The 42,427-nt window shown below is 69.8% G+C and carries 41 protein-coding genes and 1 tRNA gene; 13 read left to right on the forward strand and 29 right to left on the reverse strand.

Annotation, left to right across the window (positions count from 1 at the left end; genetic code table 11):
* The 4 genes from ACFY10_RS53075 to ACFY10_RS53090 all read right to left on the reverse strand — a co-directional run.
* The coding region (locus tag ACFY10_RS53075; RefSeq protein WP_390672680.1) for an RNA 2'-phosphotransferase at positions 1-367 on the reverse strand (367 nt) is incomplete at its 3' end.
* Between the two features lie 138 nt (positions 368-505).
* Positions 506-1,432, reverse strand: coding sequence for a MerR family transcriptional regulator (locus ACFY10_RS53080; protein ID WP_390672638.1), 927 nt, complete (start codon positions 1,430-1,432; stop codon positions 506-508).
* 62 nt (positions 1,433-1,494) lie between these two features.
* A complete protein-coding gene (locus ACFY10_RS53085; RefSeq protein ID WP_390672639.1) occupies positions 1,495-3,267 on the reverse strand; it encodes an SDR family oxidoreductase in 1,773 nt (590 codons plus the stop codon).
* Complete coding sequence (locus tag ACFY10_RS53090; RefSeq protein ID WP_390672640.1) at positions 3,264-4,106, reverse strand: M24 family metallopeptidase; 843 nt, start codon at positions 4,104-4,106, stop codon at positions 3,264-3,266. Before ACFY10_RS53090 ends, ACFY10_RS53085 begins: the two co-directional genes overlap by 4 nt.
* A gap of 234 nt (positions 4,107-4,340) precedes the next feature.
* Between ACFY10_RS53090 and ACFY10_RS53095 the strand changes: the two genes are divergently transcribed.
* The 5 genes from ACFY10_RS53095 (at position 4,341) to ACFY10_RS53115 (ending at position 8,168) form a co-directional block, all read left to right on the forward strand.
* On the forward strand, positions 4,341-5,315 hold the full coding sequence (locus ACFY10_RS53095) for an ABC transporter ATP-binding protein (RefSeq protein ID WP_390672681.1): 975 nt from the start codon (positions 4,341-4,343) through the stop codon (positions 5,313-5,315).
* The gene (locus tag ACFY10_RS53100) at positions 5,305-6,213 is read left to right on the forward strand and encodes an ABC transporter permease (protein WP_390672641.1); all 909 of its coding nucleotides are present in this window, start codon (positions 5,305-5,307) and stop codon (positions 6,211-6,213) included. The genes ACFY10_RS53095 and ACFY10_RS53100 overlap by 11 nt, the downstream gene beginning before the upstream one ends.
* Complete coding sequence (locus tag ACFY10_RS53105; protein WP_390672642.1) at positions 6,210-7,121, forward strand: ABC transporter ATP-binding protein; 912 nt, start codon at positions 6,210-6,212, stop codon at positions 7,119-7,121. Before ACFY10_RS53100 ends, ACFY10_RS53105 begins: the two co-directional genes overlap by 4 nt.
* A 10-nt stretch (positions 7,122-7,131) precedes the next feature.
* On the forward strand, positions 7,132-7,851 hold the full coding sequence (locus tag ACFY10_RS53110; RefSeq protein WP_275779277.1) for an ABC transporter permease subunit: 720 nt from the start codon (positions 7,132-7,134) through the stop codon (positions 7,849-7,851).
* Between the two features lie 116 nt (positions 7,852-7,967).
* Positions 7,968-8,168, forward strand: a complete 201-nt coding sequence (locus ACFY10_RS53115; protein ID WP_390672643.1) for a hypothetical protein — start codon at positions 7,968-7,970, stop codon at positions 8,166-8,168.
* Positions 8,169-8,557: 389 nt separating this feature from the next.
* On the opposite strand, the gene ACFY10_RS53120 is transcribed toward ACFY10_RS53115, so the two are convergent.
* The 9 genes from ACFY10_RS53120 to ACFY10_RS53160 form a co-directional block, all read right to left on the reverse strand.
* Positions 8,558-9,376 (reverse strand): HAD family hydrolase, encoded by an 819-nt coding sequence (locus ACFY10_RS53120; protein WP_390672644.1) that lies wholly within the window; start codon positions 9,374-9,376, stop codon positions 8,558-8,560.
* Positions 9,373-10,650: a serine--tRNA ligase gene (gene serS / locus ACFY10_RS53125; protein ID WP_344403253.1), complete on the reverse strand. Its 1,278-nt coding sequence runs from the start codon at positions 10,648-10,650 to the stop codon at positions 9,373-9,375. The genes ACFY10_RS53120 and serS overlap by 4 nt, the downstream gene beginning before the upstream one ends.
* Before the next feature lie 566 nt (positions 10,651-11,216).
* Positions 11,217-12,149, reverse strand: coding sequence for a prephenate dehydratase (gene pheA, locus ACFY10_RS53130; protein WP_390672645.1), 933 nt, complete (start codon positions 12,147-12,149; stop codon positions 11,217-11,219).
* A gap of 82 nt (positions 12,150-12,231) precedes the next feature.
* Positions 12,232-13,539: an iron uptake transporter deferrochelatase/peroxidase subunit gene (efeB, locus tag ACFY10_RS53135; RefSeq protein WP_390672646.1), complete on the reverse strand. Its 1,308-nt coding sequence runs from the start codon at positions 13,537-13,539 to the stop codon at positions 12,232-12,234.
* 8 nt (positions 13,540-13,547) lie between these two features.
* Positions 13,548-15,635, reverse strand: coding sequence for a copper resistance CopC/CopD family protein (locus ACFY10_RS53140; RefSeq protein ID WP_390672647.1), 2,088 nt, complete (start codon positions 15,633-15,635; stop codon positions 13,548-13,550).
* 13 nt (positions 15,636-15,648) lie between these two features.
* Positions 15,649-16,098 (reverse strand): copper chaperone PCu(A)C, encoded by a 450-nt coding sequence (locus ACFY10_RS53145; protein ID WP_390672648.1) that lies wholly within the window; start codon positions 16,096-16,098, stop codon positions 15,649-15,651.
* Entirely contained in the window at positions 16,095-16,748 is a 654-nt protein-coding gene (locus tag ACFY10_RS53150) for an SCO family protein (protein WP_390672649.1), read from the reverse strand. The genes ACFY10_RS53145 and ACFY10_RS53150 overlap by 4 nt, the downstream gene beginning before the upstream one ends.
* Positions 16,749-16,844: 96 nt before the next feature.
* Positions 16,845-17,582 (reverse strand): YcnI family protein, encoded by a 738-nt coding sequence (locus ACFY10_RS53155; protein ID WP_390672650.1) that lies wholly within the window; start codon positions 17,580-17,582, stop codon positions 16,845-16,847.
* Between the two features lie 145 nt (positions 17,583-17,727).
* Positions 17,728-18,561, reverse strand: coding sequence for a hypothetical protein (locus ACFY10_RS53160; protein ID WP_390672651.1), 834 nt, complete (start codon positions 18,559-18,561; stop codon positions 17,728-17,730).
* A 223-nt stretch (positions 18,562-18,784) separates the two neighbouring features.
* Here ACFY10_RS53160 and ACFY10_RS53165 point away from each other — a divergent pair, with 223 nt between their 5' ends.
* The 3 genes from ACFY10_RS53165 (at position 18,785) to ACFY10_RS53175 (ending at position 21,122) form a co-directional block, all read left to right on the forward strand.
* Positions 18,785-19,231, forward strand: coding sequence for an ATP-binding protein (locus tag ACFY10_RS53165; protein WP_390672652.1), 447 nt, complete (start codon positions 18,785-18,787; stop codon positions 19,229-19,231).
* Between the two features lie 85 nt (positions 19,232-19,316).
* Complete coding sequence (locus tag ACFY10_RS53170; protein ID WP_390672653.1) at positions 19,317-20,258, forward strand: intradiol ring-cleavage dioxygenase; 942 nt, start codon at positions 19,317-19,319, stop codon at positions 20,256-20,258.
* Between the two features lie 9 nt (positions 20,259-20,267).
* The gene (locus ACFY10_RS53175; protein WP_390672654.1) at positions 20,268-21,122 is read left to right on the forward strand and encodes a triphosphoribosyl-dephospho-CoA synthase; all 855 of its coding nucleotides are present in this window, start codon (positions 20,268-20,270) and stop codon (positions 21,120-21,122) included.
* A 96-nt stretch (positions 21,123-21,218) separates the two neighbouring features.
* Here ACFY10_RS53175 and ACFY10_RS53180 read toward each other — a convergent pair whose 3' ends face one another.
* The 3 genes from ACFY10_RS53180 to ACFY10_RS53190 all read right to left on the reverse strand — a co-directional run bounded on the left by ACFY10_RS53180 (position 21,219) and on the right by ACFY10_RS53190 (position 25,808).
* Positions 21,219-22,586, reverse strand: a complete 1,368-nt coding sequence (locus ACFY10_RS53180; RefSeq protein ID WP_390672655.1) for a PLP-dependent aminotransferase family protein — start codon at positions 22,584-22,586, stop codon at positions 21,219-21,221.
* A gap of 152 nt (positions 22,587-22,738) precedes the next feature.
* A complete protein-coding gene (locus tag ACFY10_RS53185) occupies positions 22,739-24,205 on the reverse strand; it encodes an aminopeptidase P family protein (protein ID WP_390672656.1) in 1,467 nt (488 codons plus the stop codon).
* 91 nt (positions 24,206-24,296) lie between these two features.
* The gene (locus ACFY10_RS53190; RefSeq protein WP_390672682.1) at positions 24,297-25,808 is read right to left on the reverse strand and encodes a PP2C family protein-serine/threonine phosphatase; all 1,512 of its coding nucleotides are present in this window, start codon (positions 25,806-25,808) and stop codon (positions 24,297-24,299) included.
* Between the two features lie 496 nt (positions 25,809-26,304).
* Between ACFY10_RS53190 and ACFY10_RS53195 the strand changes: the two genes are divergently transcribed.
* Together ACFY10_RS53195 and ACFY10_RS53200 are read left to right on the forward strand one after the other, a co-directional pair.
* Positions 26,305-26,970: a bifunctional DNA primase/polymerase gene (locus ACFY10_RS53195; protein WP_390672657.1), complete on the forward strand. Its 666-nt coding sequence runs from the start codon at positions 26,305-26,307 to the stop codon at positions 26,968-26,970.
* A gap of 133 nt (positions 26,971-27,103) precedes the next feature.
* A complete protein-coding gene (locus tag ACFY10_RS53200; protein ID WP_390672683.1) occupies positions 27,104-27,643 on the forward strand; it encodes a hypothetical protein in 540 nt (179 codons plus the stop codon).
* 244 nt (positions 27,644-27,887) lie between these two features.
* Here the strand turns inward: ACFY10_RS53200 and ACFY10_RS53205 are convergent, their stop codons facing one another.
* The 3 genes from ACFY10_RS53205 to ACFY10_RS53215 all read right to left on the reverse strand — a co-directional run bounded on the left by ACFY10_RS53205 (position 27,888) and on the right by ACFY10_RS53215 (position 30,595).
* Positions 27,888-28,853, reverse strand: a complete 966-nt coding sequence (locus ACFY10_RS53205; RefSeq protein ID WP_390672658.1) for a DUF5926 family protein — start codon at positions 28,851-28,853, stop codon at positions 27,888-27,890.
* Between the two features lie 84 nt (positions 28,854-28,937).
* Positions 28,938-29,498, reverse strand: coding sequence for an ATP-binding protein (locus tag ACFY10_RS53210; protein WP_185124108.1), 561 nt, complete (start codon positions 29,496-29,498; stop codon positions 28,938-28,940).
* 269 nt (positions 29,499-29,767) lie between these two features.
* Positions 29,768-30,595 (reverse strand): glycerophosphodiester phosphodiesterase, encoded by an 828-nt coding sequence (locus tag ACFY10_RS53215; RefSeq protein ID WP_390672659.1) that lies wholly within the window; start codon positions 30,593-30,595, stop codon positions 29,768-29,770.
* 256 nt (positions 30,596-30,851) lie between these two features.
* On the opposite strand from ACFY10_RS53215, the gene ACFY10_RS53220 reads away from it, so the two are divergent.
* Both ACFY10_RS53220 and ACFY10_RS53225 read left to right on the forward strand, forming a co-directional pair.
* On the forward strand, positions 30,852-32,273 hold the full coding sequence (locus ACFY10_RS53220) for a S1C family serine protease (RefSeq protein WP_390672660.1): 1,422 nt from the start codon (positions 30,852-30,854) through the stop codon (positions 32,271-32,273).
* A gap of 111 nt (positions 32,274-32,384) precedes the next feature.
* A tRNA-Ser gene (locus ACFY10_RS53225) sits at positions 32,385-32,471 on the forward strand.
* 250 nt (positions 32,472-32,721) lie between these two features.
* Here the strand turns inward: ACFY10_RS53225 and ACFY10_RS53230 are convergent.
* The 10 genes from ACFY10_RS53230 to ACFY10_RS53275 form a co-directional block, all read right to left on the reverse strand.
* Positions 32,722-33,951: a trypsin-like peptidase domain-containing protein gene (locus ACFY10_RS53230; protein ID WP_390672661.1), complete on the reverse strand. Its 1,230-nt coding sequence runs from the start codon at positions 33,949-33,951 to the stop codon at positions 32,722-32,724.
* Between the two features lie 44 nt (positions 33,952-33,995).
* The gene (locus ACFY10_RS53235) at positions 33,996-34,379 is read right to left on the reverse strand and encodes a CU044_2847 family protein (protein ID WP_390672662.1); all 384 of its coding nucleotides are present in this window, start codon (positions 34,377-34,379) and stop codon (positions 33,996-33,998) included.
* A 365-nt stretch (positions 34,380-34,744) separates the two neighbouring features.
* Positions 34,745-36,139, reverse strand: coding sequence for a tyrosine-type recombinase/integrase (locus ACFY10_RS53240; RefSeq protein WP_390672663.1), 1,395 nt, complete (start codon positions 36,137-36,139; stop codon positions 34,745-34,747).
* A complete protein-coding gene (locus ACFY10_RS53245) occupies positions 36,133-36,345 on the reverse strand; it encodes a helix-turn-helix transcriptional regulator (protein WP_390672684.1) in 213 nt (70 codons plus the stop codon). Before ACFY10_RS53245 ends, ACFY10_RS53240 begins: the two co-directional genes overlap by 7 nt.
* Entirely contained in the window at positions 36,336-37,823 is a 1,488-nt protein-coding gene (locus ACFY10_RS53250; RefSeq protein WP_390672664.1) for a replication initiator, read from the reverse strand. The genes ACFY10_RS53245 and ACFY10_RS53250 overlap by 10 nt, the downstream gene beginning before the upstream one ends.
* A 151-nt stretch (positions 37,824-37,974) precedes the next feature.
* Positions 37,975-38,709 carry a DUF2637 domain-containing protein gene (locus ACFY10_RS53255; RefSeq protein ID WP_390672665.1) on the reverse strand — a complete coding sequence of 245 codons (735 nt, stop codon included), beginning with the start codon at positions 38,707-38,709 and terminating at the stop codon, positions 37,975-37,977.
* A gap of 48 nt (positions 38,710-38,757) precedes the next feature.
* On the reverse strand, positions 38,758-38,931 hold the full coding sequence (locus tag ACFY10_RS53260; protein ID WP_390672666.1) for a hypothetical protein: 174 nt from the start codon (positions 38,929-38,931) through the stop codon (positions 38,758-38,760).
* A gap of 13 nt (positions 38,932-38,944) precedes the next feature.
* The gene (locus ACFY10_RS53265) at positions 38,945-40,369 is read right to left on the reverse strand and encodes an FtsK/SpoIIIE domain-containing protein (protein ID WP_390672667.1); all 1,425 of its coding nucleotides are present in this window, start codon (positions 40,367-40,369) and stop codon (positions 38,945-38,947) included.
* The gene (locus ACFY10_RS53270) at positions 40,366-40,578 is read right to left on the reverse strand and encodes a hypothetical protein (RefSeq protein WP_390672668.1); all 213 of its coding nucleotides are present in this window, start codon (positions 40,576-40,578) and stop codon (positions 40,366-40,368) included. The genes ACFY10_RS53265 and ACFY10_RS53270 overlap by 4 nt, the downstream gene beginning before the upstream one ends.
* Positions 40,575-40,919, reverse strand: a complete 345-nt coding sequence (locus ACFY10_RS53275; protein WP_390672669.1) for a hypothetical protein — start codon at positions 40,917-40,919, stop codon at positions 40,575-40,577. Before ACFY10_RS53275 ends, ACFY10_RS53270 begins: the two co-directional genes overlap by 4 nt.
* A gap of 209 nt (positions 40,920-41,128) precedes the next feature.
* On the opposite strand from ACFY10_RS53275, the gene ACFY10_RS53280 reads away from it, so the two are divergent.
* Positions 41,129-41,533 carry a GntR family transcriptional regulator gene (locus ACFY10_RS53280; protein WP_194078814.1) on the forward strand — a complete coding sequence of 135 codons (405 nt, stop codon included), beginning with the start codon at positions 41,129-41,131 and terminating at the stop codon, positions 41,531-41,533.
* The last annotated feature ends 894 nt before the right edge of the window (positions 41,534-42,427 follow it).

Here is a 42,427-nt window from a genome sequence, read left to right on the forward strand (position 1 = left end):
CGGACGAACCCGCCGCGTCCGAAACGCAGCAAGCCGTCAGCTGCGACACCGGGACCAGCCCAACTGACTTGATCCACAGGTCTTGACGATTTCTCGCCGGGGCGAGTCCGAGGTCGATCTCGATGCTGTGGCCCTGGCTGGCGCGGATCCGGGTGCCCTCGATGGCGAAGCGCTGCTTGTCGTTCGCGGCGACGACGTGGTCCAGCTCTTCGCGGGTGATGCGGAAGTTGTGCGCGGCGGTCGCCGCGAGCAGCTCGTCGATCTCGATCCAGCCGGCCTCGTCGAGCGCGAGCCCGATTCGCTCGGGCTGATGTCGCAGGTGCTTCGAGAGGTACTTCGACACCTTTACGGTGCGTCTTTCATCCATGTGTCTTTCGTCCATCCGCTCAGCATGACGGGAGAGACCTGGATCACGCAGATTATTTTGGCGCGGAGGTTTGATCCACAACCAACTGTAGTTATCCACAGGCTACTTGGCGGTTCTGTGGACAACTCCACTTACATGTCAGTGCCGTTCGTCAAGCTCGGCTGGGGGCACCCCACTTGACGTGAGCGCGTCCAACGCCCGTGCCCTCACCTCCCGTTCAGCCGCCAGACAGATGAACTCCGCCGCCCGCTGCGCACCAACCAGCCCCTCCACCGCCCGCATTGTCTCCTCGGGCAACGACACGGAGCGTGACCTCGGGCGGTCCGGCGCGCTTTCCTCGGCGCCCAGCCGCTGCCGCAGCTGCCGTACCGCCAACAACCGCATGGCCCGCGCTAGTTCCGCATCCACCGTCTGCTGGGCGAGCGGCCGCAGTCGTCGTACGAGTGAGGCGGCTTCGGCCGCGTCCGCGTCGGTCGGGCGGTGCGGTCCGTCGAGGTAGCGGGCGAAGACGTGCTCGGTGGTGAACTCCAGGAAACGGGCGGCGATGTGCTCGACCTGACCCCTCAACTCCCGGAGATGGCCGGAGATCGCGGACAGCGGGACACCGGCGGCGTGCAACTCGACGGCCACGGCGAGCTCTTGGGGGCTCGGCACGAGAAAGGAGTCCTCGTCACCTGGCACCGGCTCCAGCACGCCCAGCTCCACGGCATCGGCGACCGCCGCGTCGTCGGGGGAGCCGCCGAAGAGCTCGTCCAGTTCGGCGCGCGAGATCCGGACCGCCTCCTCGTCGGTCCACGGGCCGTCGACCTCGGCCACCAGCCCGAGCACCCCGCCCAGGCCGCGGCCCGCGTCCCAGGCCTCCAGGAGTTCCTTGATGGAGGCCAGGGTGTAGCCGCGGTCCAGGAGGTCGGCGATCTGGCGCAGCCGGGCGAGATGCGCGTCCGAGTAGAGGTTGGCGCGGCCGCGGCGCTCGGGGCGGGGGAGGAGGCCGCGGTCCTGGTAGGCGCGGATGGTGCGGACGGTGGCGCCGCTGCGGTGTGCGAGGTCCTCGATCCGGTACGTCACGCTCGGCTGCCTCCGTCTCCTGCTGTGCGGTTCCGTTGTCGCCACGTGGGCAACGGGGGCTTTCACAAAGGTGGTTCCAGGCGTGCGATCGCCCGCAACGCGCGTGGGGTGAACCGGGACATGAGGTGGGCGCCCCGGGCCTCCGGAGTGACCGGCACGACCGCCTCGTTGCGCACGACCGCCCGCAGGATCGCGTCGGCGACCTTCTCCGGCGGGTAGTTGCGGAGGCCGTACAGCCGTGCCGACTTCTTCTGGCGTCGCTTCTCCTCCTCGGCGTCCACGCCCGCGAAGCGTGCGGTCGAGGTGATGTTGGTGTTGACGAAGCCGGGGCAGATCGCGCTCACGCCGATCCCCTGGCCCGCCAGCTCCGCGCGCAGGCACTCGCTGAGCATCAGTACGGCCGCCTTGGAGGTGCTGTAGGCGGGCAGCGCCTTGGAGGGCTGGTACGCAGCCGCCGATGCGGTGTTGACGATGTGGCCGCCCTGTCCGCGCTCCGCCATCTGCTTGCCGAAGAGCCGGCAGCCGTGAATCACACCCCACAGGTTGACGTCGAGGACCTTCTTCCAGTCCTCCGGGCTGGTGTCGAAGAAGGAGCCGGACAGGCCGATCCCGGCGTTGTTCACCAGGACGTCCACCACGCCGTACTCGGTGGCGACCTTCTCGGCGAGCTTCTCCATGGCCTGTTCGTCGGAGACGTCGGCGGTCTCCGCCCAAGCCTCGGGGGCGCCGACCAGGCGGGACAGCTCGGCGGTGCGGGCGGCGGCCTCGGCGTCCCGGTCGACGGCGATCACCCGTGCGCCGGCCTCCGCGAAGGCGAACGCCGTGGCCCGCCCGATGCCGCTGCCCGCGCCGGTGACCAGGACGAGTTGCCCGCCGAAGCGGTCGGCGTACCTGCCGGTTGCTGTCACCCTGTGCTTTCCTCCCTCGGTGGTGGTCACGAACTCGGTGATCCAGGCGGCCAGTTGGTCGGGGCGGGTACGCGGTATCCAGTGCTTGGCCGGGAGTGCGCGGCGGGTCAACTGTGGAACCCACAGCTCCAGTTCGTCGTAGAGCTTCTCCGACAGGAACGCGTCCCCCAGGGGCGTGATGAGCTGCACGGGCGCGTGCGCGTAGGCGTCCTGGCGGGGCCTGCGCAGTCTGGCCCGGACGTTGTCCCGGTACAGCCACGCACCGTGTGCCGCGTCCGTGGGGAGTGAGGAAGTCGGGTAGTCGCCGCCGGGTACCTTCTCGAAGCGCTCCAGGATGCGCGGCCAGCGCTTGCCGAGGGGGCCGCGCCAGGCCAGTTCGGGCAGTACGGGCGTGTGCAGCAGGTACACGTACCAGGACTTGGCGCCCTGGCCGAGGAGCTGGCCGACACGGCGCGGGGTGGGCTTCTTCAGGCGCTTGTTGATCCAGTGGCCGAAGTGGTCGAGGGAGGGGCCGGACATCGAGGTGAAGGAGGCGATGCGCCCCTCGGTGCGCTTGACGGTGACGAACTCCCAGGACTGCACCGAGCCCCAGTCGTGCCCCACCACGTGTACCGGGCGGTCCGGGCTGACGGTGTCGATCACTGCCAGGAAGTCGTCCGTCAGCTTTTCCAGGGTGAAGCCCCCGCGCAGCGGCTGCGGTGCGGTCGACCGGCCGTGTCCCCGGACGTCGTACAGGACGACGTGGAAGCGCTCGGCGAGCCGCGAGGCGACCTCGGACCACACCTCCTTGCTGTCGGGATAGCCGTGCACGAGGACCACCGTCGGCTGCCCGGAGTCCCCCAGCTCGGCCAAGCACAGCTCGACGCCGCCGGTCCGCACCCGGCGCTCCCGCGCGCCCTTCAGCACCGCCTGAGAAACGCGCGTCACTTGTCCTCCGCCCAGCGCCGCACGTGCGGCAGATCGTCGTCCAGCCAGAAGGCGCTCTCCTCGGGGTCCTTGGAATCGGTGACGACCAGGATCTCCTCGAACTTCGCGCCCGTGCCCCGGAAGCCCAGATGGGGTTCGACCGCCCACAGGCCCGGCTGCGGCGGGTGGTCGGAGAAGCGGTACGGCGACCACAGCGGGGACCAGCCGTCGCGGTGGCCGTGCAGCGCGTCGCTCGCCAGGCCCTTCAGTGACTGGGTGCCGAATCCGAACAGATGCGGTGACCAGCGGCGCTGCTTGACCCGGTCGACCTTGTGCGCGATCACGCCGAAGGGGTAGGCGCGGTGCCGGTTGGCATAGCCCTGGCGGACCATGAGGCGGTCCACGTCCTCGTAGATCGCGCGCAGCGGGCGCCGCTCGCGCACCTCGCGCAGGATCAGCTCGCGGTGCGCCTCCAGGTCCGCCATGAGCTTGTCCTGCACGGGGTTGATCCCGAGGGAGCCCGAGTAGCCGATGTCGGCCGTGTAGCCGTCGTACACGGGAGCCATGTCCAGGATGAACGGCATCCCGGGCTCGAGCCGCCGGTCCGTCGGGAAGAACTGGAGCGGGATGCGGAAGTTCACGAACGCCGTGCGGTCCCCGAACCAGGCGAAGGGCAGGTGGAACCAGTCGCGCACTCCTCGCTCGCGCAGCCAGGCCCGCTGCATGCGGGCCGCCTCACGCTCGGTCACCCCTGGCTGGAGCTGCGCGGCGATCGCCTCCGCGCACTCGTAGGCGAGGCGTTGCACCTGCCTGAACCCTCGCAGCTGCGCGGAGAGTTCACCTGCCACTGCCGTCGTCATGCCACCGCCACCCTCGTCCACGCCGACTGCGGTACGTGCCCGTAACTTGACACTGGTGAATGTGACAGTTGTTAGAGGCTGCGTCAATAGGCGGGGTCGGGCCTGTGGATAACTCTGCGTAGCTCTCAGGTAGGGGAATCCCCTACGGACCCGTACGCCTCGAGTCGGACGTCAAGACAGCTCTGCGGTCTGACGACCCCCGTGGTCCACGTCACTATCGTCGAAGCCGTGACTGTGATCGCGACCGAAAGCCTGAGCAAGCGGTTCCCCCGGGTGACCGCGCTTGACCGGCTATCCGTCGACGTCGGGGCCGGCGTGACCGGACTCGTCGGAGCAAACGGAGCCGGCAAGTCCACACTGATCAAGATCCTTCTGGGTCTGTCCCCCGCCTCCGAGGGCCGCGCCGAAGTGCTCGGGCTCGACGTCGCGACCAAAGGCGCCGACATCCGCGAGCGGGTCGGCTACATGCCGGAGCACGACTGCCTGCCGCCGGACGTCTCGGCGACCGAGTTCGTCGTCCACATGGCGCGCATGTCCGGCCTGCCGCCCACGGCTGCGCGCGAGCGCACAGCGGACACGCTGCGCCATGTCGGTCTGTACGAGGAGCGCTACCGCCCCATCGGCGGCTACTCGACCGGTATGAAGCAGCGCGTCAAGCTGGCGCAGGCCCTGGTCCACGACCCGCAGCTGGTCTTCCTGGACGAGCCGACCAACGGCCTGGACCCGGTCGGCCGTGACGAGATGCTCGGACTCATCCGGCGCATCCACACGGACTTCGGCATCTCGGTCCTGGTCACCTCCCACCTGCTGGGCGAGCTCGAGCGCACCTGCGACCACGTCGTCGTCATCGACGGCGGCAAGCTCCTGCGCTCCAGCTCCACCACGGACTTCACCCAGACCACGACCACACTCGCGGTCGAGGTCACCGACACCGACGAGCACCCGGACGGCACGCGCGCGGTACGCGAAGCGCTGCACGCGCGCGGGGTGGAGGTTGCCGACGGCAGCGACGGCCTGCCGGGCGCCGGACACATCCTGCTGCTCACCGCGCAGGGCGAGGAGACGTACGACCTCGTGCGCGACGTCGTCGCGGATCTCGGCCTCGGCCTGGTGCGCATGGAGCAGCGCAGGCACCACATCTCGGAGGTCTTCCACGCGGACGCCGAGGACCAGCAGGTACGGAAGGAGGCGGCCGTCCATGGCAGTTGAGCATCCCGTAGCCGCGACCCCGGGTGACCAGACCCGCATCCACAACATCGGCTACCGCAACTACGACGGCCCCCGCCTCGGCCGCTCCTACGCCACCCGCTCCCTCTACTCGCAGTCCCTGCGCGGCGCCTACGGCCTCGGACGCTCCATCAAGTCCAAGGTGCTGCCGATGCTGCTGTTCGTGGTGATGTGCGTGCCCGCGGCCATCATGGTCGCCGTCGCGGTCGCCACGAAGGCCAAGGACCTGCCCGTCGACTACACGCGCTACGCGATCATCATGCAGGCCGTCATCAGCCTGTACGTCGCCTCGCAGGCACCGCAGTCCGTCTCGCGCGACCTGCGCTTCAAGACCGTGCCGCTGTACTTCTCGCGGCCGATCGAGACCGCCGACTACGTGCGCGCCAAGTACGCGGCACTGGCCTCCGCGCTGTTCATCCTGACCGCGGCCCCGCTGCTCGTGCTCTATGTGGGCGCACTGCTGGCCAAGCTCGACTTCGCCGACCAGACCAAGGGATTCGCACAGGGACTCGTCTCCGTGGCACTGCTCTCGCTGCTCTTCGCCGGCATCGGCCTGGTCATCGCCTCGGTGACCCCGCGCCGCGGCTTCGGCATCGCGGCCGTCATCGCCGTCATGACCATCTCCTACGGCGCCGTCTCCACCCTGCAGGCCATCGCCGAAAACCAGGCCAGCTCGAGCGCGATCCCCTGGATCGGCCTCTTCTCGCCCGTCACGCTCATCGACGGGGTCCAGTCGGCCTTCCTGGGCGCGAACTCGGCGTTCCCCGGAGCGGTCGGCCCGAGCAACGGCGAGGGCGCGGTCTACGTCCTGGTCGTCCTGGGCCTCATCGCCGCCAGCTACGGCCTCCTGCTGCGCCGCTACCGGAAGGTGGGCCTGTGACCACGCTCAACATCGACCACGTCTCCCGCTGGTTCGGCAACGTGGTCGCCGTCAACGACATCACCATGACGATCGGCCCCGGCGTCACCGGCCTGCTCGGCCCGAACGGCGCCGGAAAGTCCACCCTCATCAACATGATGGGCGGCTTCCTGGCCCCCTCCACCGGCACCGTCACCCTCGACGGTCAGCAGGTCTGGCGCAACGAGGCGATCTACAAGCACATCGGCATCGTCCCCGAGCGCGAGGCGATGTACGACTTCCTCACCGGCCGCGAATTCGTCGTCGCCAACGCCGAGTTGCACGGTCTGGGAGCCAAGGCGGCCCAACGGGCGCTGGCCACGGTCGAGATGGAGTACGCGCAGGACCGCAAGATCTCCACGTACTCCAAGGGCATGCGCCAGCGCGTGAAGATGGCGAGCGCCCTCGTCCACGACCCCTCGCTGCTCCTGCTCGACGAGCCCTTCAACGGCATGGACCCGCGCCAGCGCATGCAGCTCATGGACCTGCTGCGGCGCATGGGCGACGAGGGCCGCACGGTGCTGTTCTCGTCCCACATCCTCGAAGAGGTCGAACAACTCGCCTGGCACATCGAGGTCGTGGTCGCAGGAAGGCACGCGGCCAGCGGTGACTTCCGCAAGATCCGCCGCCTGATGACCGACCGCCCGCACCGCTACCTGGTGCGCTCCAGCGACGACCGCGCGCTTGCGGCCGCGCTGATCGCCGACCCGTCGACGTCAGGCATCGAAGTCGACCTGGCGGAGGGCGCGTTGCGCATCCAGGCCGTCGACTTCGGGCGTTTCACGGCCCTGTTGCCGAAGGTCGCCCGCGACCACGGCATCCGGCTGCTCACGGTCTCGCCGTCCGACGAGTCCCTCGAGTCCGTGTTCTCGTACCTGGTCGCGGCGTAGGAGGCCCATGATGTATGACCCCACAGTCGCCCGGCTCACCTACCGGGCCCTGCTCGGCCGTCGCCGGGCCCTCATCCTGGGCGCACTGCCCCTGCTGCTGATCGCGATCTCCGTCGTCGTACGAGGCCTTGCCGGCGCCGACGACCAGACGGCCTCCGACCTGCTCGGCGGGCTCGCGCTCGCCACCATGGTGCCGATCATCGGTGTCATCGCCGGAACCGGCGCGATCGGGCCGGAGATCGACGACGGCTCGGTGGTGTACCTGCTGTCCAAACCGCTGAAGCGGCCGACGATCATCTTCACCAAACTGATCGTGGCGATCGCGGTGACCATGGTGTTCTCCGCGCTGCCCACCCTGATCGCCGGCTTCATCCTCAACGGCAACGGACAGCAGATCGCCGTCGCCTACACGGTCGCCGCCCTGGTCTCCTCCATCGCCTACGCGGCGCTGTTCCTGCTGCTGGGCACAGTGTCCCGGCACGCGGTGGTCTTCGGGCTCGTGTACGCGCTCGTGTGGGAGGCGCTGTTCGGTTCCCTGGTGCCGGGCGCGCGCACGCTCAGCGTCCAGCAGTGGTCGCTGGCCGTCGCCCACAAGGTCGCCGGCGGGGACCTGGTCACCTCGGACGTCGGACTGACGACGGCGACGGTGTTCCTGGTCGCGGTGACGGTCCTGGCCACCTGGTACGCGGGACAGAAGCTGCGGTCGCTGACGCTGGCCGGAGAAGAGTGATGGCTTCCTGACAGGGGCGCCCGGGATCCTGTGAGGGCGCCCCAGGTCTTGACGGAGGCTTCACCTCTGTAGGGGCACACTGGGCAAAAGGGAACGCTGGGCTGAGAGGAACGGGGATGGCAGACGACTTCGACGACCTCGTCCTGGACGAGGACTTCATACAAGCCGCCGAAACCTCCGAGCCCTCCGCCCGGGCCCGCATGCTCGCCGCCCGCTGGCGCAACGAGGAACCCGAACCCCAGCCGTGGCGCTCCGACGAGCCGCCCGCCGGGTGGTTCTTCAGCAAGGGGCGCAAGCGCAGGTGGCGGCGCCGCTGACCGTCGTACGGCCGCTTAATTCGGTGGCGTCCAACTCGTCGTACAGGCACAGTGGTTGTGTCCACACCGCCGGACGACGATGCCGGCGCCACGTTCAGGGAGAGGAGCCGGGCGATGTCCATGCACGACAGTACGTCCAGCTCCCGACAGGGCAGCCCGCGGCGGGTTCCGGTGTAGTTACCCACCGTCGAACCCGCTCCGCACGGGGAGCTGCCCGGGGCGGCCGCTTCGAGCACGCGGCGCGCTGCGCTTGCGTGGGCCGCCTTCCCAACTTCGCCTCTCGAAGAGGGGCACTCTGCGCTGGGGTGGCCGGGTGAGTCGCGCAACCCGGCACTGACAAGGTGCCGCTGCGCCCACCCGTGCCGCCCCAGCGGCACGACTGCCCACAGCTACGACAGCATCCTTTCGAGCACGACCGCGATCCCGTCCTCCTCGTTGGAGGACGTCACCTCGTCCGCCACCGCCTTGAGCTCATCGTGAGCGTTGGCCATGGCCACCCCGTAGGACGCCCAGGCGAACATCGGGATGTCGTTGGGCATGTCGCCGAAGGCGATCGTGTCCGCTGCCTTCAGGCCCAGGCGGCGGGCCGCCAGCGACAGGCCCGTCGCCTTCGACAGACCCAGCGGGAGCAGCTCCACGATGCCCTCACCCGCCATCGCGACCGTGACGAAGCCGCCCGCGGCCTCGCGCGCAGCCTCGGCGAGCTCGTCGTCGGACAGCTCCGGGTGCTGTATGTAGATCTTGTTCAGCGGAGCCGTCCAGAGGTCGGACGCGTCCGTGAACGGGGTCGCCGGGAGAGCGCCGGTGACCGCGTATCCAGGGCCCACCAGCACCTCGCCGTCCAAGCCGTCACGGCTGGCCGCCAGGTACAGCGGGCCGACCTCCGCCTCGATCTTGGCCAGCGCCACGCCCGCCAGCTGCCGGTCCAGGGTCACCGACGTCAGCAGACGGTGCTCCCCGGCGTCGTACACCTGCGCGCCCTGGCCGCAGACCGCGAGGCCCTCGTAGCCGAGGTCGTCGAGGATGTGCCGGGTCCACGGGACCGCGCGGCCGGTGACGACGATGTGCGCCGCGCCCGCCGCGGTGGCCGCGGCGAGAGCGTCACGGGTGCGCTGCGAGACCGACTCGTCGGAGCGCAGGAGCGTTCCGTCGAGGTCGGTCGCGATGAGTTTGTACGGGAAACCACCGGCCGTGGACGTGCCGCTCACTTGGCGACCGGCTCCAGGACCTCCCGGCCGCCCAGGAACGGGCGCAGCACCGGCGGCACGTACACCGAGCCGTCGGCCTGCTGGTGGTTCTCCAGGATCGCCACGATCGTGCGCGGTACGGCGCACAGCGTGCCGTTGAGCGTCGCGAGCGGCTTGACCTGCTTGCCGTCACGGACGCGGATCGACAGGCGGCGGGACTGGAACTCGGTGCAGTCCGAGGTCGAGGTCAGCTCGCGGTACTTGCCCTGCGTCGGGATCCAAGCCTCGCAGTCGAACTTGCGGGCCGCCGAGGAGCCCAGGTCGGCCGAGGCGACGTCGATCACGCGGAACGGGAGCTCCAGCGACGTCAGCCACTGCTTCTCCCACTGCAGCAGACGCTGGTGCTCGGCCTCGGAGTCCTCCGGGGCGACGTAGGAGAACATCTCGACCTTGTCGAACTGGTGGACGCGGAAGATGCCCCGGGTGTCCTTGCCGTGCGAGCCGGCCTCGCGGCGGAAGCAGGGCGAGAAGCCCGCGTAGCGCAGCGGCAGGCGGTCGGCGTCGAGGATCTCGTCCATGTGGTACGCGGCGAGGGGGACCTCGGAGGTGCCGACCAGGTAGAGGTCGTCCTTGTCGAGGTGGTAGACGTCCTGGGCCGCCTGGCCGAGGAAGCCCGTGCCCGCCATCGACTGGGGGCGGACCAGGGCGGGCGTCAGCATCGGGGTGAAGCCGGCCGCCGTGGCCTGGGCGATCGCCGCGTTGACCAGGGCGAGTTCGAGCAGGGCGCCGACGCCCGTCAGGAAGTAGAAGCGGGAGCCCGAGACCTTCGCGCCGCGCTCCACGTCGATCGCGCCGAGGAGCGTGCCGAGTTCCAGGTGGTCCTTGGGCTCGAAGCCCTCGGCGCCGAAGTCGCGGATCGTGCCGTGCGTCTCGAGGGTGACGAAGTCCTCCTCGCCGCCGACGGGCACGTCGGGGTGGACGAGGTTGCCGAGCTGGAGGAGCAGTTCCTGCGTCTCGGTGTCGGCGGCGTCGCGCTCGGCGTCGGCGGCCTTGACGTCGGCGGCGAGCTGGCTCGCCTTCTTCAGCAGCTCCGCCTTCTCGTCCGCGGAGGCCTTGGGGATGAGCTTGCCGAGCTGCTTCTGCTCGGCGCGCAGCTCGTCGAAGCGGACGCCGGACGACCTGCGCCGCTCGTCGGCAGACAGGAGAGCGTCGACGAGCGCGACGTCCTCTCCACGGGCGCGCTGGGACGCGCGCACACGGTCGGGGTCCTCACGAAGCAGGCGAAGGTCAATCACGCGGTCAAGGCTACCGGTGCGGGGATACGGCCCACGACTCACCATTCCCAACAGTCGTCAATTGCGGCTTACGTTCCGTTATGAGCGAATTGCGCACAGTGTCAACAAAAGGCGTCTCACTCCCTGGAACGGGGCAGGCGGTTGGCGCCCGGTTGACTCGATTCCCTTGTGGGGAACGGGACTTGGCGTTTGGTTGTCCACAGCGATCCACACCCTCGCGAGAGTTATCCACAGGCTGTGCGGAGGGTCTGTGGATTTCGGAATTGATCACTCCGAAACCGGTGGGTTACGCCGAGGAATCCTGCCCCAGACCCTGATTTACCACCACTTTCGAGTGGAAAGAGGTCGCCCCAAAGGATTGCCTAAAGGAAACAGGTGGACGAACGGTGACATGCGATTTGGTGGACGCGAGAGTGGCCTGCAGGCAGATTTGTCGACAGAGTCATGCTTCGGTGTCGACTTGTCCCCAGGTCGAGAAGCTGGGCTGTGGATAACTTCTGTGGATAACGAAAATCTGCAGGTAGGACCGGCCCGATCTGCAGGTAGGACCGGCCCGACGGGACTGGCTAGAAGCGGCCGTCCTGGCAGCGCGCGACCCAGTCCGACGCCGCGACGAACTCCTCGTCCGACGTCCCCTGACGTGGTGCGCGCACGTCCTCGACACCGAGGTCCGCACGCGGGTACGAGCCGAGGAAGCGCACTTCCAGGCAGATCCGCTTGAGCCCCATCAGGGTCTCGGCCACCCGGCGGTCGGAGATGTGGCCCTCGGCGTCGATGCAGAAGCAGTAGTTGCCGATGCCGGCGCCGGTGGGCCGGGACTGCAGCAGCATCAGGTTGATGCCGCGGGTGGCGAACTCGCCCAGCAGGTCGCGCAGACCGCCGGGATGGTCGTCGCGCTGCCACAGCACGACGGACGTCTTGTCCGCGCCGGTGGGTGCGGCGGGCCGGGCGGGCCGGCCGACCAGCACGAACCGGGTCTGCGCGTTCTCGGCGTCGTGGATCCCGGTCTCCAGGGCCTCGAGGCCGTACCGGGCGGCCGCGAACTCGCCCGCGAAGGCGGCGTCGTACTGGCCCTCCTGGACCAGGCGGGCGGCGTCCGCGTTCGAGGCGGCGGACTCCCAGTGGGCGTCCGGGAGGTTGTTCTTGAGCCAGTTGCGCACCTGCGGCTGGGCGGCCGGGTGGGCGGAGACCGTCTTGATGTCGGAGAGCTTCGTGCCCGGCCTGACCAGCAGCGCGAAGGTGATCGACAGCAGCACCTCGCGGTAGATCATCAGCGGTGCGCCCGCGACCAGCTCGTCGAGAGTGGTGGTGATACCGCCCTCGACGGAGTTCTCGATCGGCACGAAGGCGGCCTCGGCCTCGCCTGCGCGGACCGCGTCGAGCGCGGACTGGACGGACACGTACGGGATCAGCTCCCGGGTGGCCGTCTCGGGAAGGGTGCGCAGGGCGACTTCGGTGAAGGTGCCCTCGGGGCCGAGATACGCGTAGCTCGCTGGCATGACCTCACCCTAATGGGCCTTACGCAAACGCGGCTCACGCGTCTCACCGGAGCCCCCTGGGAGCCGCTCTCGCGCGGGACCCTCACCCCTCCAGCAGCCGCTGCCCCACGTACTCGCCCCGTGCCGCCCCGCCCGGTACCGCGAACAGGCCGCTCGCCTCATGGCGGATGTACTTCGACAGGGCGTCGCCGCGGTCGAGCTTGCGCTGGATGGTGACGAAGCCGCGCAGTGGGTCGGCCTGCCAGCAGACGAAGAGGAGACCGGCGTCGGGGACGCCGTCGGAGTCGAACCCGTCGTGGTACGAGAACGGGCGGCGCAGGATGGCCGCACCGCCGTTCTGGTCGGGGCGGGAGATACGGGCGTGGGCGTTGCCGGGGACGACGTAGTTGCCCTGCGCGTCCGTCTTCTCCAGGTCCATGGCGGTCGTCTCGGTGCCCCCGGACAGGGGTGCGCCGTCGGACTTGCGGCGCCCGATGACGTTCTCCTGGGTCTTGAGGGAGAGCTTCTCCCAGTCGTCGAGGAGCATGCGGATGCGGCGTACGACGGCGTAGGAGCCGTTCGCCATCCAGGCGGGGTCGCCCGAGCCGGAGGACGGCACGAAGATCCGCTTGTCGAAGTCGGGCTCGGCCGGCTTGGGGTTGCGTGTGCCGTCCAGCTGGCCCATGAGGTTGCGGGCCGTCATGGGGTGGGCGGTGGCGCCCGGTGTGCGGTTGAAGCCGTTCATCTGCCAGCGGATGCGGGCCGCGCTGCCTGCGTCCTTCTGGATCGCGCGCAGGGCGTGGAAGGCGACCAGGGCGTCGTCGGCGCCGATCTGCACCCACAGGTCGCCGTTGCTGCGGGCCTTGTCGAGGTGGTCGGAGGAGAAGTCGGGCAGTGGGTCGAGGGAGACCGGGCGCTGCTTCTCCAGGCCGGTGCGGGAGAAGAAGCTGTGGCCGAAGCCGAAGGTGAGGGTGAGGGAGGAGGGTCCGGCGTCGCGGGCCACGTCCGTGTCGTCGTGCGCCGCCGCCTCCCCTGCCATCAGCCGCTCGGCCGTCGCCGACCAGCGGCGCAGCAGTGCGGCGGCCTCCTTGCGGCCCGCGCCTGGCGTCAGGTCGAAGGCGGTGAGGTGGCCGCGGGCCTGGAGGCCCTCGGTGATGCCGGGCTGGTGTTTCACGTGAAACACCACCCGATTGGAGCCGAGTGAGCTGAGCGGGGTGGCCTCGGAGGGTGCGGCGGCGTACCCCACGGCTCCGCCGGCCGCGCCGAGCGCGAGCCCGGTGGCTCCGGCGGTGCCGAGCAGCTTCCGTCGCGAAATCCCGTCTTCGGAGGGCGTGTTTCCGGAAACGGCCTCCTCCTGGTCCGCATCGGGCGTGCGGACCTCCGGAATGTCCGGAATGGACTTGTCAGCCATGGTGCGATTCAGCCGATCTGCGCGTTCTTGGAGACGGTCACCTGGTCGATGTCGGAGGTGCGCACGGTCACGGCGACCTTCCAGTCGCCGGCCATGGGGATCTGCACCCCGTTCGTCGCCCAGTGTCCGGTGGTGACATGGTCGGGGTTGACGGGCAGCGGCCCGATCTTCTTGGCCTCCAGGGTGAAGGCGACCTTCACCTCGGGGATGTCGAAGGCACGCCCGTTGGGCCGCTGTACGTAGACGTGCATGTCGTTGCCGCCCACGCGCGCGGGGTCGAGGTCGACGGACACGACGCCCTTGCCGTCGGTGCCGCCCGTGTCGAAGGGCATGGTCAGCGTCAGCGCGCCGGACGACGAGTCCGCCGTGGACGAGGAGGAGGACGACGAGGTGGCCGCCTTGGCCTCCTGTTCCGTGCGTCCGGGTTCGGTCTGTGTCAGCACGGTGGTGACGGCGAGCAGGACGACGGCGACGCCCGCCTCGGCGAGTACGGAGCGCCGTAGGCCGAACCGGTCGGGGTCGGCGTCGCGCTGCCGCTTCTGCCGTGCGGAGGTCATGGCGGCCTTCTGGCGGGCGAGTTGGGCGGCGCGCTCGGAGTCGGCGGGGGCTTCGGAGTCACTGGAGGCCCGGGCCTCGGGGGCGGCCTCGGACTCGTCGGGCTCCTCGGAGCCGGCGGCGGAAGCGGAGCCGCCGTCGGCGGTGGAGCCACGAGCGGCCCCAGGTGCTCCGGCGGCCGAGGAGTCGGCGGACGCCGTCGTCGTCTTAGCCGAGCCGGCCCCGGCCCGGGCGGCTGCCGGCTCCTTCGTGCCCAGGGCGTCGCCCTCCGACGCGGTCTTCTCCGTCACTTCCTCGCGCGGCTTCACGACGGTGGTGTCCGCCAACTGTGCCGTCCACCGCCGGGAGATCCACGCGATGCCGACGAGCAGCGCCACCAGCCCGATCTTGACGAGCAGCAGCTGTCCGTATGCCGTGTCGGTGAACGCCGACCAGGAGCCGAGCTGGCGCCAGGACTGGTAGATGCCGGTCGCGACCAGCGCGAGGACGCTGCCGAAGGCGACCCGGGAGAAGCGGCGTACGGCCGCGGCCTCGATCGGGGTGTCCGACCGGTACAGCGCCACGAGGAGTGCGCACAGGCCGCCGAGCCAGCCGGCCACGGCCAGCAGATGGACGACGTCGACGGGCATCGCGATGCCCGGCTGGAGCCCGGTGGAGGCGTGCTCGGCCATCGCCCAGCTCGCCGCGAGCCCGGCGGCCACCACGGATCCGCCGATCGCGAGCCCGAAGGTCAGGTCGCGCTTCTCCTCGTCCTCACGTTTGTCGTACGCCCCGAAGAGGACCGCGATGAACAGCGCCGCCGCGGCGAGCAGCAGCAGCCGGGAGACGAGTGCGGCGCCCGACTTGGTCTGCAGCACCTGTCCGAGCAGGCTCAGGTCGAAGATGTCGCCGACCTTGCCGGAGGTGGTGTAGGAGCCGCGCAGGAGCAGCAGCAGAAGGGTGGCCGAGGTGAGCGCGAGCCACCCGGAGACCACGAGCCGCTGCAGCGGCCGTGCGCCGGAGCCGCGCCGCCAGCAGGCCAGGACGAAGGCGGCGCCGCCGACCATGACGATGAAGCCGGCGTACGACACATACCGCCCGAAGCCGTACAGCCAGCCGACGATCCCGCCGCCCACCGTCTGGTCGGTGACCGAGACGGTGGTGGTGGAGGGGGCGCCGATGGAGAAGGTGAAGGCGCCGGCGACGGGGTGGCTGTCCGCGGACACGACCTGCCAGGACACCGTGTACGTGCCGTCCGGCAGCCCGCTGTGCAGCTGCACGGCGTACGAGGTGCCGCTCACGTTGGACGGGTTGCCGGTGTCGACGCGCTTGCCCTTGGGGTCGAGGACGCGCAGCGAGTCGTCGGACGTGGCGACCTTCTCGGAGAAGGTGAGCGTGACCTGGCTGGGCGCCTTGTCGACCACCACCCCCTGTGAGGGGTCGCTGCCGGTCAGCGCGGCGTGCGCGGAGGCCGGCCCGGCGCCGGCGAGAAGCACGCCGACGACGGCCAGGAACAGCAGCGCCAGGGTCCGCATGCGGCGGGGGGCGATGGTCTGGGTCACGGTGGTCCCTCCCTCAGTGGCCGGTTGCCGGGTTGTACGTGGCCGACTTGACCGGCATCTCAACCTTGATCGGGCCGGACTTGGCGAAGTGCAGTTCGACGGTCACTTTCTCGCCCTGCTTCGGTTTGCGCTTCAGGTTCTCGAACATCAGGTGATTGCCGCCGCTCTTGAACACGAGTTGACCGTGTGCGGGGACATCCAGGGACTTGACCTCCTCCATGGACTGTCCGACGGTCTCGTGGACGGTGACGCTGCCGGCGGCGTCGCTGGTGACGGAGGTCAGTTCGTCCTTGGTGCCGCCCTTGTTGGCGATGGTGAGGAAGCCCGCTGCCATCTCGGAGACGGGCTGGGGCATGTAGGAGGAGCTGACGGACAGTTCGGCCTTCGCGTCGTCGGGGCCGCCGCAGCCCGCCAGGGCCAGCGACCCCGCTATCACCGCGGCGGGCACGACGAGGTGCCTCACGGGTTCTCTCCCTTGATGAGCTTGGGGAGGTCCTTGGTGTAGTCGTCGACGGTGGTGTCTTCGCCGTAGAGGACATAGCCGCCGTCGGTCTTCGGCGAGAACGCGATGACCTGGGTGCCGTGCACCGAGACGGTCTTGCCCGTCTTCTTGTCCTTGTGGGTCGGCTCGATGGAGATGCCGAGGGTGCGGGCGCCGGCCTGGATGGTGGCGAAGTCGCCGGTCAGACCCACGAACTGGGGGTCGATGCCCTTGAGCCACTTGCCGAGTTCGGCTGCGGTGTCGCGCGCCGGGTCGGTGGTGACGAACACGACCCGCAGCTTGTCCTGCTCGGCCTTGGGCAGCTGCTTCTTGGCGACGGCGAGGTTGTTCATCGTGAGCGGGCAGATGTCGGGGCAGTGGGTGTAGCCGAAGTAGATCAGTGTCGGCCGGCCCGCGGTCTCCTTGCGGAAGTCGTACTTCTTGCCCTTGGTGTCGGTGAGAACGAGATCCGGCTTCTCGAAGGGCTTGTCGAGAACGGTCGCGGCCTTCTGTGAGGTGTCCTCGGAGACCACGGCGACGGGCGAGTTGCTGTCGTCACCGCTGCCGCAGGCGGAGAGGGTCAGGGTGGCGGCGGCGAGCAGCGCGGCCGCGGCGAACGTCTTCTTGCGCATACTGCATTCTCCCGGGGGACAACCCCCGGACCCCCGGCCGGACAAACCGGTGGGCCGGGGACACGGGCGTCCCGAGGTGTAGGTGGACGGGATTGGTCAGGCGTCGGTGCGCCGACGTCCGGCGAGCACGCCGTACGCCACGCCCAGCGCGCCGACGACGATGCCCACGACGCCCAGCACGCGCGCGGTGGTGTCGCTGCTGTCGGAGGCGGTGGAGGTGTCGGCGGCGGTGTTCTCGGTGGTCTTGGACTCGTCGGAGGCGTCCTCGGCGGTCGAGCCGTGCGAGTGGCTGTCCGCTGAGGCGGCGGAAAGGGTGAGTACGGGGGCCGGGTTCTCGGGCTCCTCCGCGCCGTCCTTCTGCACCTCGATCCAGCGCACGACTTCCTTGTCGGAGTAGGTCTGGAGGGCCTTGAAGGTCAGTGCGTCGGCGTCCTCGGGCAGTGCGCCGACGGAGACCGGGAACTTCTCGAAGTAGCCGGGCTCGATGCCCTTGCCGTCGGCGGTCCAGGTGATCTTGGAGACGGCCTCGCTGATCTTCTCGCCGTGCACCTCGAGCGGCTTGGCGAGTTTGGACTTGGTGACCTTGATGTTCCAGCCGTCCATCGGCTCCGGCATGGCGGAGGCCAGCGGGTGGTCGGTCGGGAAGGTCACCTCGAGCTTGGTGGTCGACGCGTCGTCGCGCTCGTTGGGGACCTTGAAGTCGACGACCGCGTAACCGCCCTTGGCGGCCGTGCCCTCGGGCTGCACGCTGACGTGCGCGAACGCGGGCGAGGACAGGACGACGACGGCAGAGGCGGCGAGGGCGCCGGTGGCGGCGAGGCGGGAAGCCTTCATGAACGGATGCACTCCACTTCGGGTTTCGAGTGAGTTCCGGTGGTCGGAGGAGCGCGTGCGCATGGATGTCGGACATGCGGGCACGCGCGCGTGCCGCACGACGGCGGCCCCGGCCCCACGGCTGTGGAGTGGCGGTCGCGTCGCGTCAGGCGGCGAGGAAGAGTGCGGCGGCCGGCGGGCCGCGCCTGATCACCGTGTGCTGGAGTGCGGTGGTACGGGGCTTCGAGGGCGCGAGCAGCGCGGTGCGCGGCGGTCGCGGGCCCGCTTCCGGCGTGGCCGGGAGCCCGGCACGCAGGGCGCGCACCAGCGCCAGCGCTGCGCGCAGGGACCCTCCGAATGCGCCGTCGGCCATGGAGTGGGCCGAGAGTTCCATGAGCCGCAGCAGGGCCAGGTCACCGCGGCGCAGCAGCCAGCCGGCGGCGATCGCCGCGAGGACGTGGCCCAGCAGCATCGGCAGGGACGGCAGCAGCGAAGCCGAAAAACCGGCGGTGGGCAGGGCGTCCGCCGGATGGTGCATGGAGCTCATGTCCATGCCCATGGCGGTGTCCGGGGAGAGCCGCGCGTCGGCGAGGAGCCTGCGGGCCTGGGCAGGGCTGATCGCCGCAGCCGTGGTCCCGCACACGAGGCGCGCCGCCCGCTCCACCAGTGAGGCGTCGGCCGTCGACGTCATGGAGGACATCGACATCGTGCCCGAGGAAGCCGTCTGCTGCCCGAGCCCGAACAGCGTGTGCAGTACGGTCTGCCCGGCCGCGAGCAGTGCCGCGATCCCGGTGAGCGAGCGCACGCGCCCGGCGAGCGGTGCCGCGACCAGGACGGCCCCCAGGAATCCCGCGCCCAGCGTCCACAGCGGAACCGTCGCGCAGGAGCCGAGGATGTGACCGCCGGCGGCCAGCACGACGCAGACCGCGGCGAACACCGCGGCCCGCAGTATCCGGAGATCGTTTCCGGAGCGCGCCGTGCGCTGGTGGGGGGCAGTCATGGCGGGCTCATCATCGCACTGGCCTTACGGGCGCCATACGGCAGGTCCGCAAGGTTCCGTACCGACGGGAAGGTCACTCTCTGGCACGGCCCGTCCCCACATACACCGATTCGGTTTGGGGCGCATCGCCCATATGGGCGGCATCACGTCAACTCCGTGCTTACGCAGGGGTGCGCGCGGCAATAAGAAACGGTATGTCGAGCCGCGGCCTGGAGGCTGGAGCATGAGCATCTGGTGGTCACTCCACTTGCGGCGTGAGGCTGCGAGCGTTCCGCTCGCCCGACGGCTGCTGCTCGGCACGATGGAGACGGCGGGTGTCGACCCCGACGTCTCGTACGACCTCTCCGTCGCCCTCAGCGAGGCCTGTGCGAACGCCGTCGAGCACGGCGGGGGCACGGTGCACGGCGCGTCCTCGGAGGCATACCGGGTCACCGCCTACCTCGACGGCGAGAAGTGCCGTATCGAAGTCACCGACTCCGGCCCGGGGTTCACCCTCCCCCCGAACCCTCGCCCCGCCCGCCCGGACGCCGAGCACGGCCGGGGCCTGGGGCTGATCCGCGAGCTCGCCGACCACGTCCACATCGGCAACAAGCCGGGGCGCGCGGGCACGGTGGTGAGCTTCGACAAGATCCTCAAGTGGCGGGACGACTCACCGCTGATGGCGGTGTGAGGAGCCTTAAGCTTCCTCAGCATTCACAGCTGGTTCTTATCCGCGCCCTACGTCCCTGAAGGGCGCCGTCCCTACGTTCGCCGCCATGACGGGAAACCACCGAAACACTTCGATCACCCGGCGTCGCGCCATGGCGGTCACCGGCGGCACGGTCGCGGCCGGCGGCCTCGCCGTCGCGGGCTACCAGTCGGCCTTCGCCGACACCACCACCGATGCGGACGCCACCGCCTCCGCCTCGGCCACTTCGGCCGGCAGTGAGTGCATGACGCTGATGACCAGCGTCACCGAGGGCCCCTACTACCTCGACGGCGCTCTGGTCCGCAAGGACATCACCGAGGGCAAGGCCGGCGTCCCGCTGACCCTTCGGCTGACCGTCGTCGACGCCACCGACGGCTGCACCCCGGTCCCCGGCGCGGCCGTGGAGATCTGGCACTGCGACGCCTGGGGCTACTACTCCGGCTACACCACCGCCAACCCCGGCGGCTCCGCGCCCGCAGAGAGCGAGGAGGGCGACTCCGCGAACGACAGCACCTACCTGCGCGGCTACCAGATCGCGAACGCCAACGGGGTCGTCAAGTTCGAGACGATCTTCCCCGGTTGGTACACCCCGCGCACCTGCCACATCCATGTGAAGGTGCACACGGGCGGCGAGAAGGAGGACGGCACGTACGAGGGCGGCAAGGTCAACTACACCGGCCAGCTCTTCTTCGACGACACCATCGCCGAGGAGATCTTCACCCTCGACCCGTACTCCAAGCACACCGGCAGCTACACCACCCTCGCCAACGACATGGTGTACGACGGCGGTGGCGCCTCCAGCGGCCTGCTGACCCTCGAGGCCGTGCACAAGGCGGACCCGTCCAAGGGCTACAAGGGCTTCCTCACCCTCGGTATCGACCCGGATGCCGAGAACACGGGCGCGGGCAGCGGCGGCGGTGGCACCCCGCCGAGCGGCACCCCGACGGGTACGCCCCCGAGCGGCGCCCCGACCGACACGGCCGGCCCCTCGGCCTCGGCCTCTTCCTGAGGCACGGCGATGACCAGCCGCGAGGACGAGACGCTGGCGCAGGCCGCCGTGACCGCGCTGACCGGGCAGCTGGCCCTGGCTCCGAAGCCGGGCCTGCCCGACCCGCGCGACCTCGGCGCCCGCGCCCTGTGCCGGGACCACGGTTCCCTGCGCTGGTCGGCCAAGGCGCTGGCGCCCGGCCTCGCGGCGATGGCCGCCGCCGCCCGCCGCACCGGCGAGCCCACCCCGCAGCTGCGCGCGGAGCTGGGCGCGATCGGCCGGTCCACCGAACACTCGGTGGGCCTGGCCGGCGGTGGCCACAAGGGCGCCCTGTGGGCGCTCGGCTTCCTGGTCGCGGCGGCCGCGCTCGACGCGCGAGCCGGGGCCCAGGACGTGGCCTTCGCCGCGAAGAAGCTCGCCGCCTTCAACGACAAGGGCGCCCCGCGCCGCCCCTCCCGCGGCTCGTCGATCTCTGCGAAGTACGGCGCCGCGGGCGCCCGCGGCGAGGCCCGCGCCGGATTCCCGCACGTCCGGCGGGCGTTGGAGGCCCTCACCCGGTCCCGCTCGTCCGGCGCCACGGAGGCCCAGGCACGCCTCGACGCCCTGCTCACCGTGATGTCCACCCTCCAGGACACGGAACTGCTGTACACGGCGGGCCCGTTGGGGCTGCGGCATGTGCAGGCGGGTGCCCGAGGAGTCCTGGAGGCGGGCGGTACGGCGACGGCGGCGGGCCGCGAAGCCCTGTCCACCCTGGACGCCGATCTGCACGCACGCGCGTGGAGCCCACGGGGGAGTGCGGGGCTCCTCGCAGGCGCGCTCTTCCTGGACTCGCTGCCGGTCGGCACCCGCGCTCGGCCCGCGTACTGCATTTTCCCGGGGCCGTGACATCAGCGGTTTCGCCCCGGGCCCCAGCAGAAAAGCAGGCGGGTGGCGTGACCGCGGAGACACCGCGAGGCAAACCCGAGTAACCCGGAGGCTCCCTCAGGCCCCCTCCAGCACCTTCCCCAGCACCTCCAGCGCCTCCGGATACGCCCGCTCCCGAGGCGTCCCGTACCCGACGACGAGCCCCTGCGGCCGGCCCTCGCCGGGCGTGTGCCAGTGGTCTCCCAGGTGCCCCACGGCGAGCCCCTCCGCCTCGGCCCGCTTCAGCGCCGCTTCCTCGTCGGCGACTTCCACGAGCGCGTGCAGCCCGGCGGCAATGCCGCGCACGTCGTGCCTCCCGCCGAGCCGGTCCAGGAGTTGGTCCCTGCGTCTGCGGTATCTGAGCCGGCACGCGCGCACATGCCGGTCGTACGCATGGCTGTCGATGAGCTCGGCGAGCGCCAACTGGCCGATGGACTCGGTGTGGTGATCGCTGTGCAGCTTGGCGTCGGCGACCGCGTCGACCAGCTGCGGCGGCAGCACCATCCAGCCGAGCCGCAGCGCGGGCCCGAGCGTCTTCGAGGCGGTGCCCAGGTAGACGACCTGCCCCGGCGCCATGCCCTGGAGCGCGCCGACGGGCTGCCGGTCGTAGCGGAACTCCCCGTCGTAGTCGTCCTCGACGATCAACCCGCCACGCGCGCGTGCCCAGTCCGTGAGGGCCCGCCGCCGCTCGGGGTGCAGCGTCACACCGGTCGGGTACTGATGGGCCGGCGTGACGACAACAGCCCTGAGGTCCCCCAACTCCTGTGCGCGCACCCCCCGTTCGTCCACCCGCACCGGCACCACACTTCCCCCGTTGTGCCGCACCACCTCCCGGTGGAACGGCAGCCCCGGGTCCTCCATGGCGATCTCGGCACCGTCCAGCACGCGTGTGAGCAGCGCCAGCCCCTGCACATACCCGGAGGTGATCACGATCCGCTCGGGCGGCGCGATGACCCCCCGGGCACGCCCCAAATACCCCGACAACGCGGTCCGCAGCTCGATACGGCCGCGCGGATCCCCGTAGTCGTACGCCAGCAGCGGCGCCGTCGCGATGGCCCGCCGCAGCGCCCGCAGCCAGGCCGCCGCCGGAAACGCCCCGACGTCCGGGCTCCCGGGCCGCAGATCAAAACGCGGCGTACGCGCGCGTGCAGCAGCCTCCGGCGCGTCGGCGTCGAGTGAGGGCAACGAGGCGACCTGGGTCCCCGACCCCTGCCGAGCGGTCAGATATCCCTCGGCGACCAACTGGTCGTAAGCGGCCTTGGCGGTCCCCCGCGAGACACCGAGTTCGGTGGCGAGCCGCCGGGTCGCGGGCAGCCGAGTCCCGGGCGCGAGCCGCCCATCCCGCACGGCATCCCGAAGAGCCCGCTCAAGCCCGACGCGCCGCCCGTCACCGGCATCTGGTTCAAGATGCAGATCGACACCAACGCCGGACCAGAAGTCGTTCACGTCTTACCCCCGTGAGCTGAAGCGCCCCTTTCAGGGGCGCGGGGCGTCATCGAATTGCGGCTCCGCCGCGCGGGCGCGACCAGCCCCCACCTACCCGCAGACCGCAAACCAATGGCCGGGCACCCACTACGTACCCGGCCATCAACCAACCATCAGCCCTTCAGCGAAGCCATCCAGCTCTCGACCTCGTCGGACTGCCTGGGCAACCCGGCGCTGAGGTTCCGGTTGCCGTCCGCCGTCACCAGAATGTCGTCCTCGATCCGGACCCCGATCCCCCGGTACTCCTCCGGCACCGTCAGGTCATCGGCCTGGAAGTACAGCCCCGGCTCGACCGTGAGGCACATCCCCGGCTCGAGCGTCCCGTCGACATACGACTCCACGCGCGCGGCGGCGCAGTCGTGCACGTCCAGGCCGAGCATGTGCCCGGTGCCGTGCAGCGTCCACCGCCGCTGCAGCCCCAGCTCCAGCACCCGCTCCACCGGCCCCTCGACCAGTCCCCACTCGACGAGCCGCTCGGTCAGCACGCGCTGCGCGGCGTCATGGAAGTCGCGGTACTTGCCGCCCGGCTTCACCGCCGCGATACCGGCCTCCTGGGCGTCGTAGACGGCGTCGTAGATCTTCTTCTGGATCTCGGTGAACCGCCCGTTGACCGGCAGGGTGCGCGTGACGTCGGCGGTGTAGTACGTGTGCGTCTCGACGCCCGCGTCCAGCAGCAGCAGGTCACCGGAGCGCACCGGCCCGTCGTTGCGCACCCAGTGCAGCGTGCAGGCGTGCGGCCCGGCGGCGGCGATCGTGCCGTAGCCGACGTCGTTGCCCTCCACGCGCGCGCGGAGGAAGAAGGTGCCCTCGATGTACCGCTCGGAGGTCGCCTCGGCCTTGTCCAGGACGCGTACGACGTCCTCGAAGCCGCGCACCGTCGAGTCCACGGCCTTCTGCAGCTCGCCGATCTCGAACTCGTCCTTGACCAGCCTCGCCTCGGAGAGGAAGACCCGCAGCTCCTCGTCGCGCTCGGCGGTGACCTTGTCGGTCAGCGCGGCCTCGATCCCGGCGTCGTACCCGCGTACGACCCGCACCGGACCGGTGGCCTCACGCAGCGCGTCCGCGAGCTCGCGGACGTCGGAGGCGGGAATGCCGTACAGCTTCTCGGCCTCGGTGAGCGAGTGTCGGCGGCCGACCCACAGCTCGCCCTGGCCGGAGAGCCAGAACTCGCCGTTCTCCCGGTCGGAGCGCGGCAGGAGGTAGATCGTCTCCTTGTGACCGTCCGCGGTCGGCTCCAGAACCAGCACGCCGTCCTCGGTCTGGTTGCCGGTGAGGTACGCGTACTCGACGGACGCGCGGAAGGCGTACTCCGTGTCGTTCGAGCGGGTCTTCAGGTTGCCCGCCGGGATCACCAGACGCTCGCCCGGGAAGCGCGCCGACAGCGCGGAGCGCCGCGCGGCGGTCTCGGCGGCCTGGGCGATCGGCTCCAGGTCGCGCAGCTCCGTGTCGGCCCAGCCGGACTTCATGTTCTCGGCCAGTTCGTCGGACACGCCCGGGTACAGGCCGTTCTTGCGCTGCTTGATCGGCTCTTCGGACTCAGCTTCCGGGGTCGCCGGCGTGAGCTCGTCTGCCACGGTCATCCTCCTAGATACGGCACTGGACCCCCTCCATCGTACGGTCGTACGGAAGGGGGCCCAGGGCCGGAAGACCTGTTACGTCCGTTACGGACGGCTACTCGAAGCGAGCCGCCAGCAGCACCACGTCCTCTTCGCTGTCCGCCGCGTCGATCCCGTTCGGAAGCACCGCCCGCAGCACGTGGTCGGCGATCGCGGCGGGGTCGTGCCGCAGCGCCCTGGGCACACCGGCCGCCGCCGTGTGCAGCCGGGCGAAGGCGCGGTCGGTGGGGTCGCCGGTGCGGTGCAGCAGACCGTCGGTGTAGAGCAGAACCGTCTCGCCGCGCTCCGCCTGGAGTTCCACGCTCGGCGCCTCCCAGCAGGCGAGCATGCCGAGCGGCGCGGACACGGACGTCTCCACGAACTCGGTGCGCCGCTCGCCGACCAGTAGCGGCGGACAGTGCCCGGCGCCGGCCAGCGTGATCTTGCGCAGGGAGGGCTCGCAGTAGGCGAACAAGGCGGTGGCGGAGCGGGCGGGCTCGGTCAGCCTGAGCAGCAGCTCGAGGTCGGACAGGACGGCGACCGGGTCCTCGCCCTCCATCACGGCGTACGCGCGCAGGGAGGCCCGCAGCCGTCCCATCGCGGCGACCGCGCTCGGCCCGGACCCCGTCACCGAGCCGACCGCGAGACCCAGGGCGGCGTCGGGCAGCGGCAGTGCGTCGAACCAGTCGCCGCCGCCGCGCGGGCCGGTGCGGTGCCGGGCGGCGAGCTGCACGCCGGGCACGCGGGGGAGCCGGGACGGCAGCAGCTCCTCGGCCATCGTCGTCATGCACGCGCGCGTGCGTTCCACCTCCACCAGCCGGGCCAGGTGCTCGCCGGCGTAACGGGCATAGAGCCCGACGAGGTGGCGCTGCCGCTCGACCGGTTCGGCGGGCTCGTCGTACAGCCAGACCGCGGCGCCGAGCCGGCCCGACTGCTCGCCGGCCAGGGGGAGGGCGTAGCAGGCGGCATAGCCGAGACGGGCGGCCACCTCGCGGTGCCGGGGGTCGAGCCCGTCCTCGGCGAAGAGGTCCGGCTCGGCGATCTCACCGTCCCCGCCCGGCAGTCCGTCGAGGATGCGGCCGTACGACATGGCACTGCGCGGCACGGTCTCGATGTGCCCGAGGTCGGCGTGGGCGAGGCCGAGGCCGATCGTGGTGTCCGGTCCGAGCCCGTCGCCCGGTTCCAGCACGACGAGACCGCGCCGGGCGCCCACGAGGGCGGCTCCGGCGCGCAGCAGTTCCGTCAGGGCGCCCGCGAGTGAGTCCGTGCGGTTCAGGCGTTCCGTGAGTTCATGGAGTGTCGTGAGGTCCGAGACCCAGCCGGCCAGACGGTCGGTGAGCAGCGCCCCGGGCGGGTTCGGCACAGGGACCGGAGAGTTGCCCGAGGCGGCGGGCGCGGGCGCGACAGTGTGTGCGGGCGACGGAACCGTTGAATCGATTCCGGCCACTTTCGGAGGGTGAGGGGCGTTCATGGCGTCCGGCTTCCCGACCGGTGCGTATTGCTCAAAAGCATCGCAAACCCCCATGTCATTCTGCGCCGCTAGCAGTGCCTCCACATGTACACGCACTCGTGAGGGGATGTCCAGCATTGTCCTGCTGGGATTCCTGGTGTCCATGGGTAGCCAGTGATCCCCTTGTCTAAAAGCAAATTTGGCTTAAAACTGACTCGGGTAACGGGGTATTGCGGTCGACTGGGCTTGCTCGACGGAGCGTCACAGCGGTCGTGATGGGTACGTACTCGGAGAAGGCCAGGGGTGGTCGACCGCCACCCGGAACCTGGTGACCGACTCCGGGCGTCTTAGCCACCGACGACCGAGCCCCATCCTCCCGTGGCGGAGGCGAAGAGAAATACGCGGGACAGCAAAACGCCAGACTTCGCCACCCCCACGCCACGCCCATGCTTTTGATGGATGCAGCATGGACGAGGCTGCCGCGGATGCAGTCAACGTTCGGCCCATAGGGGTTCCCCTTGCCCAGAGCAGGGGTGTGATGCGCCAACAGGTACGCACAGTGAAGTGATCGACACATGGTGTGATGTGGCCCCCACGGTGTTGCCAGCGGTGCAACGGAAAGGAACGAGCGCTCATGCGCGAGATCCTCGGAAAGCGACGCAGGCTCCTGTCCAAGCGCAGCGACGGAAGGCCTGAGTTGATCAGCGCGGCCCTGACCTTCGCGACGGAATGGCAGTGGCCCGTACTCCCGGGTGTGACGGCGGACCCGCAGGGACGTTCCCGCTGCGGCTGCCCCGACCCCGAGTGCACGGTGCCCGGCGCGCATCCCTTCGACCCCGGCCTCCTCGCGGCCACCGCCGACGCCCGCATGGTGCGCTGGTGGTGGACCAACCGGCCCACCGCGCCGATCATCCTGGCCACCGGTGGCAACGCCCCCTGCGCGGTGAGCCTGCCGGCCCTCGCCGCCTCGCACGCCCTCACCGCACTCGACCGGCTGGGTATGCGCCTCGGCCCGGTCGTCGCCTCGCCGAGCCGCTGGGCGATCCTCGTGAAGCCGTACACCATGGAGCAGTTGGGCGAGCTGCTCTACGCCAAGGACTTCGTCCCCGGCTCCCTCCGCTTCCACGGCGAGGGCGGCTATGTGGCCCTGCCCCCGTCCGAGACCGGCGAGGGCGAGATCCGCTGGGAGCGCGCGCCCCTGCCCGGCTCCGCCTCCCCCTGGGTCCCCGACGTCGAGGCCGTGGTGGATGCCGCGGTCGAGGCACTCACTCGTACGGGTGTGAGCGCGCCCGAGTTGTAGGGGTGTCCGGCGCGCGCGGGACAGCACGTGCGCGCGTGCTCGTTATCTTCCGCACATGCTGCGTAATTCTGGGGAGCACGGTCCCCCACAGCCGCCCCGCGACGGGCCAGACTCCCGAATCCGTCTGCTCGCCATGGCGGGCGTAGTGGCGTGCGCGATCGCGCTGCCGCTGGCCGTGGCGTCCGCGGGACCGGCGGGCGACCAGGGCCGCACCGTCGTGCGTGCCCCCGCGCGCGAATCCGTGCGTGCCTCCCCGCGCCCGGAGGATGCCAAGGCATCCTCCGCCCACCCCGACCGCTCTCCCCTGCTGCTCGACCTGGGCCTGGCCACCGCCATGCGCTGCGGCCCCGAACTCACCTCGCCCGACGGCGTCGAGGCCCAGACCTGTGTGCTCACACAGGGCGAGGACACCTGGGCGCGCACCTACTACCGCAATGTGACCGGCAAGGCCCTGGACTCCGCACTGAGTCTCATGGGGCCCGGTGGCCGCACCGTGCAGCTGAGCTGCGCCGTGGGCGCCGAGGACGAGCCGGGGATGTGCGAGACCCCCCGGCAGCACACCCGGGGCGCGCTCGACGGCTACACGGCGGTCGCGGAGTTCGCGGGGCGGGCCGGGCGCGGTCCGCTGTTGCTGCGATCCGGGAGCAACTCCGGGACATCCACCGGCAGTTGACGGGCGACCGCATTCCGTAAAGGAATCGCGCGCATGAAAAGACCCGGTTGCTGGCGACGGGGGATGCACCAGCAACCGGGCTACTGGAACGGTAACAAGAGATCCGCGGTTCGCAAATTCGATCCGGGCTTTCCAGTCACGTATTTGCTTGTTTCTGGCGGGACTTGTGAGCGGAGTCACCGATTCCGAAAGATCGGGTTCGGCTGACTGGTCGGTCAGCCGAACCCGATTTCGTCACTCTTCGTCAACTGAGCGTGACCTGCCGGTTGGTGAGACCGCCGCGCGCGCGGCGCTCGTCGGCGGTCAGCGGTGCGTCCGAAGCGAGGGCCGCCGCGAGGCGCTCGGCGAACTCGGCCGCCGGCTTCTCGATGTCGTCCGCGCCGACCCCGCTGGGCAGGTCCCAGACCGGGACGGTGAGCCCGTGAGCGCGGAAGGAACCCACGAGTCGGGTGCCTTCACCGAGGTTCGACCGGCCGGCCGCGTGCAGCCGCGCGAGGGCGTCCAGAAGCTGCTCCTCCGGGTGCGGCATGACCCAGCGCAGGTGGTTCTTGTCCGGAGTCTCGCACCAGTACGCGGCATCCACGCCGGTGAGTTTCGCGGTCGGGATGGCCGCCGCGTTGGCCCGCTCCAGGGAGGCGGCCACCTCAGGGGTGGCGTTCTCCGAGTCCGGGATCCAGAACTCGAAGCCGCTGTGCACAACTGGCTCGAACGCGCCTTCGGGATCGAGCAGATCCTGCAGCCGCGGACCGTCGGCCGGGGCGCGCCGGCCCTCGATCGGTGTGCCGGGCTCCGCGGTCAGCGCGCGCTGGAGGGTGTCGGCGAGGTCGCGGCTGATGTCGCCGGACGCCGTGTCGTTCTGCAGCCCCAGCAGCACCGAGCCGTCGTCGCGGCGCAGGGCCGGCCAGGCCATCGGCAGCACCGTCGCCAGCGTGAGGGACGGGACGCCCTCGGGCAGGCCGCCCTTCAGGGGCAGCTCGACCGTGGCCGCCGGCACCAGCTCACGCAGCGCCACCCAGTCGCACTCGCCCGGAAGTCCCTCGAAGGGGCGGTGCACCAGCTCGGTCACGGCGTGCGCGGCGGCCCGTCCGTGACAGGCCTTGTAGCGGCGGCCACTGCCACACGGACACGGCTCGCGCGCGCCGACGACCGGGACCTCCCCGTCCGTGATCTGCGGGCGCTTGGCCTTCGTCTGGGGTCGCTTCTTGGCCATCGTGGGTGTCTCCCGGTTACGGCTCGGCTGGTACGGCGGGAGCCTAGCCGTTCACGCCACGACCCACGGAAGTCTGTGGACCGTTCAGTCGAGGTCGTCGAACGCGTCCGCGAAGTCCAGGCCCGGCATGGCCGGAATCCTCGACACCGTCGGTGCTGTGACGCGCGTAGCGAAGTCGTCGCGACGGAGCCCCGCGTCCGGGTCATGGACGTCTTCGTGTACGACGACCCACACCGTGACCTCGCCGCGGGCGTCGTCCCGCACGCCCCAGTCGTCGGCCAGCGCGGTGATGATGTTCAGCCCGCGGCCGCCGTGCGCGGTGACCGAGGGCGTGGCCGGAGCCGGGCGGGTGGGCCCGCCGCCGTCCGTCACCTCCACCGTGAGCCGACCGCTCAGGTCCACGCGCCATGCGGCCCGGACGTCGCCGTCCCCGGCCAGGGCGTCGCCCAGCGGCCGGCCGTGCTTGCACGCATTGCTCAAGAGTTCGGAAAGAATCAGTACGGCATCATCGATGACCGCGTCCGAGACACCGCCCGAGCGCAACTGCTCGCGCATACGGTGTCTCGCCTCCCCCACGCCCGCAGGGCCATGGGGTACGGCCATGCTCGACGACGTGGGCACCTCCTGTGCCACCACCAACGCCACCCCCGAGACCTCCTTTGCCCCACGCCACGGTGTGGATGCCCCATTGGCCTGTACCGGAAACCGGCCAATCCACGTTCAGTGACGCATTCGCAACGATCGAATACGGAGCGAATGCGCCGGGGCACTCCCTGTAGCCGAGTGGCTGGATTTCGACTGTGGCCGACTCTGGAGGATGGTGCCGGAGGGGCGGGTGGGTCAAGGGTTCTTCACAGGTCTTTACCAGTGACGAATCGTGACGAACCGTAGTGGCCCACGGTGCGGAACGTCGCTCAGCGGCCGAGCTGGCGCAGCACCGCGCGCGGGCGGTTCGTGATGATGGCGTCGATGCCCAGGTCGACGCAGAGATCCACGTCCTGGGGCTCGTTCACCGTCCACACGTGCACCTGGTGGCCGGCCCCCTTCAGGCGTTCGATGTACGCGGGGTGGTTGCGCACGATCCGGATCGAGGGTCCCGCGATCCGGACACCGGCCGGCAGCCGCCCGTCGCGCAGCCGCGGCGAGACGAACTGCAGCAGATAGACCGTCGGCAGCGTCGGCGAGGCGGCACGCACGCGATGCAGCGATCGCGCCGAGAAGCTCATCACGCGCACGGGTGACTCGGCGGCGGAGGCCGGGGCGTCCAGCCCGAACCGTTTCAGCAGCACCAGCAGCCGCTCCTCCACCTGCCCCGCCCACCGCGTGGGGTGCTTGGTCTCGATCGCCAGCTCCACCCGCCGCCCCGCGTCCGCCACCAGCTCCAGCAGCCGCTCCAGGGTCAGTACGGAGGTGTCCTCCCGGTCCTCGGGCCGGAACTCCCAGTCGGGCTCCTCGTCGCGCGTGCGCCACAGCTCCCGCGTCTTGCGCGAGCTGAAGTCCAGGGCGGCGAGCTCGGCGAGCTCCAGCGCCGAGACCGCGCCCCGGCCGTTGGACGTACGGTTGACGCGACGGTCGTGGACGCAGACGAGATGGCCGTCCGCCGTCAGGCGTACATCGCACTCGAGGGCGTCCGCACCGTCCTCGATCGCCTTCTTGTACGCGGCCAGGGTGTGTTCGGGGGCCTCTTCGGAGGCTCCGCGGTGGGCGACGACTTGAATCCGGTGCGGGCGTGCATGGGTCACCGCGTCATGGTGCCACCGCAGCGGGGTGGTCGTGCGATCGGAGGAGCACAGATTGCGCCGCTTTTGCCTGTCATGGCCTATATAAGGAATGGCCCCGGACCCACAGGCACCGCTTATGGTGCCCTGACGGCTCATGGGAAAAGCTGACGGCATACAAAAGAACATGCACAGCTGCATCGCGCCGGACCGTGGACAACGTGAACGAGCGTGACCGAGTGCGACCGAGAACAACAGCCGTGGACCGAGGAGAGAAGCTGTGAGCACCGAGAACGAGGGCACCGCGGTACCCCCGGCCCCGTCCGCACCCCCCGTGCCGGTGGACGCTCCCACTCCCTCGGCACCCGCCGCCCCCGAGGAGAGCGCCCCGACGGCCTCGCTCCCGCCCGTACCTCCGAGCGCCCCCGGCGCGCAGGAGCACACGCAGGAGCAGCAGCCGGCGCACGCGGGCTCGGCGCCGGACGCCTCCTGGCCGCCCCCGGCCATCCCGTCCTACGCCGACGGTGGCGCCGGCGGCGCGGGCTCCGGCTGGGGCTCCTCGTACCAGCAGCCCGCACCGAAGTCCGGCCGTGGCGGTCTGGTGGCCGCGATCCTGGTGGCCGCGCTGGTCGCCGGCGGCCTGGGCGGCGGCCTCGGCTACACGCTGGCCAAGAACAACGACGACAACACCGGCTCCACGACGGTCTCCGCCTCCACCAGCGGCGGTGACGTCAAGCGCGCCGCGGGCACGGTCGCGGGCGTGGCCGCCAGGGCACTGCCCAGCACGGTCACCATCGAGGCCGAGTCCACCAGCGGCGAGGGCGGCACCGGCACCGGTTTCGTCTTCGACACCCAGGGCCACATCGTCACCAACAACCACGTCGTCGCGGACGCGGTCGACGGCGGCAAGCTCACGGCGACCTTCCCGAGCGGCAAGAAGTACAACGCCGAGGTCGTCGGCCACGCACAGGGCTACGACGTGGCGGTCATCAAGCTCAAGAACGCCCCGTCGGACCTCAACCCCCTGACCCTGGGCGACTCCGACAAGGTGGCCGTGGGCGACTCGACGATCGCCATCGGCGCCCCCTTCGGTCTGTCCAACACGGTCACGACGGGCATCATCAGCGCGAAGAACCGCCCGGTCGCCTCCAGCGACGGCACCGGCAGCAATGCGTCGTACATGAGCGCCCTGCAGACGGACGCCTCGATAAACCCGGGCAACTCCGGCGGCCCGCTGCTGGACGCGTCGGGCAACGTCATAGGCATCAACTCCGCGATCCAGTCCACCGGCAGCGGCGGCCTCGGCGGCACCAGCCAGTCCGGCTCGATCGGCCTGGGCTTCGCCATCCCGATCAACCAGGCCAAGTACGTCGCCCAGCAGCTGATCAAGACCGGCAAGCCGGTCTACGCGAAGATCGGCGCGTCCGTCTCCCTGGAGGACTCCACGGGCGGCGCGAAGATCACCGAGCAGGGCGCCAGCGGCTCCGCGGCGGTCGAGTCCGGAGGCCCCGCCGCCAAGGCCGGCCTCAAGCCCGGCGACGTGATCACCAAGCTCGACGACCGTGTCATCGACTCCGGCCCCACCCTGATCGGCGAGATCTGGACGCACAAGCCCGGCGACAAGGTCACGATCACCTACGAACGCGACGGCAAGTCCCACACCGTAGAACTCACCCTGGGCTCCCGGCAGGGCGACAGCTGACCCCACGTACCCACGCGCGCGTGCCTCCTCGGTTCAGCGACATCTGAGCCACGCGCGCGCGTGCCAACCCGTTACTCTTGTCCCCGCGCCGCCGATCTCCGAGCGGCGCGGGGAGGCGTGCCCGAGCGGCCGAAGGGAACGGTCTTGAAAACCGTCGTGGCAGCGATGTCACCGTGGGTTCAAATCCCACCGCCTCCGCCGAGGTCATAGATGTGCTGGTCAGAAGGGGTGTCCCTCGATGAGGGGCACCCGTTCTGCGTGGGGCTTGTCTCACCTTGATCCGGGCCTATCGCGTTGTGGATCAGTGCGTGTGGACCAGGCGTGGACCAAACATCAACAGGGCAGGGCGGCAAACTCGCTGGTCACGCACGTGCTTTGGGTAACCGGTGCACTTGCCGAGAGCGCCACCCTGGCCTGGGCCGCCGACCTGATAGACAACCAGGGTCGCTCACACGTTGAAACAATGGTTGCCGTCGGTGTCCCACGCCGACGCCCCGTACCGGTTCACTGCCCGGATATAGAAGCAGGATGTCTCGCCTTGGTAAGCGATGAATTCGTAGGACGTGCCCTTGGTGCTGGTGATTTTGTCGACGCTCTTGTGCTGGGCACTGCCAGTGGTCGTGTAGTGGATTTGGAAGCTGGTCGCGTCCGATTGGGGGTTCCATCTCACGGTCACGGTCTGCGTGTAGCCGGGGTAGATCGACGCAGAGTTCGTCCCGGTCACCGATCGCGGCGGGGTACCAGTCGGGCTTGCTGACTGCGGCGTTGGGCTGGCTTGGTGTGTAGGACTGTTCAGTTCCTGCGATGGCGTCGTCTTAGGTGTTGGGGCGATGCTGCTCTGTGACGCCGAGGAGGTTGGAGCGGACGGCCCAGTTGTCGGCGGGACTGCACTGGCCGAGGGGGCCGCGCTGGTCGGCGGGGCCGCACTGGCGTTGTCATTCATGCTGCCGATCAGCGCACTGACCCCCGCCCCCACGACGGCAGTCGAGGCGAGTATGACGGCCATGGCCCGGCTACTCAGCGTGTGAGGGCGCGGTCCGCCCCGGCGCGGCGCCGACCTCGTAGGCAGCTTGCCCAGGTGCGATGGCCAGGCCATCGTGAGGCGCTGCGTCGGGATCAGGTAGCTGACCGGAGGCTCGCCGGATTCGGCCTCCACGATCATCCCGACCGCGCCGCCGAGCTCGTCATCCCATACCGGACTGCCGCTAAAGCCCCGGGAGACCCGGTGGCCTTTGTCCGCCAGGACAACCTGAACCAATCCGTTCGCAAGCCGATCCCGTAAGACGCCGGAGTGCCAGACGCCGCCGGGCCTCAGGGCTGGCAATCCGTAGGCCCGCGCGGGATGTTCCCACACCTCCCGCGCCTCGATCAGCCGGATCGGCCGGGCACCGGACAGGGGGGCGGTAAGCCGCAGCACGGCCATGTCACCCGTGCCGGACGGCTCTGGGCGGATCCAGTGCTCAATGCTGGCCGGGACGGTGGCCGGAACGCCGGACGCGGACAGCAGTGGCAGATCGACGCTGATCCGCGCTCCATCGGGTGGTTCCGCGTCGTGGTTCGTGCCCAGTGCGGCCGTGACCACATGCGCGCAAGTGAGGGCGAGGTCGTCCTTGACGAGGAAGCCGATGCCGATTGGCTCGCCGTCGGTGTCGCGGATCTGCAGGACGGCCGCAGCCAAGGCGTTGGGTCCGCTCTTGTCGGCCCCTCGGGCGCTTGGGGGCGTCACCTCGCCGAGTCCGCCGGCTCGCCCTCATCGGAGGTGCCCTGCGAGTCGGATGGCGTGCGATGCCACGTCAGCGTGACCTTGAAAAGGGCCTGGGCTGCGGTGCTGGAGATCACCACGTCTGCCTCTGCGGAGAGGGACAGCCCGAACTCCAAGCCGACTTCGTCGGGTGCATGGGTCATGTCGCGGAAACCGTGGACGAAGTTCTCCGCGACCGGCCGGATGCCGGCGAGCATGTCGCCGAGCGACCGCGTTGCGCGGGCCACGACCTGACCGGGCCGTGCGACCTTGACCAGGCCATCCGGCGCCTGCTCAATCTGCGCTTTCACAATTTGCGACGATCCATCCGCACCGCGGACAGGTATCTCAACGAGAAAGGCCATGTCTCCCCAAGGCTCCCGGTATCTCCGCGCTCGTCGCCCTGGGTCTTCCCCGCTCCGTAACACGGACCAGCACATTTCAGAACGCAAAACGTACCCCATGGGCCGCGGCAGCGGACACCAACTGCCTTAAAACGCCAGCCCTTTGGCGTGTCTCAAAAGATATGGTCCGGGTTGACTGACCGTGATCATGTCGTGAGTTTAAGGGCGCCGCCCGCCGCGGTGTAGGTGCCCGCAGTGTTCGGGTCTACCCGCGCACGCCAAAGCAATGAGCTGACGCGGCCCCTGGCCGTCGGGGGGAATGCAGACGGCAGGGGGCCCACGCCATCAGCTGTGAACTACGCCTCTGTGACTATGCGTTGCGCCCCCTACTCCTCTTCGGCTGCTTCCAAGGCCCGCTCGATCTGGTCGTTTGAGCGCTGCTGGTTGCGATGAATCGCCTTGGCGTAGAACCGGAACAGGACCGCGATGCTGTGTCCGGCTCGGCGTGCAACTTCGGCTGGGGAGACGCCGGACTCAAGCCAGAGCGAGACGCCCGCGTGGCGCAGGGAGTACGGCACGTCAGCCAGCGGTGAGGCCGCCTCGGACTCTGTCAGCACCGCGAGCCGAGCCGCCTTCCAGACCCCTCCGTACTCCTTGGACAGGAGGTGGCCGCCCTGGGAAGCACGAAACAGCCGGCCGTCTTCGGCCGTACCGAACTCCTTGATGTGCTCGCGGACCAGGCGGACGAGCACGGGCGGAATGGGCACCGGCCGGGTCGCCTTGCGAGCCCGCTTCTTCAGGCCGCGTGTATCGAACGACTCGCCCGTGTCCGTCCATCCGGAGCCGACTCGGGGCATGCTCGTGGAGAGCAGGACTTCACCCCAGCCCTCTTCGGGGAGGGTGAAGTCGTCCTCACGCAGACTGACCGCCTCACCAGGGCGGTTGGCCGCGTAGTAGAGGCAGCCGAAGAACGCCGTCAGATGCCGCCCGCGTTCGCCCTGCTCGGTGACAGCATCGATGAGCGCCTTTGCCAGTTTCGGGCCGGGGACGAACCGGAAGTCGATCTCGTCATCGGTCTCGGGCGCTGTCCAGTCCACCTTGTCGAGGGGCAGCGTCGTCAGAAGCTCTCGTTCCACGGCGTAGCGCAGGCAGTTGCTGAAGACGGTCCGCTTGCGGTTCACCGTGTTCTCGGCAGCGGCCGTGCCGTCCTGCTTGAGCTTCAGTGCGTCGAGGGCGGTCCGCACCACCGACGGTGTGTTGAGGTCGGTGATGTCCACCGACTTGCGAGCGATCCAGTCCAGCGTGGCCACGATGTCGGCCGGGGGTTCTTCGAGGTCAAGGCGGGGCTTCAGCGTCCCGTCGTCGTCCAGGACGAACCGGTAGACCCACGAGTAGAGCGCGATCCGTAGCACCTTGGGAGCCGGAGCCCCGCGCTTGTCCTTGACCAGCTTCGGCGTGATGGTCGCCAGCGTGTCAGCAATGCTCGCACGGTGCTTGGCCGAGGCGCCCGGCCACTTCATCTCGGCGTACGCACGGGTATGGGCGTACCAGGTGGAGGAGTTGAGCGCCTGCGCCTCCGAGGCGGGCAGGCCGGTTTCCGTGTCGAACTGCTCGCGGTTGCGCAGTGCGGTCAGCAGCTCCGAGCGTCGACCGTCGGCCTGAGCCTTGATCTTGTAGCTCTTAGAGAAGGGCCGGGGACCGACGCGCCACCTGAGCTGATAGGCCGACGCACGGTTGGGACGCTTGCGGATGCCCCAGATCTGAACGTCATAGGTCAGCACGCTTCCTGCACCTCGCAGGAGTCGAACCAGGCGTCGAGGTCGACCCGGCGTATGCGGATCTGCCCGTTGGGCAGCTTCAAGTGCCTGGGCGCCTGGCCCCGAGCGCGCATCCGGTAGAAGGCGGCGCGGGAGACCCCGATCTCGTCCAGCGCTTCCACCAGCTTCAGGGTCTGCTTGTCGGCCTTGGGCGAAGTGGTCACAGCCAGGGCTCTCCTTCGGACTTGATGTGTTCGGTGTGGGCGATGTCGTGGCGGACCTGGGCGGCGAGGAGTTCTTCGCCGGGGCGGTAGCCGCTGCTGAGGTAGGTCCACGAGGAGGCGGTGACGAGGGTGGTGTTCTCGTCGGTTACGGGTAGGCCGGCGCGGGCACGTGCAGCTTCGGCCTGGGCGAGGCGCCAGGCGCGGCGTACGTCGCGGAGGGCGCCGAGGGTGGTGGAGTAGGCGCGGGACTTGGTGGAGAAGTGGCCGCGGAAGCCGAGCATGTGGGCCCACTTCCAGAGCTTGAGTTCGGCGAATTCCGGCAGGTGGCCGAGGGCCCAGGCAGTGCGGATCATCTGGCGGACGTGCTGTTGCACGGGCAGGGCCTTGATGGGCTCGGCCTGTCCGGTGCCGTCGCAGTCGGCGCAGACGTCGTGAAAGCGGTCTGGGCCGCGCACGTAGCCGCGTCCTGCGCAGGGACGGCACATGAGGGTGCGGTCTACAGTGCCCGTGCCTTCGGCGTTCTTGGTGGCGTACTTGGCGATGTATCCCGCGACCTTGGCGTCTGTGTACTCGGCAACCTTGGCGTCGGTGAGTTCGCCGTCACCCAGGGCGGTGATGGCGTCGACCTTGCAGCGGCGACCCCAGGCAATGACGCGTTCGCCGATGGCGTCGGAGGTGACGGTGAGTCGGGAGCGCTCCCGCGCCATAGCCACGGCGGCACGGAGGGCTTCGAAGGTGGCCCAGGGTGGAGGCGAGGTGGTGTGGCCGTCGGGGCCGTCGAAGCGGATCACGGCGTGGAAATGGACCAGGCCGCGCTTCTGATACTCGGCGACCTTGGCGAAGGAGACGCGCAGGGAGGCATTGAGCGCCTTCTGCGTCATGCGGAGGTGTTCGGCCAGGGCGCGGCGCAGATAGGTGGTGAATCGTGCCCAGAGCTGTCCGGCGTGGGCGTTCCACAGCACGGCGCCGGTGTAGTCGTAGGTGGCGGGGGCGAGCGGCGTGCCCAACACAAGGTCGTCCTCGGGGTGTTGGGAACCGCAACCGCAGGGGCGGAGCTTGCCCGTGCTGTCGGTCTTGCGGCTATGGACCGGGCCGAAGGACGGGGCGGTGAGGGTGACGAAGGCGCGGGGGTGGTCGCGGACGGTTTCGGCGACGTTCTTGCCGCCGGACAGTCCGGCCTTGATTAGGTGGTAGGTGTCGGCGGCGTAGACGCGGGAGCACGCGGGGCAGCGGGAGGAACGGCGGTTGCCGCAGGTGGTCAGCAGGCGTCCGGAGGGTTCGTCTTCGGAGCGGTAGGAGCGGACGACTTGCTTGGTGGTCTGGTCGGTGGTGACGGTCCAGCCGTGGAGGTTGACGGGGCTGCTGCAGCCGTGCAGGTCGCGGACCTGTTCGGTGACGCGGTCGAAGTCGTGGGTGTTGGCCAGTTCGATCAGGTCCCGCAGGCTGGGGCTGATCACGTGGCGCAGGTCGGGGGGGCGGCGCATGGGTGGCGGGGTCTCCCGTCTGGCGTGAGGGTGGGACCTGCGGGCAGCAGCGATTCAGTGCGCTCGGGCTGCTGCCCGCAGGCATGACGGGTCGGGCCCAGGGGCGGGCGAGGGGTGGGAGGTGCCGGGAAGGCCGGCGGGGGAGGCGGCGCTACAACGCGGCGTGGAGGGCGGTGGCCATGGGCAGACCGATGCCGAGCCGCCTCTTGAGCTGCGCCGCCGTAATGGGTTCGCCGTGCTCGAAGTGGTGCGATGCGGCGATGGAGCGTGCTTCGGTCAGCAGCGGCTCAGGCACCTTGACCGCAGGCGTAGCGACGGCAGCCACAGGTGCGACGGGGGCCGGGGTGGTGACCGGACCGGCCGGGGCCGGGTCCGGTGCCACAGGCGGGACAGGCGACGGGGCGGGTTCCGTCTCGATGGAGGCCGGGGCGGGCTCCTCGGCCGGTTCCGGGTTGGCAGCGGGAGCCGGGTCGGCTCCATCGGTGGCGACCGTGTGGAAGGAGCGCAGGAGCTGCGGGCCGACCGCTCCCCAGCCGAGAAGCAGCACCGGGGCTACGGCGTCGACAGCGGCGCGGCCGTAGTGCCGGGCGACGATGGGCTCGGCGATATTGAGGGCCAGGGTCAGCAGCCCGGAGACGTGCATGAGGCGCGTGGCCGCCTTCATCTGCTCGGACGGGACGCCGCGCAGGGAGAGGTAGCGCAGGGCGACCAGGAGCCCGACCACGGACAGGTCGACCATGGGGGCGATCAGGGGCGCGATGGGGGCGGGGACACCCAGGCGCAGGGCCAGGGCCCAGACGTTGCCGAAGGAGAAGACGAACGCCAGGGCGGCGATGATGCCCATGACGACGGTCACGGTGCGCTGGGTGATCCGGTCCTCAGACATTGGGAATTCACCTCCTCTCGTGGTGTCGGTGGGCAATCGGCGGGGTGGTCACGGACTGGGGACGAGGCCGGCCTGTCGGGCGGCATTCGAGCCGAGGTAGGTTTCCAGGACCCGACGTTCGTTGGCGTTGGCGACGCGGTAGGCGGCGATGCCGATCCGACCGGCCGAGTCGAAGTCCTGAGCGGTGATCGCCTTACGCATGTGCCGGATGTAGATCCTCATGAATCGGCGCATGTCAGGCCGCCATAGCGGGGGGCTCGGGGTCATCCTTGGTGAGGTCCACGACCGTCCGTCCAGTCAGGTTCTCCAAGAGCCGGGCCGGGTGGTGCACCAGGTGGGCGGTGGCTTCGGCGACGCGGGCGGCGTCCTCGTCGGCGACGTAGGGGGTGCGGATGCGGATGAAGCCGGGGCGGCCGTGCTGGGACATGACCGCGACACCGACGTACGCGGGGTCCTGGAGAAGGACCGGGCTCGCGTCGGGCCACTCGCGGATGTCGTCGCCGAGCGCGGCCACGGCGGCGTCAGCGGTCTTCTGTGCGAAGGACAGGCCGACCGGGCAGACATCGCGGATGAAGGTGGGGATGGCGTCCCCGGTGGTCTTCTGCGTGGTCAGGATGGTCAGGAAGCCGACCGAGCGGCCCTTCTTCACCAGATCCTCGGTGAGCCGGGCGTTCTCCGCCGCGAATGTCGCGAGCCGCTTCGTGGCCGGGTCGGAGCCCTTGTGGTCGCGGAAGTAGGTGTGGGCCTCGTCAATGACGACGACGATCAGGGGCCAGTCAGCCGATGGGCCGACGTGCCACATGTTCTTCTTGCCCAGCACCTTGCGGATGCTCGCGGAGCGGGCACGGCGCAGCTCCACCAGTTCCCTGAGGAGATTGTTCGCTTCTTCCAGGTCATCCCCGCAGAACGCGAACGCCCGCTGCACGAGGTCGGCGTAGTCGCCCTCGTAGGCGTGGGACACCTTGCCGTCGAAGAAGACGAACTGCACGGCCGGCGAGGGCGCCCAGTCACACACCAGCCGGTTCACACACGAGGTCTTCCCGAAGCCCGGCAGGCCGCCGACAGCCACTCCGGGCACTTCCTTGAGGGGCACGAAGATGGGCATGCCGTACTCGTCCACCCCCAGGTCCCACTTCGCGTACTCCTCAGGCTGGCGGCCCGTAGGCACGTGAACCGTCGGCGTGATCAGCGGGTCCACGCGCACCCCGCGCAGCATGACCTGTCCGGGCTTGTCCCCCGGCAGCGCTGACACGCGGGTCATACGCCAGGCATCCGCCAGGTAGGGGGCCGCCTTCTGGAACTCCGCCAGGCCGACGCCGGGCAGGCAGTTCGCCTGTGCGATCACCCCATACGCGTCATGCGTGACCTTCAGCGCGGGCACCAGGACGCGGGGCTTGACGGGCTTGCCATCCGTGTTCGATAGCGACGCCAGCGCGGTCGGCATCTTGTCCGTGGCACACAGCTTCAGCATCTGCGCGAGCCGCTTCCAGGTCCGCCGCACGCGCACTGCCTGCCGGATGGACTGCCGGGTCATGGCATCGGCGCGCAGGTAGCGGACCACCCACCACACCGACCAGCCCACCAGCACGGCCAGCACCACGCCGACCACCAGGGGGCCATAGCCGAAGACCCCTTCCGTCATGTCGTTGAGATCCTTCATGTGTCGTTCTCCTGCGGGTTGTAGAGGAAGGCCGCGAGGGCCGATTCGAGGGCCGCCCAGTCCTCCGGGGCGGTGAAGCGGGGGTAGCCGTAGCCGACGAGCAGGGCCGCCACCGAGTTGACGAGGGATTCGGTGAACCGGGGGTCCGGCCCGGCGTGAGGCAGCGGGTAGCTGCGCTCAGCGCCGAACCGGAATGCGGTGCCGCTCACGCCGCGTTAGCCTCAGCAGCCGGGGCAGGACCGCCGACCAGGTCCAGGCGGTCGGCGCGGTAGGCGATGCCGTCCGAGAGCGAGCCGTTGAAGATGCGGGCCCACGGGGTGGCGAACAGCTCCACGGGCATCACCGGCACGCCCGGCTTGAGGCCGTTGGGCAGACCGGTCTCCGGAACGGTGACCTTCAGCGCCTCGGCGCGGTCCTCCTCCATGAAGAAGAGGGTGATCGTGTAGAGCTTCGCGCCGGTCTCACGGTCTTTCGCGAACTGGGTCTTCTCGGCGTCCGAGTACTTCGGCACCGCCTGGGTGCCGACCATGAACGACGCGGAGGGAAGCATGCCAACACGGATACGGGCCATGGGTGTTACGTCCTTTCGGTAGGTGCTCCGCCAGGGGTGGCGGGGCGAGATCAACAGTGCACTACGCGAGATAGGTGCGTCAAGCGCTTAGCGCACATCGCACCTGGCGTGGGCTAGCTCTGCGGTGACTTTGGGGGTGCATCAGGGTCTTACTGCGCGAGGTGAGCTAGGCCCGCTACCCTCGGACCATGAAGCTGCCCAAGGATTCCGACACTCCGCCGTACCGCCTCGTCGCTGAGGAACTGCGGCGGCAGATCCGCTCTGGGCGCCTCAAGCCGGGCGAGCGGGTCCCTTCGTCACGCGACCTCGAAGCGAGCTACGAAATCGCGAACATGACCGCGCGGTCCGCACTGCGCATCCTGCGCGATGAAGGGCTGATCTACTCCATGCCGGGTCGGGGCAACTTCGTCGCCGATCCCCTGCCCTCAGAGGCCGACTCGAAGGCCGGCACTCCCGAGGCGGCAAGCGGCGGGCGAATGCCCACACCCGAATACGTCGAACTGTCCGAACGGCTGGATGCCATAAACGCCAGACTCGACAGCCTGTTGCAGGTCTTCCAGCAACTCGGCGGCGCTACGGGGCCGAAGAAGTAGCGGGAACCTTCTCGGCGATCCGACGCGCTATCTCTTCCAGTCGCATCACCTTCTCTTCCACCTCCTTGAGTCGCGCCGCAATACGTGCTGCCTCGTGCTCGGTCATGGCCACCCGTTCGTTGCTGTGCCGTTGTTGCGTACCGCGTTCAGCCAACTGCCGAGGGCTTGCCCGAAGGCTTGCCCAGCGGCCATTCACCGCCAGGTCAGGGCTTGCCCGCACCGCCCGGCAAGCCGTCATCGTGGCCGTTGAGTCAGGTCTACCGGCCGAACCGGACAGGTGCGAGAGGCGCGGCCCCGTGCTCCCATCAGGCGGGCGAGAACCTTCCTTCACGTCCCGCCGTACGGGCCCGTGCCTTTTCTGTGCGCTCATGTCGCTTGTCCTTCCAGCCCTCCGGGCAGCGCATCAATGGTCTGGAGAAACGCCGGTTTGGGTAACCGGCGATCGTCGGCTATGTTCCGCCGCGCCCCGCCTTGAGGGACGCCCATAGAGGTCGGTCTTTCGGGTCGCGTGTGACCCCGAACAGATGTGACGCCGGTCACTTCTTTCGCTTCTTCCGTACGCTTTTCCACAGGTCCCAACCATGGGTCGGCCAGCCTGTGGATAGATTCCGCCGACCGCCGGGACAAATGGGCAGCAATACGGCCATGAGCTTTCATAGCGGCTGGGGAGCTGCGGAACGGGTGGGAGGGCGGGGCCAGCGCATGGACGTGCGACCGCGAGGAGCCCAGCGCAGCGGAGCTGTTCAGAGTTTCTTTACTGGATCAAGGCGGCCCGCCTACGGCGGGCCGGGGGGGGGGGGGGCCCCCCCCCCCCCCCCCCCCCCGGCCCCCCCCCCCCCCCCCCCCCCCCCCCCCCCCCCCCCCCCCCCCCCCCCCCCCCCCCCCCCCCCACGT

This window comes from Streptomyces sp. NPDC001401 (genome assembly GCF_042895385.1).
Taxonomy (GTDB): Bacteria; Actinomycetota; Actinomycetes; order Streptomycetales; family Streptomycetaceae; genus Streptomyces.

What these genes read in the sequence shown, in the direction of transcription:
- ACFY10_RS53110 (WP_275779277.1), top strand. Translation starts at nt 7,132, where the DNA reads ATGTATGACCCCACAGTCGCCCGGCTCACCTACCGGGCCCTGCTCGGC.
- ACFY10_RS53185 (WP_390672656.1), bottom strand. Translation starts at nt 24,205, where the DNA reads ATGACCGTGGCAGACGAGCTCACGCCGGCGACCCCGGAAGCTGAGTCC.
- ACFY10_RS53150 (WP_390672649.1), bottom strand. Translation starts at nt 16,748, where the DNA reads ATGCGCAAGAAGACGTTCGCCGCGGCCGCGCTGCTCGCCGCCGCCACC.
- ACFY10_RS53280 (WP_194078814.1), top strand. Translation starts at nt 41,129, where the DNA reads ATGAAGCTGCCCAAGGATTCCGACACTCCGCCGTACCGCCTCGTCGCT.
- ACFY10_RS53200 (WP_390672683.1), top strand. Translation starts at nt 27,104, where the DNA reads ATGGCGGGCGTAGTGGCGTGCGCGATCGCGCTGCCGCTGGCCGTGGCG.
- ACFY10_RS53115 (WP_390672643.1), top strand. Translation starts at nt 7,968, where the DNA reads ATGGCAGACGACTTCGACGACCTCGTCCTGGACGAGGACTTCATACAA.
- ACFY10_RS53255 (WP_390672665.1), bottom strand. Translation starts at nt 38,709, where the DNA reads ATGTCTGAGGACCGGATCACCCAGCGCACCGTGACCGTCGTCATGGGC.
- ACFY10_RS53155 (WP_390672650.1), bottom strand. Translation starts at nt 17,582, where the DNA reads ATGAAGGCTTCCCGCCTCGCCGCCACCGGCGCCCTCGCCGCCTCTGCC.
- ACFY10_RS53090 (WP_390672640.1), bottom strand. Translation starts at nt 4,106, where the DNA reads ATGACGACGGCAGTGGCAGGTGAACTCTCCGCGCAGCTGCGAGGGTTC.
- ACFY10_RS53100 (WP_390672641.1), top strand. Translation starts at nt 5,305, where the DNA reads ATGGCAGTTGAGCATCCCGTAGCCGCGACCCCGGGTGACCAGACCCGC.
- pheA (WP_390672645.1), bottom strand. Translation starts at nt 12,149, where the DNA reads ATGCCAGCGAGCTACGCGTATCTCGGCCCCGAGGGCACCTTCACCGAA.
- ACFY10_RS53260 (WP_390672666.1), bottom strand. Translation starts at nt 38,931, where the DNA reads ATGAGGATCTACATCCGGCACATGCGTAAGGCGATCACCGCTCAGGAC.
- ACFY10_RS53190 (WP_390672682.1), bottom strand. Translation starts at nt 25,808, where the DNA reads ATGCTGGACATCCCCTCACGAGTGCGTGTACATGTGGAGGCACTGCTA.
- efeB (WP_390672646.1), bottom strand. Translation starts at nt 13,539, where the DNA reads ATGGCTGACAAGTCCATTCCGGACATTCCGGAGGTCCGCACGCCCGAT.
- ACFY10_RS53170 (WP_390672653.1), top strand. Translation starts at nt 19,317, where the DNA reads ATGACGGGAAACCACCGAAACACTTCGATCACCCGGCGTCGCGCCATG.
- ACFY10_RS53235 (WP_390672662.1), bottom strand. Translation starts at nt 34,379, where the DNA reads ATGGCCTTTCTCGTTGAGATACCTGTCCGCGGTGCGGATGGATCGTCG.
- ACFY10_RS53250 (WP_390672664.1), bottom strand. Translation starts at nt 37,823, where the DNA reads ATGCGCCGCCCCCCCGACCTGCGCCACGTGATCAGCCCCAGCCTGCGG.
- ACFY10_RS53195 (WP_390672657.1), top strand. Translation starts at nt 26,305, where the DNA reads ATGCGCGAGATCCTCGGAAAGCGACGCAGGCTCCTGTCCAAGCGCAGC.
- ACFY10_RS53160 (WP_390672651.1), bottom strand. Translation starts at nt 18,561, where the DNA reads ATGACTGCCCCCCACCAGCGCACGGCGCGCTCCGGAAACGATCTCCGG.
- ACFY10_RS53165 (WP_390672652.1), top strand. Translation starts at nt 18,785, where the DNA reads ATGAGCATCTGGTGGTCACTCCACTTGCGGCGTGAGGCTGCGAGCGTT.
- ACFY10_RS53265 (WP_390672667.1), bottom strand. Translation starts at nt 40,369, where the DNA reads ATGAAGGATCTCAACGACATGACGGAAGGGGTCTTCGGCTATGGCCCC.
- ACFY10_RS53205 (WP_390672658.1), bottom strand. Translation starts at nt 28,853, where the DNA reads ATGGCCAAGAAGCGACCCCAGACGAAGGCCAAGCGCCCGCAGATCACG.
- ACFY10_RS53275 (WP_390672669.1), bottom strand. Translation starts at nt 40,919, where the DNA reads ATGCTTCCCTCCGCGTCGTTCATGGTCGGCACCCAGGCGGTGCCGAAG.
- ACFY10_RS53175 (WP_390672654.1), top strand. Translation starts at nt 20,268, where the DNA reads ATGACCAGCCGCGAGGACGAGACGCTGGCGCAGGCCGCCGTGACCGCG.